This window comes from Sphingomonas leidyi, assembly GCF_011761945.1.
Classification (GTDB): domain Bacteria; phylum Pseudomonadota; class Alphaproteobacteria; order Sphingomonadales; family Sphingomonadaceae; genus Sphingomonas; species Sphingomonas leidyi.
The window spans coordinates 326,361-378,038 of record NZ_JAASQV010000001.1; the positions used below are offsets into that span (position 1 = coordinate 326,361).

At 66.0% G+C, this 51,678-nt stretch carries 69 protein-coding genes (2 of these 69 running past the window's edge); 37 read left to right on the forward strand and 32 right to left on the reverse strand.

The window, feature by feature from the left end; genetic code table 11:
• Nucleotides 1–97: the end of a DNA-directed RNA polymerase subunit alpha gene (locus tag FHR20_RS01775; RefSeq protein WP_086128667.1), read on the forward strand. The gene continues 971 nt to the left of window position 1, outside the view; only the last 97 of its 1,068 coding nucleotides appear in the window; the start codon falls outside the window, past its left edge; its stop codon occupies nt 95–97.
• Nucleotides 98–431: 334 nt separating this feature from the next.
• Here the strand turns inward: FHR20_RS01775 and FHR20_RS01780 are convergent, their stop codons facing one another.
• Nucleotides 432–1,559, reverse strand: a complete 1,128-nt coding sequence (locus FHR20_RS01780; protein WP_208413364.1) for an FRG domain-containing protein — start codon at nt 1,557–1,559, stop codon at nt 432–434.
• 391 nt (nt 1,560–1,950) lie between these two features.
• Here FHR20_RS01780 and FHR20_RS01785 point away from each other — a divergent pair, with 391 nt between their 5' ends.
• From FHR20_RS01785 to FHR20_RS01795, 4 genes are all read left to right on the forward strand, one after another.
• The gene (locus tag FHR20_RS01785) at nt 1,951–2,337 is read left to right on the forward strand and encodes a hypothetical protein (RefSeq protein ID WP_167297956.1); all 387 of its coding nucleotides are present in this window, start codon (nt 1,951–1,953) and stop codon (nt 2,335–2,337) included.
• 111 nt (nt 2,338–2,448) lie between these two features.
• Nucleotides 2,449–2,745 carry a hypothetical protein gene (locus FHR20_RS22650; protein ID WP_208413365.1) on the forward strand — a complete coding sequence of 99 codons (297 nt, stop codon included), beginning with the start codon at nt 2,449–2,451 and terminating at the stop codon, nt 2,743–2,745.
• Nucleotides 2,746–3,330 (forward strand): hypothetical protein, encoded by a 585-nt coding sequence (locus tag FHR20_RS01790; protein ID WP_167297957.1) that lies wholly within the window; start codon nt 2,746–2,748, stop codon nt 3,328–3,330.
• Nucleotides 3,320–3,778 (forward strand): pentapeptide repeat-containing protein, encoded by a 459-nt coding sequence (locus tag FHR20_RS01795; RefSeq protein WP_208413366.1) that lies wholly within the window; start codon nt 3,320–3,322, stop codon nt 3,776–3,778. Before FHR20_RS01790 ends, FHR20_RS01795 begins: the two co-directional genes overlap by 11 nt.
• A gap of 122 nt (nt 3,779–3,900) precedes the next feature.
• Here FHR20_RS01795 and FHR20_RS01800 read toward each other — a convergent pair whose 3' ends face one another.
• The 3 genes from FHR20_RS01800 to FHR20_RS01810 all read right to left on the reverse strand — a co-directional run bounded on the left by FHR20_RS01800 (nt 3,901) and on the right by FHR20_RS01810 (nt 6,171).
• Entirely contained in the window at nt 3,901–4,284 is a 384-nt protein-coding gene (locus FHR20_RS01800) for a hypothetical protein (RefSeq protein ID WP_167297959.1), read from the reverse strand.
• Nucleotides 4,285–4,763: 479 nt separating this feature from the next.
• Nucleotides 4,764–5,030, reverse strand: coding sequence for a hypothetical protein (locus tag FHR20_RS01805; RefSeq protein WP_167297960.1), 267 nt, complete (start codon nt 5,028–5,030; stop codon nt 4,764–4,766).
• Between the two features lie 655 nt (nt 5,031–5,685).
• Entirely contained in the window at nt 5,686–6,171 is a 486-nt protein-coding gene (locus tag FHR20_RS01810) for a hypothetical protein (protein WP_167297961.1), read from the reverse strand.
• Between the two features lie 615 nt (nt 6,172–6,786).
• Here FHR20_RS01810 and FHR20_RS01815 point away from each other — a divergent pair.
• From FHR20_RS01815 to FHR20_RS01830, 4 genes are all read left to right on the forward strand, one after another.
• Nucleotides 6,787–6,930 (forward strand): hypothetical protein, encoded by a 144-nt coding sequence (locus FHR20_RS01815; protein WP_167297962.1) that lies wholly within the window; start codon nt 6,787–6,789, stop codon nt 6,928–6,930.
• A gap of 69 nt (nt 6,931–6,999) precedes the next feature.
• Nucleotides 7,000–7,200, forward strand: coding sequence for a DUF5818 domain-containing protein (locus tag FHR20_RS01820; protein WP_167297963.1), 201 nt, complete (start codon nt 7,000–7,002; stop codon nt 7,198–7,200).
• 117 nt (nt 7,201–7,317) lie between these two features.
• Nucleotides 7,318–7,509: a hypothetical protein gene (locus tag FHR20_RS01825; RefSeq protein ID WP_167297964.1), complete on the forward strand. Its 192-nt coding sequence runs from the start codon at nt 7,318–7,320 to the stop codon at nt 7,507–7,509.
• 115 nt (nt 7,510–7,624) lie between these two features.
• Nucleotides 7,625–8,005 carry a hypothetical protein gene (locus FHR20_RS01830; RefSeq protein ID WP_167297965.1) on the forward strand — a complete coding sequence of 127 codons (381 nt, stop codon included), beginning with the start codon at nt 7,625–7,627 and terminating at the stop codon, nt 8,003–8,005.
• A 78-nt stretch (nt 8,006–8,083) separates the two neighbouring features.
• Here FHR20_RS01830 and FHR20_RS01835 read toward each other — a convergent pair whose 3' ends face one another.
• A complete protein-coding gene (locus FHR20_RS01835) occupies nt 8,084–8,488 on the reverse strand; it encodes a hypothetical protein (protein WP_167297966.1) in 405 nt (134 codons plus the stop codon).
• Here FHR20_RS01835 and FHR20_RS01840 point away from each other — a divergent pair.
• From FHR20_RS01840 to FHR20_RS01880, 10 genes are all read left to right on the forward strand, one after another.
• Nucleotides 8,469–8,900, forward strand: coding sequence for a hypothetical protein (locus tag FHR20_RS01840; RefSeq protein ID WP_167297967.1), 432 nt, complete (start codon nt 8,469–8,471; stop codon nt 8,898–8,900). The genes FHR20_RS01835 and FHR20_RS01840 overlap by 20 nt on opposite strands.
• 162 nt (nt 8,901–9,062) lie before the next feature.
• Nucleotides 9,063–9,497: a DUF7684 family protein gene (locus FHR20_RS01845; RefSeq protein WP_167297968.1), complete on the forward strand. Its 435-nt coding sequence runs from the start codon at nt 9,063–9,065 to the stop codon at nt 9,495–9,497.
• A 250-nt stretch (nt 9,498–9,747) separates the two neighbouring features.
• A complete protein-coding gene (locus tag FHR20_RS01850; protein ID WP_167297969.1) occupies nt 9,748–10,356 on the forward strand; it encodes a hypothetical protein in 609 nt (202 codons plus the stop codon).
• 1 nt (nt 10,357) lies between these two features.
• Nucleotides 10,358–11,665: a terminase large subunit domain-containing protein gene (locus tag FHR20_RS01855; protein ID WP_167297970.1), complete on the forward strand. Its 1,308-nt coding sequence runs from the start codon at nt 10,358–10,360 to the stop codon at nt 11,663–11,665.
• A 125-nt stretch (nt 11,666–11,790) separates the two neighbouring features.
• A complete protein-coding gene (rplQ, locus tag FHR20_RS01860; protein WP_086128670.1) occupies nt 11,791–12,213 on the forward strand; it encodes a 50S ribosomal protein L17 in 423 nt (140 codons plus the stop codon).
• Nucleotides 12,214–12,380: 167 nt separating this feature from the next.
• A complete protein-coding gene (locus FHR20_RS01865) occupies nt 12,381–13,139 on the forward strand; it encodes a hypothetical protein (RefSeq protein WP_167297971.1) in 759 nt (252 codons plus the stop codon).
• A 265-nt stretch (nt 13,140–13,404) separates the two neighbouring features.
• Nucleotides 13,405–15,543 (forward strand): prolyl oligopeptidase family serine peptidase, encoded by a 2,139-nt coding sequence (locus tag FHR20_RS01870; RefSeq protein WP_167297972.1) that lies wholly within the window; start codon nt 13,405–13,407, stop codon nt 15,541–15,543.
• Nucleotides 15,544–15,658: 115 nt separating this feature from the next.
• Nucleotides 15,659–16,246, forward strand: a complete 588-nt coding sequence (locus tag FHR20_RS01875; RefSeq protein WP_167297973.1) for a hypothetical protein — start codon at nt 15,659–15,661, stop codon at nt 16,244–16,246.
• 24 nt (nt 16,247–16,270) lie between these two features.
• A complete protein-coding gene (locus FHR20_RS22985; protein WP_279589377.1) occupies nt 16,271–16,396 on the forward strand; it encodes a hypothetical protein in 126 nt (41 codons plus the stop codon).
• A complete protein-coding gene (locus FHR20_RS01880; RefSeq protein ID WP_167297974.1) occupies nt 16,393–16,803 on the forward strand; it encodes a DUF1801 domain-containing protein in 411 nt (136 codons plus the stop codon). The genes FHR20_RS22985 and FHR20_RS01880 overlap by 4 nt, the downstream gene beginning before the upstream one ends.
• 175 nt (nt 16,804–16,978) lie before the next feature.
• On the opposite strand, the gene FHR20_RS01885 is transcribed toward FHR20_RS01880, so the two are convergent.
• The 6 genes from FHR20_RS01885 to FHR20_RS01910 form a co-directional block, all read right to left on the reverse strand.
• Entirely contained in the window at nt 16,979–17,392 is a 414-nt protein-coding gene (locus FHR20_RS01885) for a GNAT family acetyltransferase (protein WP_167297975.1), read from the reverse strand.
• A complete protein-coding gene (locus tag FHR20_RS01890) occupies nt 17,389–17,643 on the reverse strand; it encodes a CBU_0592 family membrane protein (protein WP_167297976.1) in 255 nt (84 codons plus the stop codon). The genes FHR20_RS01885 and FHR20_RS01890 overlap by 4 nt, the downstream gene beginning before the upstream one ends.
• On the reverse strand, nt 17,640–18,266 hold the full coding sequence (locus FHR20_RS01895; RefSeq protein WP_167297977.1) for a hypothetical protein: 627 nt from the start codon (nt 18,264–18,266) through the stop codon (nt 17,640–17,642). The genes FHR20_RS01890 and FHR20_RS01895 overlap by 4 nt, the downstream gene beginning before the upstream one ends.
• A 61-nt stretch (nt 18,267–18,327) precedes the next feature.
• Nucleotides 18,328–18,900, reverse strand: coding sequence for a DNA-3-methyladenine glycosylase I (locus tag FHR20_RS01900; RefSeq protein WP_167297978.1), 573 nt, complete (start codon nt 18,898–18,900; stop codon nt 18,328–18,330).
• Nucleotides 18,897–20,084, reverse strand: a complete 1,188-nt coding sequence (locus FHR20_RS01905) for a winged helix-turn-helix domain-containing protein (RefSeq protein ID WP_167297979.1) — start codon at nt 20,082–20,084, stop codon at nt 18,897–18,899. The genes FHR20_RS01900 and FHR20_RS01905 overlap by 4 nt, the downstream gene beginning before the upstream one ends.
• Nucleotides 20,081–20,698, reverse strand: coding sequence for a TetR/AcrR family transcriptional regulator (locus tag FHR20_RS01910; protein WP_208413367.1), 618 nt, complete (start codon nt 20,696–20,698; stop codon nt 20,081–20,083). Before FHR20_RS01910 ends, FHR20_RS01905 begins: the two co-directional genes overlap by 4 nt.
• A 137-nt stretch (nt 20,699–20,835) precedes the next feature.
• On the opposite strand from FHR20_RS01910, the gene FHR20_RS01915 reads away from it, so the two are divergent.
• The gene (locus tag FHR20_RS01915) at nt 20,836–21,318 is read left to right on the forward strand and encodes an anthrone oxygenase family protein (protein ID WP_167297981.1); all 483 of its coding nucleotides are present in this window, start codon (nt 20,836–20,838) and stop codon (nt 21,316–21,318) included.
• A gap of 16 nt (nt 21,319–21,334) precedes the next feature.
• Here the strand turns inward: FHR20_RS01915 and guaA are convergent, their stop codons facing one another.
• Entirely contained in the window at nt 21,335–22,891 is a 1,557-nt protein-coding gene (gene guaA, locus FHR20_RS01920) for a glutamine-hydrolyzing GMP synthase (protein ID WP_167297982.1), read from the reverse strand.
• A gap of 248 nt (nt 22,892–23,139) precedes the next feature.
• Here guaA and FHR20_RS01925 point away from each other — a divergent pair, with 248 nt between their 5' ends.
• Nucleotides 23,140–23,487, forward strand: a complete 348-nt coding sequence (locus FHR20_RS01925; RefSeq protein ID WP_167297983.1) for an ArsC family reductase — start codon at nt 23,140–23,142, stop codon at nt 23,485–23,487.
• 34 nt (nt 23,488–23,521) lie between these two features.
• On the opposite strand, the gene FHR20_RS01930 is transcribed toward FHR20_RS01925, so the two are convergent.
• From FHR20_RS01930 to FHR20_RS01940, 3 genes are read right to left on the reverse strand one after another with little or no spacing between them, the layout of a single operon-like run.
• Nucleotides 23,522–23,728, reverse strand: a complete 207-nt coding sequence (locus FHR20_RS01930; protein WP_086128683.1) for a helix-turn-helix transcriptional regulator — start codon at nt 23,726–23,728, stop codon at nt 23,522–23,524.
• Complete coding sequence (locus FHR20_RS01935; RefSeq protein ID WP_167297984.1) at nt 23,721–24,143, reverse strand: hypothetical protein; 423 nt, start codon at nt 24,141–24,143, stop codon at nt 23,721–23,723. The genes FHR20_RS01930 and FHR20_RS01935 overlap by 8 nt, the downstream gene beginning before the upstream one ends.
• Nucleotide 24,144: 1 nt before the next feature.
• On the reverse strand, nt 24,145–24,561 hold the full coding sequence (locus tag FHR20_RS01940) for a hypothetical protein (RefSeq protein ID WP_167297985.1): 417 nt from the start codon (nt 24,559–24,561) through the stop codon (nt 24,145–24,147).
• 199 nt (nt 24,562–24,760) lie between these two features.
• Between FHR20_RS01940 and panB the strand changes: the two genes are divergently transcribed.
• The 5 genes from panB (at nt 24,761) to FHR20_RS01965 (ending at nt 29,719) form a co-directional block, all read left to right on the forward strand.
• Nucleotides 24,761–25,618 (forward strand): 3-methyl-2-oxobutanoate hydroxymethyltransferase, encoded by an 858-nt coding sequence (gene panB / locus FHR20_RS01945; RefSeq protein WP_167297986.1) that lies wholly within the window; start codon nt 24,761–24,763, stop codon nt 25,616–25,618.
• Nucleotides 25,619–25,694: 76 nt separating this feature from the next.
• A complete protein-coding gene (locus FHR20_RS01950) occupies nt 25,695–26,405 on the forward strand; it encodes a tetratricopeptide repeat protein (protein WP_167297987.1) in 711 nt (236 codons plus the stop codon).
• Nucleotides 26,402–27,724 carry a PQQ-like beta-propeller repeat protein gene (locus FHR20_RS01955; RefSeq protein WP_167297988.1) on the forward strand — a complete coding sequence of 441 codons (1,323 nt, stop codon included), beginning with the start codon at nt 26,402–26,404 and terminating at the stop codon, nt 27,722–27,724. Before FHR20_RS01950 ends, FHR20_RS01955 begins: the two co-directional genes overlap by 4 nt.
• 105 nt (nt 27,725–27,829) lie before the next feature.
• Entirely contained in the window at nt 27,830–29,200 is a 1,371-nt protein-coding gene (gene der / locus FHR20_RS01960) for a ribosome biogenesis GTPase Der (RefSeq protein WP_167297989.1), read from the forward strand.
• Between the two features lie 108 nt (nt 29,201–29,308).
• Nucleotides 29,309–29,719 carry an Hpt domain-containing protein gene (locus FHR20_RS01965; protein WP_086128690.1) on the forward strand — a complete coding sequence of 137 codons (411 nt, stop codon included), beginning with the start codon at nt 29,309–29,311 and terminating at the stop codon, nt 29,717–29,719.
• Between the two features lie 6 nt (nt 29,720–29,725).
• Here the strand turns inward: FHR20_RS01965 and bfr are convergent, their stop codons facing one another.
• The 7 genes from bfr to purL form a co-directional block, all read right to left on the reverse strand.
• A complete protein-coding gene (gene bfr, locus FHR20_RS01970; protein WP_086128691.1) occupies nt 29,726–30,208 on the reverse strand; it encodes a bacterioferritin in 483 nt (160 codons plus the stop codon).
• 110 nt (nt 30,209–30,318) lie between these two features.
• A complete protein-coding gene (locus tag FHR20_RS01975) occupies nt 30,319–30,489 on the reverse strand; it encodes a (2Fe-2S)-binding protein (RefSeq protein ID WP_086128692.1) in 171 nt (56 codons plus the stop codon).
• A gap of 56 nt (nt 30,490–30,545) precedes the next feature.
• Nucleotides 30,546–31,793 carry a DUF418 domain-containing protein gene (locus FHR20_RS01980; RefSeq protein ID WP_167297990.1) on the reverse strand — a complete coding sequence of 416 codons (1,248 nt, stop codon included), beginning with the start codon at nt 31,791–31,793 and terminating at the stop codon, nt 30,546–30,548.
• Nucleotides 31,794–32,237, reverse strand: coding sequence for a DUF1440 domain-containing protein (locus FHR20_RS01985; RefSeq protein WP_167297991.1), 444 nt, complete (start codon nt 32,235–32,237; stop codon nt 31,794–31,796).
• Between the two features lie 32 nt (nt 32,238–32,269).
• Nucleotides 32,270–32,938 (reverse strand): nitroreductase family protein, encoded by a 669-nt coding sequence (locus FHR20_RS01990; RefSeq protein WP_167297992.1) that lies wholly within the window; start codon nt 32,936–32,938, stop codon nt 32,270–32,272.
• Nucleotides 32,939–33,007: 69 nt separating this feature from the next.
• The gene (locus tag FHR20_RS01995) at nt 33,008–33,415 is read right to left on the reverse strand and encodes a hypothetical protein (RefSeq protein ID WP_167297993.1); all 408 of its coding nucleotides are present in this window, start codon (nt 33,413–33,415) and stop codon (nt 33,008–33,010) included.
• A gap of 37 nt (nt 33,416–33,452) precedes the next feature.
• Nucleotides 33,453–35,672: a phosphoribosylformylglycinamidine synthase subunit PurL gene (gene purL / locus FHR20_RS02000; RefSeq protein WP_167297994.1), complete on the reverse strand. Its 2,220-nt coding sequence runs from the start codon at nt 35,670–35,672 to the stop codon at nt 33,453–33,455.
• A 242-nt stretch (nt 35,673–35,914) separates the two neighbouring features.
• On the opposite strand from purL, the gene FHR20_RS02005 reads away from it, so the two are divergent.
• Nucleotides 35,915–36,352 (forward strand): PAS domain-containing protein, encoded by a 438-nt coding sequence (locus FHR20_RS02005; protein ID WP_243857096.1) that lies wholly within the window; start codon nt 35,915–35,917, stop codon nt 36,350–36,352.
• A 109-nt stretch (nt 36,353–36,461) separates the two neighbouring features.
• Here the strand turns inward: FHR20_RS02005 and FHR20_RS02010 are convergent, their stop codons facing one another.
• The 5 genes from FHR20_RS02010 to aroQ all read right to left on the reverse strand — a co-directional run bounded on the left by FHR20_RS02010 (nt 36,462) and on the right by aroQ (nt 40,557).
• Complete coding sequence (locus FHR20_RS02010) at nt 36,462–37,556, reverse strand: GGDEF domain-containing protein (RefSeq protein ID WP_167297995.1); 1,095 nt, start codon at nt 37,554–37,556, stop codon at nt 36,462–36,464.
• Nucleotides 37,557–37,904: 348 nt separating this feature from the next.
• Nucleotides 37,905–38,243 (reverse strand): arsenate reductase (glutaredoxin), encoded by a 339-nt coding sequence (arsC, locus tag FHR20_RS02015; protein WP_167297996.1) that lies wholly within the window; start codon nt 38,241–38,243, stop codon nt 37,905–37,907.
• On the reverse strand, nt 38,240–39,595 hold the full coding sequence (gene accC, locus FHR20_RS02020) for an acetyl-CoA carboxylase biotin carboxylase subunit (protein ID WP_167297997.1): 1,356 nt from the start codon (nt 39,593–39,595) through the stop codon (nt 38,240–38,242). The genes arsC and accC overlap by 4 nt, the downstream gene beginning before the upstream one ends.
• 10 nt (nt 39,596–39,605) lie before the next feature.
• Complete coding sequence (gene accB / locus FHR20_RS02025; RefSeq protein ID WP_167297998.1) at nt 39,606–40,088, reverse strand: acetyl-CoA carboxylase biotin carboxyl carrier protein; 483 nt, start codon at nt 40,086–40,088, stop codon at nt 39,606–39,608.
• Nucleotides 40,089–40,122: 34 nt separating this feature from the next.
• Nucleotides 40,123–40,557, reverse strand: coding sequence for a type II 3-dehydroquinate dehydratase (gene aroQ, locus FHR20_RS02030; protein WP_167297999.1), 435 nt, complete (start codon nt 40,555–40,557; stop codon nt 40,123–40,125).
• An 81-nt stretch (nt 40,558–40,638) separates the two neighbouring features.
• Here aroQ and thiS point away from each other — a divergent pair, with 81 nt between their 5' ends.
• A complete protein-coding gene (thiS, locus tag FHR20_RS02035; RefSeq protein WP_167298000.1) occupies nt 40,639–41,643 on the forward strand; it encodes a sulfur carrier protein ThiS in 1,005 nt (334 codons plus the stop codon).
• Nucleotides 41,643–42,404, forward strand: a complete 762-nt coding sequence (locus FHR20_RS02040) for an alpha/beta hydrolase (RefSeq protein ID WP_167298001.1) — start codon at nt 41,643–41,645, stop codon at nt 42,402–42,404. The genes thiS and FHR20_RS02040 overlap by 1 nt, the downstream gene beginning before the upstream one ends.
• Before the next feature lie 33 nt (nt 42,405–42,437).
• On the opposite strand, the gene FHR20_RS02045 is transcribed toward FHR20_RS02040, so the two are convergent.
• Nucleotides 42,438–43,034: a class I SAM-dependent methyltransferase gene (locus tag FHR20_RS02045; protein ID WP_167298002.1), complete on the reverse strand. Its 597-nt coding sequence runs from the start codon at nt 43,032–43,034 to the stop codon at nt 42,438–42,440.
• A gap of 91 nt (nt 43,035–43,125) precedes the next feature.
• Between FHR20_RS02045 and FHR20_RS02050 the strand changes: the two genes are divergently transcribed.
• Both FHR20_RS02050 and FHR20_RS02055 read left to right on the forward strand, forming a co-directional pair.
• Complete coding sequence (locus FHR20_RS02050) at nt 43,126–43,329, forward strand: CsbD family protein (protein ID WP_086129346.1); 204 nt, start codon at nt 43,126–43,128, stop codon at nt 43,327–43,329.
• An 85-nt stretch (nt 43,330–43,414) separates the two neighbouring features.
• Complete coding sequence (locus FHR20_RS02055) at nt 43,415–44,101, forward strand: ankyrin repeat domain-containing protein (protein ID WP_167298003.1); 687 nt, start codon at nt 43,415–43,417, stop codon at nt 44,099–44,101.
• Between the two features lie 41 nt (nt 44,102–44,142).
• Here FHR20_RS02055 and FHR20_RS02060 read toward each other — a convergent pair whose 3' ends face one another.
• Together FHR20_RS02060 and FHR20_RS02065 are read right to left on the reverse strand one after the other, a co-directional pair.
• Entirely contained in the window at nt 44,143–44,382 is a 240-nt protein-coding gene (locus FHR20_RS02060) for a hypothetical protein (RefSeq protein ID WP_167298004.1), read from the reverse strand.
• Between the two features lie 71 nt (nt 44,383–44,453).
• The gene (locus FHR20_RS02065; protein ID WP_167298005.1) at nt 44,454–46,106 is read right to left on the reverse strand and encodes a thiamine pyrophosphate-binding protein; all 1,653 of its coding nucleotides are present in this window, start codon (nt 46,104–46,106) and stop codon (nt 44,454–44,456) included.
• 41 nt (nt 46,107–46,147) lie between these two features.
• Between FHR20_RS02065 and FHR20_RS02070 the strand changes: the two genes are divergently transcribed.
• Nucleotides 46,148–46,900 (forward strand): glutathione S-transferase family protein, encoded by a 753-nt coding sequence (locus tag FHR20_RS02070; RefSeq protein WP_208413368.1) that lies wholly within the window; start codon nt 46,148–46,150, stop codon nt 46,898–46,900.
• Between the two features lie 93 nt (nt 46,901–46,993).
• On the opposite strand, the gene FHR20_RS02075 is transcribed toward FHR20_RS02070, so the two are convergent.
• Nucleotides 46,994–47,272, reverse strand: coding sequence for a DUF1294 domain-containing protein (locus tag FHR20_RS02075; RefSeq protein ID WP_167298006.1), 279 nt, complete (start codon nt 47,270–47,272; stop codon nt 46,994–46,996).
• An 81-nt stretch (nt 47,273–47,353) separates the two neighbouring features.
• Complete coding sequence (locus FHR20_RS02080; protein ID WP_167298007.1) at nt 47,354–47,890, reverse strand: outer membrane protein; 537 nt, start codon at nt 47,888–47,890, stop codon at nt 47,354–47,356.
• A gap of 280 nt (nt 47,891–48,170) precedes the next feature.
• Between FHR20_RS02080 and FHR20_RS02085 the strand changes: the two genes are divergently transcribed.
• The 5 genes from FHR20_RS02085 to FHR20_RS02105 all read left to right on the forward strand — a co-directional run.
• The gene (locus FHR20_RS02085) at nt 48,171–48,890 is read left to right on the forward strand and encodes a CoA transferase subunit A (RefSeq protein ID WP_167298008.1); all 720 of its coding nucleotides are present in this window, start codon (nt 48,171–48,173) and stop codon (nt 48,888–48,890) included.
• A complete protein-coding gene (locus FHR20_RS23110; RefSeq protein WP_341786393.1) occupies nt 48,887–49,948 on the forward strand; it encodes an HAD family acid phosphatase in 1,062 nt (353 codons plus the stop codon). The genes FHR20_RS02085 and FHR20_RS23110 overlap by 4 nt, the downstream gene beginning before the upstream one ends.
• Nucleotides 49,945–50,265 carry a hypothetical protein gene (locus FHR20_RS02095; protein WP_167298009.1) on the forward strand — a complete coding sequence of 107 codons (321 nt, stop codon included), beginning with the start codon at nt 49,945–49,947 and terminating at the stop codon, nt 50,263–50,265. The genes FHR20_RS23110 and FHR20_RS02095 overlap by 4 nt, the downstream gene beginning before the upstream one ends.
• Before the next feature lie 3 nt (nt 50,266–50,268).
• The gene (locus tag FHR20_RS02100; RefSeq protein ID WP_167298010.1) at nt 50,269–50,919 is read left to right on the forward strand and encodes a 3-oxoacid CoA-transferase subunit B; all 651 of its coding nucleotides are present in this window, start codon (nt 50,269–50,271) and stop codon (nt 50,917–50,919) included.
• Nucleotides 50,920–50,997: 78 nt separating this feature from the next.
• On the forward strand, nt 50,998–51,678 hold the 5' portion of the coding sequence (locus FHR20_RS02105; RefSeq protein WP_167298011.1) for a ferritin-like domain-containing protein. The gene runs 3 nt beyond the window's last position; 681 of the gene's 684 nt are visible here — the first part of the coding sequence; its start codon is at nt 50,998–51,000; its stop codon lies off the right edge, out of view.

Consider the following 51,678-nt stretch of genomic DNA (forward strand, 5'->3'; position numbering starts at 1 on the left):
GAGCATGGGCCTGCGCCTGGGCATGGAAATCCCGGGCTGGCCGCCCGAGAACATCGAAGAGATGGCCAAGAAGCTCGAGCAGGAGATCATGGGCTAAGGCTCAAGATCGCTGCGGAACAAACGAAAGGGCCGTCCCGAAAGGGGCGGCCCTTTTGCTTTGCGGGCGATCCTGGACTTCTGCGTTGCGCCCTCAAGTCGGTCATCGGCGAGCCCTTGGCGGCGCCCGAAAGCCGCCGTTCGTTCGGGATACGCCGCAATAGCCGCTAATGCTCCAGTGGCGGGCATGCCAATTGTGCCAAGAAGAAGATCTTACGATTGCAATAAAAAATGGCGGAAATCTGAGGTTTTCCGAAAGGGCATCGGGATGGTTGTATTAGGCCTTTGAAATAGCTGAGGCAAAGGCCTTGCCAATGTGGGCCCGCAGTGGAGGCTCACACCGGCTCAGCGAACAAGCGGTCTTTTAGGTCTTTGCAGATGCCGTCGAGGCCGGGGAACAGCGAACCGAATGTGATGCCCATAAGCTCTAGCTCCTTCACAATGCGGGGGCCTTCGGTGGGCGATAGATCGCAAACCTCAAGGTGGCTTTTCCCATCCGCCTGTTCCCGTTTGCGAATAAATGCCTCGATATCAGTCACATTGGACACAGTAGCGAGAGCCTGTTGTGGGGCATACCGAGGATTGCCGACAGCCATGTTTTCGATAGTTACAAGCTGGGGAGGTGCTGCATCCACTATAAAAGCCCGCCGACCGTAGCTCTCCTCCCATGCAGCCTTATCGAAGATGAATATGCGCGGGCGGCAGTCACTATCTGCCTTAACCGCGTGGAAGGCGAAAAAGGCCGATACAAACGGTGAGAAAGACCAATCTAGAAGCGGCGTCGGGTAACCGTGATGTTGCAGGATGCTCCATATGACGGCGTTATGCTCAAGATTGCCGAGTTGTAGTGGAAACGATACCTTTTCGATGATTGCGCCGTATAGCCGTACAACGTCATCCATAATCCATGCGTTCAAGTCACTCCGCCATGTACGATGAAACGTAGTGGTCAACTTGAATGGGTTGGACTGCCCCCGGAATATATATCGTCTGGGGTCTTGATCGATAGCCCATTGCCGAAAGTCGCTCCACGTCTGTAGATCGCTGCGGCTTATCAATTCCGAATCCCCCGTCGCTTTGGAGGCGGATATCGTCTCGGAAACGGATTGCTCTCCTCCGCTCCACTCGACTTGAAGGCTCCCATCTAGGTGCTCAGTGAAGGTGGCGTTGATCTTTTCGGGGACGGGCGGTTCGCCAAATCTATCGGCAATGATCTTTTCCGCTCTAACTCTATCGTCAGAGGACATGATGCCACCATCAGAGTAGCAGTATGTCGTGGTCACTTCCGCCTTGTGTGGAGCAGCGTCGGGCATACGGATTGCAAACTTGAAGCCGGGAAGCTGATGCTCAGCCTCGTAGAACAGGTAGGCGTTGCCAGATACCACGCTGCCTCGACGCTCTAGCTCAACCCTCAGCGTCCCTCCGACTTCCCCTTCAATGTCTCCAATCCATTGCCCTTGCACACACCGCTCCCTCGTTCCTCTTCGGCTTGCCAACCTACTCACCGACGGCCTGAAAATGACAGAGATATGCCAGAGGGCAATCATACAAGAGTGGGCGATTGTCTCCCCCGTAGCCCTCCTTCCTCTGTCCCACGATTATTTCACGCCTGCCCGACCTGCATTATCGCGCATGGTTCGTGCTCCCAGGGTAGCGGGCACAGTAGCAAGATCATGGCTTGATCGTCGCTGTCCACAATACCTGAACGAGCGCTTTCGAGCATTCGCGGTTGAGGCAGAAAGTCCGCAATCCACCCAAATTCTCCGCCGTTCGGTCCAAATTTGGCTGGCCAGGAGCGGCCTGGCGGCTACCGCTCCAGTTGCGGACGTTCCTCCCGCACCGTAATATCTTCAGATGGCGACCGAGATTGTAAGACGCGAGCAGCTTGAACGCGCGGTGTTGGCGCTGGCGCAATCCGCTGACGTGCAGCTTTCCCTGTTCCCCGATTTTGTCTGCAAGGCTGATGAACTGGCGCTCGATTTCGAAGAGGCTCTCGACATGTTTTTCGGGCACGAAGTGGAGCTAGCTGAGCACGAACGCATCGAACTCAACGCGCTAGATTGTCTCATCCTGTCGAAAAGCGGTGAAGCAAACGTGGCATTCTGGACAGATGATGCGTTGCGGCATCATCCGACTTGGGATGAAATACGCGTTGCTGCAAAATCGACGGCGACAGCATTCGGTTGGGTGCTACGATGTCCTCTGCCATCTGGAGCGATCTATATCAGAAGTGCGTCTTAAGTCCGCTTTCCACCCATCGTCGGCCGTTCAGGCGCAGCTAGGCCGAATTCAAAGCCGCCCGACCTCTAACGCCCCAGTTGCAGACATTCGGCGCTCCGATATGGTCAGCCGATGAGCGACGCATCGGAATGGGATGGCGACTGGTACGGGGTGACCAGCGAAACGGAACAGCAAGAGCTTGAGGACGAACTCGTCCAAGAACTCGCTCCGGGGCATGTCCTTTATGGAACTCACGTAGTGGCTGTGGGACGGCGGTGGCGGCGTGACGATGTTCTATTCAGGCTCGCAGACGGGCGCTATGCGCGACTTCATTTGACACGTCACAAGGAAAGCAGCCCGGCCCTTCCTACGACGGACATTTACGCCAGCTTCGACGAATGGAAGGCCTTACCGCTCGAAGATCGTTAAATGGCAGCTTTCCACCCATTCGCGGTCGCTCGGCCAGGCGACGATCGATCCAAAAGCGGTCGGGCAGCAAACGCCCCAATTGCAGCCGTTGGAGTTGTTGCTACTGTTGACCAAATGAAAGCCTGCGCAATCATTCCCGCATTTGACATGGATGCGACCGATCCACGCACACAGGCCTACATCGAGCTTGCAAGCGCCATGGTCGTGAAGACCCTGAGGCAGGGTGGCGACCACTTCCATTTCGTCGTGGATTGGCGTGATCCAGATACCGCTATTGGCAGCGTGTATAGCGAAGGCGTAGCGGAACCGCACGTGACGCAGCTCGCCGACGTTGACGCACTTACCAGTCGTGTCGCGCAGTCCGTCAATCCGAACGGTTGCCTCGGCACTACGATACGCTCGATTGCGACCTGTCGTGCCGTGACGTTCGGCTTCGACGGGCAGGCTTTCCTTTGTCTTCGCCACGAGGACGACGCCCCAGTATCGCCCGATCCATCGCTTGTTCGAGTGAACGAGGACTACGATTACCTTACTCAAACCGATTATTTTGACGGCTGGATCCGCACTGCAGTGAATGGCAGCTAACCACCCAATTGCGGACATGGCGAGGCGGCGAGCAATCCCGGTTGCGATCACCGGTTCAGCATGGCAGCACATCGGCATGATCGTCGTGCATGAAGAGATTACACAGTCCGAGTTGCTGCTACGGTATGCGTCAGGCCAGCGGCATTTCTCAAACTTGAACATCACTGATGACGGCTCGGATGCTCTAGTTGGCGCGAGGCTTGATAGTATCGAACTAATTGACAGTTTTGTTCACGCCAACTTTCGAGGGGCATCGCTGAGAAACGCGACCGTGCACGCAAACGTGAAGACGTGCGACTTCACCGATGCCGATCTTTCCGGCGCGGACTTCCAAGGGTCAGCTCTTTGCTCAACCACCTTTCTGGGTGCGAAGATGGACGGTGCAGACTTCACCGACGCCTACTACCACGGCTACGACTTAGCGGCTGGCGAGAAGCCCGACTGGTGATAGCGCTACGCTAACAACGCTTCCCGTAGGCAGCCTGTCCGCTTTCCCCCCACTCCCGGTCGTTCCGCGGTGCGGCGGCTGATCCAGAAGCCGCGGGTCGGCAAAAGCCCCAAAGGCAGCCGTCACGAAGCAGCTAGGGCATCGACGAAAGCAGTAGCTTCTCGCAGTTCCTTGGCATCCTTAGCGCCGCGCAGCATTGGCCTAAGGTGGTAGGCCAGCAGATCAGCGTCACGACTATCACGGCCCTGTGTTTCACCGAGAATGCGGATTAGCCGAGTTAGGCCCAGACGATCTCGGAACAGTCGGTAAGCGCGATCATGCGCATGGGAAGGCCCCGCAAGATACTGCTCAGCCAGACGCCGATAATCGCCTTTGCGCAGCGATATATGCTCGAGCAGAATGATCGCTTCTCCACCGCGCGGATAGCGTTGTAGTAGCCAATCGGCTGCCCTCGCCGATGACATCTCCCGCAGTTCTGCGGCATGCCCGCGCATGATCTCGTCCATGCGATTAGCCTATCATCGCAACGGCAGCTTTCCACCCATTCTCCGCGGTTCGGTCCAAATTTGACCGGCCAGAAGCGGCCTGCCCGCAAGCACCCCAATTGCGGACGTTCCTGTGCAATGCGTGAAATCCCAATTGCTACCGATCGCGGCGGGTGCGATCGAGCCGTATGAGCGAAGCGATATATGGGCCGATCATCACACTATTGGTAGCGTTGCTGTTCGGGTGGTTGCTTATTCAAGGGTTCCGCACCGGCACAGCGACGTTTGAGCAGCCAGGAATTACGTTGTCCGGAAGAAGGAAGGATCAACCGGTTCGCTTTTGGGCTGTGACAGCCCTGCTTTCCTTCCTTACCTTCTCTATGATCCTTGCTACGATTTGGCAGATATTGATCCCGGACGGGACCGGCGGCTGACGTCCGGTAACGGATATCGAAACGCCGAGGTTCATCCTCCGAAAGCTGGCGCTGCGGCCAGGAGGCTCACTTGTGTTTGAAAGTCCAGCTTCGGGCTTCGGCCTCTTCGCCGTTGATGAGGTACTTCATCGCGTGCGTTTCGCCGTTGGGCCATACGACCAGTTCGCGCTCGTTGATGAAGTCGACCTGCGCAGCATCCCCACTCTCGGGCGCATCCCAGATCAGCGTGAGCTTTTCGCCCGGTTCGAGCTCGAAGCACTCGGGCCAAGGCTCCACCGACACATAGATCGGGCTATCCTTGTTGTTTGAGAAGGTTTGCTGAACTCTGGTCATGGGTCTGGTGTACGCCGCTGCTCGCAAGGTTGCCGTTCATTGGCCCGTCAGCGGAAAAACCTCGCGACCTCTCCGTTGACGAGTATCTCATTGGGTGGGCCCCGAGAGAAATCAATTTGAACGCGCGGGGCGCCAGCCGTCTGGAATACCACGCGCGTACCGTTCACCGACATCGAGGTGTAGGGCGGCGTGGCAATCATATATTGCCCGGCATAAGCCGTGCCGCGAAATACAATTATCCGCTGGCCACCATGTCTGACGTTGCCGTTGGCCGGAAGAAACCTGTAGCGATAGTCGTAGATGGAGTATTTGTGCCCCTTCGTCTGGCCCGCTAGGGAGAAGGTAGCGTCGCCTCTCGAGCAAATCAGCGGCCCGCTAAAACCACCTCGAACGAGAGCCGATCGCATCCCGCCGAAGCAGGAAGGCGACCCTCGATCGGGCGCTGGCAATGCGACCTCGGATGCAATCATGGTCGCAGCCAGCGCCACAGCGCCCTTGAGAGGTTTTGCTAGGCTGAAGGGCAAGCGACACGTCCCGCAAAGATGGCGACTTGCCCGCGAATGTGCGCTGAAAGCCGTCGTTCGGCAAACCAACCAATCTCCGCCGCTACAGCTGAATTTTCGGCTCATGAAGCGGCCTGGTGGCTAACGCCCCACTAGCGGACGTCCTGCGTTGGGCTGGCGGTGAATTGATAGGTTGCCAACTTGCGAACGATCGAGGGCTTTGCGCTATGGAAAAAGGCAAGACAGTCGATCCTTGGCAACTCCAGTCGAGCTTCGGTCGGTCCAGACGCCAAATACCAGTCATGGAGATCGTAGAACAGCTTGACCGATCTACCGGGTGGGATCACCAGAAGGCCTGAAATCACGTCTGCCCCACGCCAAACCAAAATAGGTCGGTTGGTGTAATGCACTGGGTCGACCTCCTTGCCGCCCTGAAACAGGAGCAAACTTGGGCCCTCGACTTCGACGCGTGGAATGCAAATAGCATTGGAGCCTCGATTTCGAAGCTTGAGCACGACAGAGTCGGGCATCAACTCCGGTTGATAGCTCCAATTGACAATGAGGCGGTCGGAGGCACCTGCTTCACCGACAGGCTGTGGGAGGAGCATGAACGTGGCGGCGAGAAGGAGCGCTATCATCAACCTACTCTAGCGGACCAGCGACCGCTTTCCACCCATCGTCGGCCGTTCAGGCGCAGCTAGGCCGAATTCAAAGCCGCCCGACCTCTAGCGCCCCAATTGCGGACAGGGCCATAGTGGTGCAAACCCCAGCAATGGTCCTCGCCTTCGCATTGTCTCTTACCGCGCTGCTTTCGAGCGCTCCTGCACCCCTATCCGGGCAGGACCATGGAATCGCCTACGGCACGGCGGTGACTTTCTCGGAAGGCAAATGTTGGTTCTGGACTGGGGATGTCGGCCTGACGGCTCTCGAGTTTCGGAAGGACCTCGAAAGCCGATTTGATCGGCAACGCGCGGTCATCATTTCGCATGTCGCGAACATACCAACTCGATGCGTCGAGATGGCCCGCCGTTCGGCAGCTCGTGCGGGGTTCAAGCTTATAGAGACTGAAGTGCGGGCCGATGCTGGTCCAATCGGACCGCCTGTGAACGGCAGCTAACCACCCAATCCCAGACGTTCGGCCCGCGGGAGGCCGATTTGACGCCAGAGGCCGGCCGAAACGCCGGTTTGCGATTTCCATATCCGCATCTCGCTTTCCGAATTGCAGACATTGACTTGCGTGCTAGGCTTTGGGGATGGAGCAGGTCTATTATGCGCTGACCGAGACTTTGATCCCTTGGATTGAGGATCGTTTCGGGGTCTTGGCGGCGTGGGCTGCGACCGCGGCCCTGATCGCGCTGCCGATCGCCGGGATAGTCGCTATCGTGCTATGGATATAGCTCGATCGTGCAGCGGACCGACCTCTAACGCCCCAATTGCGGACGCTGCGTGATGGAGTATTTTGGCGAATGGCAGCAAAGCATCGGCAGGCGATTGGTGTGCTGCGACGTTTCCCGCAGAAGCAGATATATCTCGCCACCGAGCACGGTCATCTGTGGCGGCTAGAGGTCGATGATGATCGCATACTCGGGCTGGTGGGCCTGAGGGTGCAGGTGGAAGGCAGACAGCGCGGTGACCTTATCATCGTCGAGGCTATCAAACGGACGTAGCGGGCGTCCGCTTTCCACCCATTCTCAGCCATTCTGGCCCAATTTTCCGGCGCTGCGAGCTGCCGGTCGGCAAGCGCCTCACTTGCGGACATTCCAGTTGAGTGATTTGATCCGCATATGGCGGCTACCGTTTCCAAAGGTGTGTATCACCACGGCAAGCGCCATCGCTTTGAGGTCGTCGCAAAAGACGATAGCCACGAGGCGTTCAGGGCTGCTCTCATCGAATTGGACGAAAAGGTCCGCGTCTTCACGGAAGCAACCAAGCCTAAGACCACCAAGCAGTCCTTCCGAAAGCAGAAGGGCGGTTAGCCACCCATTCGCGGTCGCTCAGCCAGGCGACGATCGATCCAAAGGCGGTCGGGCGGCAAACGCCCGAGTTGCGGACGTCCGTGCCACGCCGTAACGTACTGCGTGGAGCCCATCGATGACTCAATCCGAGCGCATGAATTCCGCGTCAAATGTTTGGGAAGCCGACCCATGGGATGCTTCCGATTCAATCGCCGATGAGCAACTGGCCGGATTCAATGAAAGAGCCGCCGAGACGATCGATTGGACTTCGGTACGCAGCGCTGGGCTGTCGGTATTTGGCATTGAAAAGCAAAAACTTATTGGCGCCGACGTCGAATTTTACGCCATGCATCATGGCGAGGACATGCTGTTGATGCAGTTGGCTTGGCACGGTTTCCCTGATCCGCCCGAGTGGAGACTTGTTACGCGATCAAATCTAGGTGACGGCTCGTGGGCATCTTGGGGTTATTTCGCGAACCTGCCGGAAAACTGGCGACTGCCCCCTAACGGCAGCTAACCACCCATCGTCGGCCGTTCAGGCGCCGCTAGGCTGAATTCAAAGCCGCCCGACCTCTAACGCCCCAGTTGCAGACATTCAGCAGCAGAATATAATATCGGGATGCAACGAGATGCCGTCCTGGCCATAGTGCTTCTTCTTGGAAGCATGACGGGTTGCGCCGCGCACGAGGTAGTGAGAGATCAAAAACGGCCTCTTACCGATGAGAATTTGGAACGAGCCCGGAAACAATGCGGCATTTCGGATGCGGTTCTCGTTGACGGAAACACGATAAGGTTTTCCGGTCTTCAGCAAATCGGTAAGCCACGCCATTATGGGCAAGAATGGGCCTGCCTGAAGAGCAAGCTGCAAATGGACACTGCCCGTTTTATGACTGGCTAGTTCCGTATCCTGTCCGGTCTGAAGCGTACGGCAGCTGACCACCCAGTTGCGGGCATTGGCCGCTTGCGGCAGCGTGCCAGCTATGAGGCTCGATTCCGTCATTGCGAACCGCCACATCTTCGATGGCCATGTGAACGAAAAGCCGTTGCGGCTGCTGCTGAAATTCGCTGGCGGACAGGTGTTACGCCTTCAGGTCGCAGAAGATGGTGCGCGGATGATTGTGGACGATGGTCCGCTCGATCTCCCGTTCGATATTGGTGAATACGGCCAAGTGGACATCGCCGATATAACTCAATCACTGTGCCCGACACTTCCAGGCGTGGAGGTGTCGGAGGTGGAAGCACTGGCGTCGATGGGGCGCCGCGTCGGTGTGAGACTCACTCTCGTTGGAGAGGAAATGTTCCATTTCTGGGTTGATGACGACGAACTGCACTGGGGTGACGAAGCGGCGCTTGCCGGCCATGACTGGCGGGATGGGATAGCCCCGGAGGCATCTGAGCATATTGAAGTCTAGTGCCTGCTTCCCAACCAATTGGGGACATTCGCGTCAGGCCGGTTCGACCGCGCTGCCGAGCGGCGGCAGGTGGGCGGGAAGCGGTCCGTCCGCCCTTGTTGGCAACGGGTGGCTAGCTGCCACCAACATTGTGCTCGAAACGGGTGGCGTTCGGTTAATGCGATGACGCTGAATTACCTGCACCTGTCGCCCGGAGATACTCCGCCCCCGGCAGAGATCGGGCCCTATCGAGCAGTTCTCATCGCCGAAGAGGATGTTAGCCAAGATTGGCGAAACGAGGTGGCCTCATGGTTGGTAGCGAGCGGATGCCTCTACTTCGTCGCTTGGGGCGCGGCGTGTGAAGCTTGGCATGACACCGTAGACTGGACCGTCCTTGAGACATTCGATTTCGGTGACATACCGGACGACAGATTTGTCATGACGACATGGCATGAAAAGGAGCCGCTCTCGGAGGTGCTATGGTTTGCCGGAAATGCCGCTTCGCACCCCGATATCGACCTTCCACACACGCTGATCGTGCATATTGCGCAAACAGCGACGCGTGCCGCCATGCTGGAACTATTCTGCAAGAGCCAAGCGATGGCGGACGAGGCCTAGTCTGTCTCGCGCGACCGGCCGCTTTCGGGCGCCTGGTTGAGGTGTCGGGATGGCCAACACCAGGACGCTAGCGGAAATTGAACAAACGCCAGCGCGAGGGCTCACTCCGGCTGATCTCTCGCCAGAAGCGGGCCCTCCACTACCGGCCCATCTCCTCCCTTGACATCGCCACGCTCATATTGTACAAAACAGGAACATGCTGCTCTGCGCCTTTTGCGCCGGGCGGCATTTTTCGTTTCGGGGGTGTGCGATGGCGGATGGCGATAGGGAAAAGGACGGTGGCGGGCGCGTGGTGCGGCAGGCGCGGAACCGGAAGACGCAGGTGATCCGCACCGGCGGCAAGCGCTGGTCGCAGGCTGCGGAGCAGCGGTTCCTCGAGGAACTGGCCGCCACCGCCAATGTGCGGGCGGCAGCGGAGGCGGCGGGATTCTCGACCACCGCCATCTACCAGCGGCGGATGCGCTGGCCGGGCTTCGCGGCGGAATGGCAGGCGTGCCTGGAGCAGGGCTATGCGCGGATCGAGGCGCAGCTCGTAGCGCTCGCCACCGACAGCCTGCGGCGCGAACCGGTCACCGGGGAAGCCGCCGGCAAGGCCATGAGCGTCGCGGAAATGATGAACCTGCTCAAGCTGCACCGCGCCTCGGTGAAGGGCGGTGCGCCGCAGCGCTACGATGCCCGGGCACTGCCGCCCGACATCGAGGCGGTGCGCGCGAGCATCCTGCGGAAGATCGACGCCATCGAGCGGGGCGGCGACGCGAAGGCGCCAGGGGCAGGGCCGGGGCCGGGGGACGGAGACCTGGCGGACGGCCCGCGGGACGAGCCCCGGCCGGCAGGGGAGCGCGGCATGGGGGGAGCGTGACATGGGCATCGTGCTGCCACGGCTGGGACGGCTGAATGCGGCGCAGCGCGCGCTGCTGCTGCGGGCGCTGAGCAATGCCGAGCTGCGGGCGCTGGACGGGGATTGGGGCGAATGGGCGCATGACGGACAATGCGCGCCCGAAGGGGAATGGCGAACCTGGGTGCTGATGGCCGGGCGCGGCTTCGGCAAGACGCGGGCCGGCGCCGAATGGGTGCATGCGCTGGTGCGCGATGCGGGCGCGGTGCGGATCGCGCTGGTGGCGGCGACGATCGAGGAGGCGCGCCAGGTGATGGTGGAGGGGCCTTCCGGGCTGCTGGCGACCGCGGGGCATTTCGGCGGGCGGCCGGTGTTCGAGGCGAGCCGGCGGCGCGTGCTGTTTCCGAACGGGGCGGAGGCGGCATTGTTCTCGGGAGCGAACCCCGAGGGGCTGCGCGGCCCCGAGCATCATTTCGCCTGGTGCGACGAGCTCGCGAAATGGCGGCACCCCGCGGAGAGCTGGGACATGCTGCAGCTGGGGTTGTGCGCGGGCGCGGCGCCGCGCGCGCTGGTCACCACCACGCCGCGGGCGGGGCTGGCGGCGCTGCGCGCGATACTGGCCGATCCGGGCACCGTCGCGACGGGCGGCGCGTCCGGGGACAATCCGCATCTGCCCCGGGCGTGGCTCGCGGCGATGGCGCGTTCCTATGGCGGAACGCGGCGCGGGCGCGAGGAGATCGACGGGCTGCTCGATGCCGATGTCGCCGGCGCGCTATGGCCATCGGCATTGATCGAGGCATGCCGCGGCGCGGCGCCGGACGGGGACGCACTCGTCCGCGTGGCGATCGGCGTGGATCCGCCCGCCAGCGCCGGGGGAACCTGCGGCATCGTCGCCTGCGGTATCGACGGGAGCGGGACGGGGCATGTGCTGGCCGATCATTCGGCGAGCGGGCTGTCGCCGGAAGGCTGGGCGCAGCGCGTCGCCGCGGCGGCGGAGGCGCATGGCGCGGACCGGGTGGTGGTGGAGACCAACCAGGGCGGCGACATGGTGCGGGCGGTGCTGCGCGCGGCGGATGTGCGGCTGCCGCTGCGCACCGTGACCGCGACGCGGGGCAAGGCCGCCCGCGCCGAACCGGTGGCGGCGCTGTTCGAGCGCGGCAGCGTGCGGCTGGCCGGGCGGTTCGACGCGCTCGAGGCGGAATTGATGGGCCTGACGGCGACGGGGCGCTATCAGGGGCCGGGGCGCTCGCCGGACCGCGCGGACGCGATGGTCTGGGCGCTATGGGCGCTGATGCTGGCGGCGCCGGCGGCGCCACGGGTGCGTACCGCTTGACTTCTGCCGCCGAATCCGCTTTGGGCGCCGCTTCACGAAAAGTGACAGGCTTTGGGCGGTGGCCATCTCACCGCCTGGTCCGGGGTACCTGATACGGCCCCCGAACGAACGGAAGGAAGAAGACAATGCGTCATCGCGTTGGCGGCCGCAAGCTGCAGCGTACCTCGGCCCATCGCGCGGCCCTGTTCCGCAACCAGAGCGCCGCTCTGATCAAGCACGAGCAGATCACCACCACCCTCGCCAAGGCGAAGGAGCTTCGTCCGTATGTGGAGAAGCTGATCACCCTCGCCAAGAAGGGTGGCCTGTCGAACCGCCGCCTGGCCCATGCCCGCCTGCTCGACGACGCCCAGCTGGTGAAGCTGTTCGACGTTCTGGCCGCGCGCTATGCCGACCGCAACGGCGGCTATACCCGCATCATCAAGACCGGCCCGCGCGCTTCGGACGCGTCGCCGATGGCGATCATCGAGTTCGTCGATCGCGACGTCTCGGCCAAGGGCCAGGATTCGGGCCCGGTGCTCGTCGACGAGGATTTCGACGCCGTCGCCTGATCGGCCGCGATATCGAGACAGGGAAGGGCGGTCGCACCAGGGTGCGGCCGCCCTTCCGCGTTCCGGCGCCTTCATCGCGTCGTCCTCCCCCTACGTCGAGCCGTCCTTGCCCGGATGCCGCCGGGCGCAGCAGGCCTGCCGCGATCTTCGCTATCGGGAGGGCTTGCGTGCGTCTGGCGATCTGGTTCCTCGCTCTCCTGCTGGCGGCAGGCTTCGCCGCATCTCCTGCTTCGGCGCAGGACCGATACATGGCCGGCCTCGGCAACAATCCGGGCTCGCCGGTCGGCACGCCCCTGGCCCTGCCTGCGGGCGTCAGGCTGGTGTCGGTCAAGGGCTTCGACAATCGCAAGGATTGCAAGGAAACCGAGCTCGGCGTCGGCGACGAGGAGCTCTGCCTGACCTTCTGCACCGAGGAGGATCGCTCCTATATCGTCCACATCCCCGCCGGCACGATGTTCAAGCACCTGGCCGGTGAAATCTTCGACCGGATGCAGCGGGAGAAGGGCTTCCAGAACGTGATCGTCGTGGACGACCTCAACTTCTTCATCGCGGACAGCCTTTGCGCCCATCTCATGCTGCCCCCTTCCGAACGGGAGGAGGCGAAGAGGAAGCTGCGGGCGCAGCGTGCGGCGAAGGGGGAGCCATCGCCCGCCAATCCCGGATTGCCGTCGGGAGGGCGGTTCCTGCTTCGCGCCATGTGCCTGAACCAGGAGATGGACGTGCCCGGCGAGGGCGCCGAATATGCGCTCGGGACGGTCACCAGCCACCCGAAGCTTCGGCTGGTTCTCGGCGCCGTCAAGGGCCGGAAGATAGAGGGCGACCGTGCCAGGCGCCTGCTTCAGGACGCCATATGGGACGTCACCGAGGGCTATGGCCTGGAGCAGGAAACGCTGGCCAGGCTGCGCGCGCTTCCTGCCGGCCGCTAGCGGCGCGCGGCAATCCGGGGGAGCCAAACCGGTCATTTGGCTCCCGCAACATTTCCTGTCCTTTCCCGGCCGTCCACGGCTTCCCACATGGCGGGCATGAACCGGCAGTTCCCGCAATCCTCCCTCGGCGCCTGGCTTGCCGCGGCGCTGGCCCTCGCCCCGCTCGGCATCCTGTTCTGGGCCGTTTCGGCGACTTCCGGCAACGGCTCGGCTTGAGCGACGGCGCAGTCCGGGTAAAACCGGGCCTTTCCCATTCGGAGGCTCCATGCGCCGCGCCCTCATCCTGCCCCTGCTCCTCGCGACCCCCGCACTCGCCCAGACCCAGCCGGAGACCAAAGTGACCAAGCCCGCCTATCCCGACACCCGCCGCGTCGACGTGGTGGAGGAACAGTTCGGGGTGAAGGTCGCCGATCCCTATCGCTGGCTCGAGAACGACGTGCGCAACGACAAGGAAGTCGCCGCCTGGGTCGATGCCGAGAACAAGGTGACCAACGCCTATCTCGCCACGCTGCCGGGCCGCGCCTGGTTCAAGACGCGCATCAAGCAGCTCTTCGACTATGAGCGTTTCGGCGCGCCGCAGAAGAAGGGCGGCCGCTATTTCTACCTGCACAATTCGGGATTGCAGAACCAGGCCGTGCTGTTCGTCCGCGACCGGCTCGACGGCGAGGGCCGGGTGCTGATCGACCCCAATGGCTGGTCGAAGGACGGCGCGACTGCGCTGTCCGAATGGGCGCCGTCGGAGGACGGCAGATACCTGCTCTACGCGATCCAGGACGGCGGCACCGACTGGCGCACGGCCAAGGTGCTCGACGTCGCCACCGGCAAGGAGACCGGCGACACCGTCCATGGCATGAAGTTCACGCTGAGCGCGGCCTGGGCCAAGGACGGCAGCGGCTTCTATTATTCGCGCTATCCGGACGTCGCGGCCGACGCGAAATACCAGGCGCTCAACGAGAACCACAAGATCTACTTCCACAAGCTCGGCACGCCCGACAGCGCCGACACGCTGGTGTTCGAGACGCCCGACCATCCCAAGTGGAGCCATTACGCCCAGGTCACCGACGATGGGCGCTGGATGGTGATCACCACCAGCGAGGGCACCGACGATCGCTACCAGATCACGCTGATCGATCTGCAGGACCCGGAGCGCAAGCCGCGGGTGATCGTGCCGGGGCTGGAGAATAGCTGGGGCCTGGCCGGCAATGTCGGCACGAAATTCTACTGGGTCACCAACAAGGGGGCGCCGAAGCTCAAGATCGTCACGATGGACGTGGCGGCGGCGAATCCGGCCACGACCGACCTGGTGCCCGAGGATGCGGCGACGCTCGAAGGCGCTGCGATCGTCGGCGGCACGCTGGTGGCGAGCTATCTGGTCGACGCCAAGACCGAAGTGCGTCGCTACAAGCTCGACGGCGGCGCGATCGGCCCGGTCAAGCTGCCGGGCGTCGGCACCGCCTCGGGCTTTGGCGGAGAGCCCGACGATCCCGAGACCTTCTACGCCTATACGAGCTTCAACGAGCCGACGACCATCTATCGCTACGACATGGCGACCGGCACCAGCACGCCCTGGGCGCGCCCCAAGCTGCTGTTCAAGCCCGACGACTACAAGGTCGAGCAGCGCTTCTTCGCGTCGAAGGACGGGACGAAGGTGCCGATGTTCATCGTCCGCAAGAAGAGCGTGACGGGCCCGGCGCCGACGCTGCTCTGGGGCTATGGCGGCTTCAACGTCTCCTATGGCCCCAGCTTCTCCTCCTCGCGCCTCGCCTGGCTGGAGCAGGGCGGCGTGTTCGTCCTCGCCAACATCCGGGGCGGCGGCGAATATGGCAAGGCGTGGCACGATGGCGGCCGCCTGGCCAACAAGCAGAACGTGTTCGACGACTTCATCGGCGCGGGCGAGTATCTGATCAAGCAAGGCATCACCGGAAAGCACCAGCTGGCGATCCAGGGCGGCTCGAACGGCGGATTGCTGGTGGGCGCGGTGGTGAACCAGCGGCCCGACCTGTTCGCCGCGGCGCTGCCGGCGGTGGGCGTGATGGACATGCTGCGCTTCGACCGATTCACCGCCGGGCGCTATTGGGTGGATGACTATGGCTATCCGTCGAAGGAAGCCGATTTCAAGACGCTCTACGCCTATTCGCCCTATCACAACATCAAGTCGGGCGTGGCCTATCCGGCGATCCTGGCGACCACTGCCGATACCGACGATCGCGTCGTGCCTGGGCATACCTTCAAATATGCCGCGGCGATCCAGCATGCGGACATCGGCGACAAGCCGCACCTGGTCCGCATCGAGACGCGCGCGGGCCATGGCTCGGGCAAGCCGACCGACAAGATCATCGAGGAAGCCGCCGATCTCTGGGCCTTCACGGCCAGGTGGACCGGCCTCGAAGTGAAGAGCAAATAGGGGCCAAGGGGCGCCGTTCCCCTCGCAGGGGAATGGCGCCTGGTCGCAAATCGGTTCAGCCGGGCGACAGGCTGGCGCGCATAGTTCTCGTTTCGCGAAAGTAACGGAGGGCGGCATGGATGTTCTGAAGCTTGCGGGCGGCGGGATCGCCGCGGTGGCGATGATGGGGCTGGCGATGCCGGCCCAGGCGCAGGAGCGCTGGCGCCCGTCGCGCGAGAAGCACAAGGACAAATTCGATGTGGGCGACGCGATCGTCGGCGGCCTGGTGGTCGGCGGCGTGCTCGCGCTGATCTCGAGCGGGAAGAAGAAGTCGCACGGCGCCGAAGCGGCCGAGGAGCGGGTGCCGATCGATACCGGCCCGGTCGACGGCGGCCGCTATGGCGAGGCGCCGCAGCCCGCCGCCGGCCCGGTCGCCGAGATGCCGGCACCGAATTCCGCGCAGTTCGACGGGCTCTATGACGAGGATGCCGCCGCCGATCGCTGCGCGGTGGAAGCGGAAAGCCTGGGCGAACGCTATGCTCGCCTGGCGCAGGTCTCCACGGTCACCAGCACCGTCTGGAACGGCAAGAGCTGGGTGATCAAGGGGCAGGTGGAGCTGGCCGACGGCTATCGCGACGCCACCCGGGAGAGCCATGGCTTCCGCTGCGCCCTGCGCCGCGGCAGCAGCCCGATCGTGACGATCGAGGGGCTGCAGTCGCTCTGAGGTCATTTTTGCGGAGGTGCAGGGATGGCATCGCGCGCGCTGTTGGGGATGTGGCCGATGCTGATGCCGGTGGCGGCGTCCGCATCGGCGCTCGATGCCGCGGTTCGTGCCGGGGGCGAGAAATTCCTCGCCGGGGAGCGCGGGGCATGACCGCGCCCAGGCTCCTGTCCGGCGGCAATCCACAGATTCCCAAGGGCGAAGGCGATGCGCCGGTGCAGGCCTATATCGCCGCGATGCCCGAGTGGAAGCAGCGGATCGGGCGCGCGATCGACGACCTGGTGATGGGGTCCGTGCCCGGCGTGCGCAAGGCGGTGAAGTGGAACACGCCCTTCTACGGCGCCCCCGATCGGGAGGGCTGGTTCCTCGCTTTCCATTGCTTCGACAGATATGTGAAACTCACTTTCTTCCGCGGCACTTCGCTCGATCCGGTGCCGCCCGGTCCATCGAAACAGCAGGGGGTGCGCTATCTCGACATCCGCGAGGAGGACGGGATCGATGCGCCGCGGCTGGCCGCCTGGATCCGGCAGGCCAGTGCCCTGCCTGGCGAGAAGCTCTAGGTTGAGAACTCAAACAAGTATCTGATTTTCCGTCATCATCCCCGTGCAGGCGGGGATGACGGAGTTGGCTGAATGAGTCCTCAACCCAGGGCGGCGCGCCACCTGGCGATGTGAGGTGCTGTCGGCATTCCTTTACCGGAGGGGAGGGGGAGGATCGGCCGGATGTGGGCCTAACCTAGTCGTTCAGGAAACGCCCGAGCGTGACCACCCCCTGCCGCTCCAGCCCGAGCGCCTCGTAGAAGCCGAGCGCTTCCGCATTGCCCTCGCGCACCATCAGCTGGATCTTCGGGCAACCCCGCGCGCGCAGCCACGCCTCCGCCTCGGCCATCAGCGCGCGGCCGAGCCCGGTGCCGCGGGCGGCGGGCGCGACCGCCAGATAATAGACCCAGCCGCGATGGCCGTCATCGCCCAGCATCACGCTGCCTGCGATCCCGCCGCCTTCCCCTTGCGCCACCAATATCGTCGCGGCTTCCGCTGCGAGCGCGCGGGCGAAATCCTGTTCGGGATCGTTCCAGGGCCGGGTGAGGCCGCAATCCCGCCATAGCGCGACGACCGGCCCCGCATCCCCGGCATGCGCCCGCCGGATCATGCCGGCCGCCGCGCGATGTGCCACAGCGTCACTGCGCCGATCAGCATCCACACCATGTTCAGGGTCGCCGAGGGGATTGCGCCGTTCCAGCCGCTGTTGATCACGAAACAGCCCGCGCCGACCACGTTCATCCACTGATAGGCGCGCGACCGGCCGGTCAACCTGCCGGAGGAGAGCAGCAGATAGGCGACCAGGATCAATGCTGCCCCGGTCCAGCCGACAAACTCGATCAGCAGCCTCTCGACGCTCATCGCGCGATGCAGGTGACGCCGGCCCACAAATTGGTCACCTTGCCGTCGGGCGCAGGCGAACTGAGCAGGCCGGAAAGTTCGCCCATCATGAACTCGTTGCCGATCGACGTCTCGCCGACATCCACCGTTCCCGCTGCCTCGAGCTCCTTGCGGCTGGTGCCGATGCCGATGCCCTTGGCCGTGGCGAACCCGGCGGACTCGCGCCCGTCCAGGTCCCAGCCGGCGAACTTGCCATCCTGGAAATAGAGCGAGAGCCCATCGCGGAAGGCCGCATAGCCAAGCGGGCCGGCGCCGCAATCCTGGCTGCTCGCTTCCTCGATCGGGTTGCCGAGCGCGGTGGCGAGCAGCCGCACCGCATCGGCCCTGGCCATGCCGAAGCGCACGGGGCGGGAAGCGCCGCCGGGAAGCGCCAGAGTCAGTTCGCCGGGCGCCAGCCTGATCCCGACGCCCGGTGCCTCCGCGTGCGCGTTCGCCGCAGGGGCTTCGGCATTGCTCGCGGGCGGCACGACGATCTCCGCCGTATTGGCCGTCGCGTCCTTCTCCACCGGCTGTTTCGGCTCGGGCGAGCAGGCGGCGAGCAGGCCCAGCACGATGGGCGCCCATGGCAATGGCTTGATCGTCATCTTCGCTTCCCCACCCGGTTCGCGGCCATTTTCTCACTATCCCGGCGCGCCCGCAATGACCTCAGGCGAGGGCGGCGACCGGCTCCCGGCGGAAGCAGCCGTGCTGATGATCGTTCACCAGCCCCACTGCCTGCATCCAGGCATGAACGATGGTCGGGCCGACGAACTTGAAGCCCCGGCGCTTCAATTCCTTCGAGACCGCCTCGGAAAGCGGCGTGGTGGCGACGAAGCCATGGCCGGGGCTCAGGATCGGCTTGCCGCCGGCGAAGGCCCAGCAGAACTCGGCGAAATCCTCGCCGCGCGCCTGCATCTCGCACCAGATCTGCGCGCCCCTGATCGTCGCCTCGATCTTGGCGCGCGCACGCACGATGCCGGGGTTTGCCATCAGCCGCTCGACGTCCTCGGGCCCGAAGGCGGCGACCTTCGCCGGATCGAAGCCGGCAAATGCCGCGCGAAAGGCTTCGCGCTTGCGCAGGATGACGATCCAGGCGAGCCCGGCCTGAAAGCCCTCGAGCATCAGCGCCTCCCACAATTCCCGCGAATCGCGGATCGGCACGCCCCATTCGGCATCGTGATAGGCGCGGTTGAGCGGATCGCTCACCGCCCAGGCGCAACGCGGCAGATCGTCGGTCATCGGCTTCCCCTGATCGTCTCGCCGATACGCACTTCGCCCAGCCCGAGCCAGCCCGCCATGCGGGCAAGTTCGATCGCCAGCCGTTCCTCGGTGTCGCGCGGTGCGCCCGGCTCCAGCGTCACTCGGTGCGCGAGCAGCCGGCCGGCCTGGCGATCGGCCTTGAGGTCGACGCGCGCGACGAGCGCTTCGTCCATCAGGAAGGGCAGCACGAAATAGCCATGGGTCCGTTTGTCGGCAGGCACGTAGATTTCGATCCGGTAGCGGAAATCGAACAACCGCTCGGTACGGCCGCGTTCCCAGATCAGCGGGTCGAAGGGTGCCAGCAGCGCGTCGCCGCGCACGCGGCGCGGCATGCGCGCGTCGCGGTGCAGCCAGGCCTTCTGGGCCCAGCCCTGCACCCGGACCGGGATCAGCGTGCCTTCCTCCTCCAGCTCGGGGATGGCGCGACTGGCCTCCTCCGGCTTGAGCCGGAAATAGTCGCGCAGATCCGCCGCCGTCGCCACGCCGAGCGCGCGGGCGCTACGCTCGATCAGCACGCGCTGGGCAGTCGCCGCATCGGGCGTCGGCAGGTCGTAGATCGCGCGCGGGATCACCCGTTCGCTCAGATCATAGACCCGCTCGAAGCTGCCCCGCCGCGTGACGGTGGTGATCTGGCCCGACCAGAACAGCCATTCGAGCGCCAGCTTGGTCTCGCTCCATTCCCACCAGCCGCTCCTCGAGCTGCCATTCTCGAACTCGGAAGCGGCGAGCGGCCCTTCGCCGGCAATGCGGTCGCGCACCGCCCGGGCCTCGGCATTGCGTTCGTGCGCGAACAGGCGGAGCTGCCGCCAGCCGATCTCGCCGCGTTCGGCCCGGGCCATCCGCCACCGGAAATGCGGGTGGAGATCCATCGGCAGCAGCGAAGCCTCGTGCGCCCAATATTCGAAGAGCCTGCGGCCGCGCTTCGGGCCCCAGGCATCGCGCTCGAGCAGGGCGCGGTCATAGTCGCCCAGTCGCGAAAAGGCAGGCAGATAGTGCATCCGCGTCAATACGTTGACGCTGTCGATCTGGTGGAGGCCCAGCCGATCCACGGTGCGGCGGAGATGCGCGGCGCCGACGCGGGCGGGCCGGCGCAGGCCGAAGCCCTGCGCCGCGAGGAAGATGCGGCGCACCTGCTTCGGCGAAAGCGTTTCCCCGGCGCTCATTGCGCGGCGAGCGCCGCGAGATCGGCCGGCAGCAGCTGCTTGAACAGGGCGAGCACGCGCCTGCCCTCGGCGGGCGGCAAGGTGATCGCGTGGCGCACCGCCGCGGCGATCAGCGTCATCATCAGCTGGGCATAGCGCCCGACCGCCGCGGGGCTCGCTCCCTCCGCGACCGGCCGCACCGCCTCCGCGAGCAGATTGGCGAGAAAGGCGCCATCCTCTTCATCGAGCTTCTGCAGGGCGCGGTCGGCCTGGGTCGCCTGCCAGATGTCGCGCATCACCGGTTCGTCCACGAACATCCGATAATAGCTGTCGACGATATTGCCCAGCGCAGGGCGCAGGTCCGCGATGGTCTCCACCGTGGCCAGATCGCGCGCCACGCACGCGCGGCCGATCGCGTTGCAGCGCTCGGCCAGCGTGCCGATGATCGCCGTCTTGTCCGGGAAATATTGATAGAGCGAGCCGAAGGGGATGCCCGTGCGCTCGACGATGTCGCTCATGCGAAAGGCGTCGCTGCCCTTCTCCGCCATCACCGCCGCGGCGCATTGCAGGATGCGCTCGAACCGCTCGCGGCTGCGCTTCTGCACGGGCACCATCGGCGCCCGAGCCTCGGGCAATGCCGCCTCTTGTCCTCCCGCTGCCGGCCTTCGCCCCATTCCGCTTCCCATCGCATGCGCTTGACGATTCGAATACGAGGGATTATCGGGTTTTGCAAATACGATACATTCTCGTATTCAATCGAAGGGCCTGGATGATGCGCACCTTTCTCGTTCCCGGACTGCTCTGGTTCTCGGCAATCGGCTGCGGGCTGATGGCCGGGCTCTATTATGCCTTCTCCACGTTCATCATGACGGCGCTCGGCCGGATTGCCCCGGCCTCGGGCATGGCGGCGATGCATGCGATCAATGTCGACATATTGCGCTCGTCCTTCCTGCCGCTGTTCCTCGCGACCACCATGGCGGCCGGGCTGCTCGCGGTGGTCGGCGCGCTGCGCTGGGGCGAGCCGGGCGCGCTGGCGATGGTCGCCGGCGGCACGATCTATCTGCTCGGCATGTTCGGCGTGACGATGTTCTGCAACGTGCCGCTCAACGACGCGCTGGTCGCGGCCGGCGACGGCACCGGCCCGGTCGAGATCTGGGCGCGCTATCTCAAGGAATGGACGATGTGGAACCATGTCCGCACCCTGAGCTCCATCGCCGCGTTTGCGCTGTACATCGCGGCGCTGGTGCAGCGCTAGGCCGCCATCCCCGCCGTCACTCCCACTCGATCGTCCCCGGCGGCTTCGAGGTATAGTCGTACGCGACGCGGTTCACGCCCCGCACTTCGTTGACGATGCGCGTCGCCACCCGGGGGAGAAACCCGCCCGGGAACTCGAACGCCTCGGCGGTCATGCCGTCGATCGATGTCACCGCACGCAGCGCCAGCACCGAATCATAGGTGCGGCCGTCGCCCATCACGCCGACCGTGCGCACCGGCGTCAGCACCGCAAAGGCCTGCCAGATCGCGTCGTACAGCCCGGCGTTGCGGATCTCCTCCAGATAGATGGCGTCCGCCTTGCGCAGAATGTCGCAGCGCTCCCGCGTCACTTCGCCCGGGATGCGGATCGCCAGGCCCGGCCCCGGAAAGGGATGGCGGCCGACGAACTGCTCGGGCAGCCCCAGTTCCCGGCCCAGCGCGCGGACTTCGTCCTTGAACAGCTCGCGCAGCGGCTCGACGAGCTTCATGTTCATCCGCTCGGGCAGGCCGCCGACATTGTGGTGGCTCTTGATCGTCACCGAAGGCCCGCCGGTGAAGCTCACGCTCTCGATCACGTCGGGATAGAGCGTGCCCTGCGCCAGGAAATCGGCGCCGCCGATCTTCCGCGCCTCTTCCTCGAACACGTCGATGAAGGTCTTGCCGATGAACTTGCGCTTCGCCTCCGGATCCGTGACTCCGGCCAGGCCGGCGAGGAACAGCGTCTCGGCGTTCACATGGACGAGCGGGATGTTGTAGTGGTTGCGGAACAGGCCAACGACCTGTTCGGCCTCGCCCGAGCGCATCAGCCCGTGATCGACGAACACGCAGGTGAGCTGCTCGCCGATCGCCTCGTGGATCAGCACCGCGGCCACCGCGCTGTCGACGCCGCCCGAAAGCCCGCAGATCACCTTGCCGCTGCCCACCTGCGCGCGGATCTCGGCGATCTTGGCCTGGCGGAACTCGGCCATGGTCCAGTCGCCCTGCAGCCCGCAGACGTGGCGGACGAAGTTGGCGAGCAGCTTGGCGCCGTCGGGCGTATGGACCACCTCCGGGTGGAACTGCATCGCATAATAGCGCCGCGTATCGTCGGCGATCACTGCAAAGGGGGCGCCGGCGCTGTGCGCGACCGGGCGGAAGCCGGGGGCCAGGTTGGTCACCTTGTCGCCATGGCTCATCCACACCTGGTGGTTCTCGCCCTCGTGCCACATGCCGTCGAACAGCACGCAGCCATCGTCGATCTCGATGAAGGCGCGGCCGAACTCGCCGCTGTCGCCAAGCTGCACCGTGCCGCCGAGCTGGTGCATCATCACCTGCTGGCCATAGCAGATGCCGAGCACCGGCAGGCCGCTGTCGAAGATCTCCTGCGGCACCCGGGGGCTGCCCTCGTCCAGCACCGATGCGGGGGAACCGGAGAGGATGATCCCCTTGGGCTGCATCCGGGCAAAGGCCTTGGCGGCGGTGGTGAAGGGCGCGATCTCGCTATAGACGCCCGCCTCGCGCACGCGGCGCGCGATCAGCTGGGTAACCTGGCTGCCGAAATCGACGATGAGGATGGAATCTGCATGCTGGTCCATGCCCAGCGCGCTTAGCCAGAACCGGCGCCGGGGGAAAGGCCGGTGCGCGATTATGCATAAGTTTATTCGCCGGGTCGGGGACGCGGGCACGCCCGGGAGATCGGCTTCGTCATCCGCGCCTGCCCGGGGATGACGCCGGAGAATGGAAGCCCCGACCCGGTGCGCGCGCCGCCCGATCGAAAGCCGACTGTTTTCCGCCGCGAAGCGCGCTATCGCATGGCCGAACCACGAGCAGGCGAGGGCGCGACGTGACGGTCACCATGTACGGCATCAAGAATTGCGACACGATCAAGAAGGCGCGTGCCTGGATGGACGCGCACGGCATCGCCTATGCCTTTCACGACTACAAGGCATCGGGGATCGATGCGGCCCGGCTCGCGCGCTGGAGCGGGATCGTCGGCTGGGAAGTGCTGCTCAATCGCGCCGGCACCACCTTCCGCAAGCTGCCCGACGCCGATCGCGAAGGCATCGATGGCGGCAAGGCGGCGGCGCTGATGCTGGCCCAGCCCTCGATGATCAAGCGCCCCGTGCTCGAATATCCGGGCGGCATCCTGGTCGGCTTCAAGCCGGAGAACTACGCCCGGACGCTGCTCTGAGCGGGAGCCCGCGCGACGCTCGCGCCATGCGGGCTCATGCCTCCCAGCTGAACACTTCCTCGAGCGGCTTGCCGAACACCTGGGCGATCCGGAACGCGGCTTCGAGCGACGGCGAATATTTGCCTTGCTCGATCGCGGCGATCGTCTGGCGCGTGAGGCCGATCTTCTCGCCCAGCTCGGCCTGGGTCATCTCGCCGGCGAGGAAGCGCAAGGTGCGCACCTGGTTGACGACCCTAGCCATGCCAGCCCCTCCGATAGCTCAGCAGGACCAGGAAGTGGTTCACCGCTTCGGCGATCACGATCGCGAGTAGCGCGGTATTGACGATCTTGGGCGGCGGCTCGGTGAACGGCATCACCACGCCGACCAGGATCGCGCCCGCCATCAGCACATAATAGGCTGCGGACGCGCCGCGCCGGGCGATCGCCTTGTCGCGTTCGTCCGGGCGGCGGCCCGCGGCGCCCGGGGCTTGGGCGGCGAGGACGATATGGCCGATGATCACCACCGCCGCCTGGGTTCCGGCGATGATGCCGAAGCTCCACAGGATGTCGAACAGCGTGGGCGGGGTTTCGCGCAGCGCCATCATCGGAAAATAGATGCCGTAGGCCACGGCCATGCAGACCAGGGTCAGCCACGCGGTCTTTTCGCGATAGGCCATGTCAGTTCCCCCGCCGATAGCCGGCGATCTGCGCGGCATAATGGACGATCTCCGCGATCACGATCGCGCCCATGATGGCATAGGCCATGTCGATCCTGTCGAAGCCCAGATGCACGCTCCCGGCGACGCAGAACACCAGCCCGATCAGCACGGGATAGGCGAGGGCATAGGCGCGTCGGGCGATGTCGCGGTCGCGCTCGTCGCTGCCGGCGCCGGCATCGGCGGGGGCGAGCGCGGCGGTGACGATCGCGGCCCCCGTCGCGAGGATCGTCTGGACGATCACCGCGGCAATGAAGCCGGTGAAATAGACGGCGCCGTGCAGCTTCCCGCCGGTCGTCAGCATGAAGCCGAAAAAGCCGCCCCACACCAGGATCGTGGTGACCACGGAGATCCAGGCGATCTTCTCCTTGAATGGCATAGTTCACCTCAAGTTCGAAATTTGTGCCTTAATGTTAAATATATCGAACATTGAGTCAAGCGATTATAACTCGCTCTCCTTCATCCGGCCTTTGCGGGGATGACGGGGACGGGAAATCGCGGAGAGTGAAGGAGGCCGGGCCGCCTGCCGGATGCCGTTGCGCTGGCGACCATCGGCGCAACGCGCTAGACCCGCGGCCATGTCGCACGTCACCATGGATACGGCCACTAGCCGCGCAAACCCGACCCCCGCCCCGATGAAGCGGCTCACCGTCCCGGCGATTCGCGATCGCAAGGGCAAGGATCCGATCGTGATGCTCACCGCTTACACGACGCGGATGGCGCAATTGCTCGATCCGCATTGCGACGTGCTGCTGGTGGGGGACAGCCTGGCCCAGGTGATCTACGGCCTGCCTTCCACCCTGCCGGTGACGCTGGAGATGATGATCGCGCATGGCGCCGCGGTGGTGCGCGGCAGCTGGCATTCGCTGGTCGTGGTCGACATGCCCTTCGGCAGCTACGAGCAGGGCCCGGAACAGGCTTTCGCCTCCGCCGCGCGCGTGCTGGCGGAGACGGGCGCCGCCGGCGTGAAGATGGAGGGCGGCGAGACGCTAGCGCCCACCGTCGAATTCCTCACCCGGCGCGGTATCCCGGTCGTCGGGCATGTCGGCCTCACGCCCCAGGCGGTCAACGCGCTCGGCGGCTATGGCGCGCGGGGCCGGAGCAACGCGGAGCATGCCCAGATCCTCGACGATGCGCGGGCGATCGCCGCCGCCGGCGCGTTCGGCATGGTGGTGGAGGGCGTGGTCGAGACGCTGGCGCGGGAGATCACCGCGGCGGTGTCCTGCCCGGTGATCGGGATCGGCGCTTCGGCCGAGTGCGACGGCCAGGTGCTGGTGATCGACGACATGCTGGGCATGTTCGAGCGGACCGCCCGCTTCGTGAAGAAATATGACGATCTCGCCGGCCGTATTTCCGCCGCGGTTGAAACCTATGCCGCCGATGTTCGGTCGCGGGCCTTCCCGGGGCCCGATCAGGTCTATGCGCCGCGGGATTGACGGGCTACCGAGCGCTCTGTTGATTCCCGCGCGGCACGATCAGGTTCGCGCCCGCAAGAGACGCATGGAGTAGATTTTGGCGCTTCCCCCCTCCGGCACGACAGACGAAGCCTTCCTGCGCGAAGTCGACGAGGAATATCGCCGTTCGCAGATGCTGGGCATCTGGCAGAAATACGGGCGCCTGATCATCGGCGCCGTGGTGGCCGGGTTCCTCGCGCTCGGCGGCTTCCTGTTCTGGCAGCACCAGAGCGATTCCGCCGCGGGCCAGAAGGGCGAGCAATATGATGCCGCCCTGCGCAACATCGAGCAGAACCAGCTCGACAAGGCGAATCCCGAACTCGCCAAGCTCGCTGCCGGCGGCAACAACGGCTATGCCGCGATGTCGTCGATCATCGAGGGCAACCTGCTGCTGCAGAAGAAGGACGCGAAGGGCGCCGCCGCCAAATTCGCCGCGGTTGCGGGCAACGGCGGCTTCGCCAAGCCGTTCCGCGATTACGCGCTGCTTCGCCAGACTTCGGTGGAGTATGACACGCTGAAGCCCGAAGTGGTGGTTTCGCGCCTCCAGGGCCTCGCCAAGCCGGATTCGGCCTGGTTCGGAAGCGCCGGCGAGATGGTGGCGGCCGCGCAGATCAAGCTCGGCAAGCGCGCCGAGGCGGGCAAGCTCCTCCAGCAGATCGCCCAGGGCGGCGACAATGTGCCGGATACGACGCGGCAACGCGCGGTTCAGCTGGCGAGCGTATTGGGGATCGATGTCCTCGATCAGTCGAAGGAAAAGCAGGCTAAATGAACAATAAGCTGAGGGTGGCTGGGGCCCTTGCGGCACTCGCGCTGGTTAGCGGCTGCGGCGTGATCAAGGGGCAGGGCAAGAAGACGCCCGTGCTCGGCGAGCGCGTTCCCATCCTGATGTCCGAAAACGACATCACCAGCGACAGGTCGCTGGCAAGTGTCGACGTGCTCGTGCCGGAAGCGGCGGTGAACCAGGACTGGACCCAGCCGGGCGGCAATGCGGCCAAGTCGATGGGCCATCTCGCCTTGTCCGCCACGCCGTCGCAGGTCTGGAGCCAGCAGATCGCCAAGACCTCCAAGAAGGAGCGCCTTGCCGCTTCGCCGGTGGTCGCGGGCGGCAAGCTGTTCGTGATGGATACCGACGGCCAGGTCCATGCGCTGGCCGCCGACACCGGCGCCGAGCTGTGGCGCGCTGCCACGGTGAAGGCCGACGGCAACAAGACCGCGCGCTTCGGCGGCGGCGTCAGCGTCTCCGGCGACCATGTCTTCGCGACCAACGGCCTCGGCGATGTCGTTGCGCTCAAGGTCGCGGACGGCACCGAACTGTGGCGCAAGCGCCCCGGCGGCCCGCTGCGCGGGGCCCCGACGCTCGCCAACGGCAATGCCTATGTCCTCACGCAGGACAACCAGCTCTTCGTGATGAGCCAGGAGAATGGCGACGTCAGCTGGACCGCTTCGGCCAGCCTCGAATCGCAGGGCGTGTTCGGCGTAGCGGCGCCGGCCTCGGCGCAGGGCACCGTGATCGCCGGCTTCTCGTCGGGCGAGCTCAACGCCTATCGCTACGAGAATGGCCGCTCGCTGTGGAGCGACGTGCTCTCCCGCAGCAGCATGAGCACTTCGGTCTCCTCGCTGTCGGACATCGACGCCGAGCCGGTGATCGACCAGGGCCGCGTCTATGCCGTGGGCCAGGGCGGCCGCATGGTCGCGATGGACATCGCCACCGGCAACCGCATGTGGGAACAGAATATCGCCGGCATCTCCACTCCCTGGGTGGCGGGCGAATGGCTGTTCGTGGTGACCGACGATGCGCGCCTGCTGTGCCTTTCGCGCACCAGCGGCAAGGTGCGCTGGATCTCCCAGCTCAAGCGCTACAAGAACGACAAGAAGCCCAAGGATCCCTGGGGCTGGGTCGGTCCCGTCCTGGCCGGCGGCAAGCTGATCCTGGGCAGCACCCGCGGCGAGCTGGCCTTCGTCTCGCCGGCCGACGGCAGCGTGAGCTCGACGATCGAGCTGAAGGCTCCGATCTCGCTCCAGCCGGTGGTGGTGAACAACATGCTCTACATCCTGGACGACAAGGGGCGCCTGACCGCGTTCCGCTGATATCTGTCCCGGCCATGGCAGGCGGGCGGGGCCGAGAGGCCTCGCCCGTTTGCTTTTTGCACTATATGCCCTTCTGCTGGGCACACCCCGAGAAGAGTTACCCTTATGCCATTGCCCATCGTCGCCATCATCGGCCGGCCGAATGTCGGCAAGTCGACGCTGTTCAACCGGCTGGTCGGCAAGAAGCTCGCACTGGTCGACGATCAGCCGGGCGTGACGCGCGATCGCCGCGAAGGCGATGCGAGCCTGCTCGGGCTCGAGTTCCGCATCATCGACACCGCGGGCTATGAGGACGAGGACGCGGCAACCCTGCCCGGCCGGATGCGTCAGCAGACCGAGGCGGCGGTGCAGGAAGCCGATGTCGCGCTCTTCCTGGTCGATGCCCGCGCCGGAGTGACGCCGCTCGACGAGGAGATCGCCCGCTGGCTGCGCTCGACCGACCGGCCGATCGTGCTCGTCGCCAACAAGGCGGAGGGCCGCGCGGGCGAAACCGGCGTGATCGAGGCAATGGCGCTCGGCTTCGGCGATCCGGTGCAGCTCTCGGCCGAGCATGGCGAGGGGATGGGCGACCTGTTCGAGGCGCTGCTGCCGCATGTCGAGCGCGAGGAAGAGGACGTCGAGGAAGAGGATCCCGACAATCCCAATGCCCCGCTCAAGCTGGCGATCGTCGGCCGGCCGAACGCCGGCAAGTCGACCCTGGTGAACCGTTTCCTGGGCGAGGACCGGATGATCACCGGCCCCGAGGCCGGGATCACCCGCGATTCGATCGCGATCGATTGGGAATGGGAGGATTTCGACGGCAATCTGCGCCCGGTCCGCCTGATCGACACGGCGGGGCTGCGCAAGAAGGCGCGCGTGGAGGAGAAGCTGGAGAAGCTCTCGGTCGCCGACACGTTGCGCTCGATCGACTTCGCCGAAGTGGTGGTGCTGCTGCTCGACGCGACGCGCGGGCTCGAGGTGCAGGACCTCAAGATCGCCGATCGCGTCCTGCAGGAGGGCCGCGCGCTGATCATCGCGCTCAACAAATGGGACGTGGCCGAGAACGCCTCCAGCATGTTCAACGGCGTGAAGGGCGCGCTCGACGAGGGGCTGGCGCAAGTGAAGGGCGTGCCGCTGCTCACGGTCTCCGCGGCGACGGGGAAGGGGCTCGACACGCTGATCGACGTTGCCTTCAAGACGCGCGAGGCCTGGTCGCGCCGCGTCTCCACCGGCCAGCTCAACCGCTGGTTCGAGCGTGCGGTCGAGGCGAATCCGCCGCCCGCGCCCGGCGGCAAGCGGATCAAGCCGCGCTACGTCACCCAGAACAAGACGCGCCCGCCCAGCTTCGTGCTGTTCGGCACCCGCGTCGACCTGCTGCCGATGAGCTATCAGCGCTATCTGATCAACGGCTTGCGCCGCGAATTCGATTTCGGCGCGGTGCCGGTGCGGTTGACGCTGCGCGCGCCGAAGAATCCGTTCGATCGCGATAAGGAATGAGAATCCAATCGCTTCCGTAACGATCCTGCCCCCATATCAACGCTGTGTTTACACACGGGCGATACCCTTCGGAACGCTCTGGAGGGTGCGGAGTAGGGGAAAGAAGCGATGACCGGCAACGAGCAGCTGGTGAACTGGGACAGTTTTGCGCAGGCGCGGGCCGAGCTCGGTGCCAATTTCGTGCGCATTCTCGGCTATTTCCGCGAAGACGGCGTCAAGTCCGTTGCGCGGATCGAGGAAGCCATGCGCGCGAACAACGCCGCGTCGATGGTGATTCCCGCGCATACGCTGAAGGGCGAATCGCGCCAGTTCGGCGCCGATCCGCTGGCGGACCTGGCAGAGACGATCGAAATGAGCGCGCGCCTGTGCATCGAGCGACAGGACACGCCGACGGACGTGCTCGAACATGTCGTGCAGCTGCGCCCGCTCTTCGAAGCGACGCTGGCGCTGCTGGAGCGCGAATCGAACCCGCTGGTGGAGCGCCGCCCGGTGTTCGGCCGGCGCTCGCTCGCGGGCTGACGGACCCTAGCTCGCCTCGGCCGCTTCGCTGTTGAGCTGGATGTAATTCTCAAGCCCCATGCGCGCGATCATGTCGAACTGCTTCTCCAGCGTATCGACATGCTCTTCCTCGCTTTCGAGGATATGGGCGAACAGATCGCGCGAGACATAGTCGCGCACGCTCTCGCAATGCTGGATCGCGTCGCGCAGCAGCGGGATCGCCTCCATCTCCACCGCCAGGTCGGCCTTGAGGATCTCCTCCACCGTCTCGCCGATGCGCAGGCGGCCGAGCAGCTGGAAATTGGGCAGGCCGTCGAGGAACAGGATGCGCTCCGCCAGCTTGTCGGCATGCTTCATCTCGTCGATCGATTCGTGGCGCTCGAGCTCGGCCAGCTTGGTGACGCCCCAATTGTCGAGCAGCCGGTAATGCAGCCAATATTGGTTGATCGCGGTGAGCTCGTTCTTGAGCGCCTCGTTGAGATAGTCGAGGACCTTGGGATCGCCCTTCATTGCCGCCACCTGTTTCTCGTGATTGGATTTCGGGCAGCAGAATAGGCGCGGAAGCCCGTGTTGGACAGCAAAAAGTGGCGGATTTCTGCGGTTTTCAGCTGTTGCGAACGTTATGCAGCAGCACGTTCCTGGGCAATGATCTCGCGTGCGAACGGCACGCATTGTCCGCACTTGGCCTGGCATCCGAGCGCCCGATAGGCCTGGCAGGCACTGGTCGCGCCCTCGCGCGCGGCCTCGCGCACGTCACGTTCCCGAAGAGCATTGCAAACGCAAACGACCATCAGACCCTCACGACTCTCCGGGGACGAGTTAGGGCTATTGACACTGATTCGCAAGACTATTGCGAGGCACTCGCATTACTATCCGGCGCCCCTCTGCGGATCGGCTGGAGATGCCAGCGCGCCAGGCTGCGCCACAACCACTCGAACGGGCCGAATCGGAAATGGTCGAGCCAGGTCCCGGACCAGAGCAGGATCAGTGCCCAGATGACGAAGACAATCGGGTAGAGCTGCCAGCGCGTAAGCTGCCCGTACCAGCCCAGGCCATAGCCGTAGAAGAGCGTGGTGCAGATCAGGCTGGTGGCGAGATAGTTGGTGAAGGCCATCCGACCCGCCGCGGCGAGGCGGGCGGTCAGCGCGCCGTCCGGGCGGGCGAGAAGCAGGATCAGGCAGATCCATCCGGCGATCATCGGCGGGCGGACCAGCGCGGTGAGCGGCAGCATCGCCGCGACCACGCGCATGTCGAAGCCGGAACGCCATTGCCACCATGCCAGCACGGCATAGGCGGGCAGGCCGATGCCCCAGCAGGCGATCAGCCAGCGGCGATAGCGCGCCCGGGGCCATTCGCCCCGCAGCATTCCGCTGCGCAGCGCCGCCATGCCGAACAGCATGTAGCCGAGCGTCTCCGGCCCGAAGAAGACGAACAGCGCGAACAGCGCGCCGCCGTCCTCGCGGAGCCGATCGGCGAGGATGGTGCCATAGCTGCCGCGATGAAGCGCCAGGTCCTTGGCGATGTCGGCCGGTGAGGGGACGCCGAATGCCTGGGCATAGCCGTGCAGCGCGGGGGCATTCGGGGTCTGCGCCTGGAGCTGGACGATACCCAGCGGAATGGTCGCGAACAGGATCGCGCCGGCCAATGCGAGCATCGCGCCGAGCACCAGCAATCGCGGCACGGGCAGGCGGCGCATCGCATAGGCGATCATGCCCATCATCGCATAATGGGCGAGGATGTCGCCGTGCCAGACCAGGAACAGATGGGCGAGGCCGAAGACGAGCAGCCAGGCCATGCGCCGATAGTGCACGCCGGCCGGGCCGCGCCCGCCAGCCTCGGCGCGCTCGACCACCAGCAAGGTCGAGGCCCCGAACAGGAACGAGAAGAGCCCGCGCATCCGCCCGTCGAACAGCATGAAGTTGATCGCCCAGGTCGCCAGGTCGGCGCCGTGCCAGCCGCCATAGGCGCGCGGGTTCACATAGGCGGCCTCGGGCATGGCGAAGGAAAGGATGTTGAGCAGCAGGATGCCCAGCACCGCCACGCCGCGGACCACATCGAGAGAAGCGAGCCGGGTGCCCGCGGCGGAAGGGGGCATTCAGCGCCGCGCGGCGACGAGTGCGATCGGGATGCCGACCAGCACGATGTGGCAGAAGAGCTGAGTCGCGACCGTCTGCGGGTCGAGATGCGGGAAGACGGCCGGCCAGCGCAGCGGCAGCACGACCAGGTTCATCACCGCCCAGGTGGCGACGCCATAGCCGATGCCCGCGGCTACGCGCCGCGCCTTGAGCAGGGGCAGCCGATCGGCGGCAAGGACGAAGACCGCCGCCATCACGGCCATGATCGCGAAATGAACCGCCAGCCCCAGCACCGCGCCGGCCGCCCCCCAGCCGGTCGCATCCGGGAAGGGCCCGCTGGCGACGCCGCGCAGCATCCTGTCGGGGGTGCGGCCGGCCTGGAGCGCGAGGATCGCCGCCGCGGCGATGTCGAGCGTGCCGGCGATCAGCGCCGCCACCAGGATCCGGCGTCCGGCATGGGCCATGTCGATTGTCCTCCCGCTCTCCTTGGCGGACGCTACAACCAGGAGCTGATCTCCTCCAGCGGCTTCTTCATGCTCCCGGCCGCCGGGGTCATGGCTTCGGCGGCCGGATGGCCGGCGACGATCAGCATCAGCGCCTTCTCGCCCTCCGGCCGGCGGCAGACGCGGTTGAGGAAGCGCATCGGCCTGGGCGTGTGGACCAGCGTCGCGATGCCGGCGGCGTGCAGCGTGGCGAGCAGGATCCCGGTGGCGATGCCGACGCTCTCGGTGACGTAATAGTTGCGCGGCACGGCTTCGTCGTCGGCAAGGCGCCGGGCGAAGACCGCGATCAGCCAGGGCGCCGTCTCGAGAAAGGGCTTGTCGGCATGGGTGCCGAGCGGGCGCACCGCATCGAGCCACGCTCCCGGTGCGCGGCCGGCGTAGAAATGGCGCTCCTCCTCCTCGGCCGCGACGCGGATCGTCGCCTTGGCCTCCGCCCCCGCGATCGCGCAGAAGTGCCAGGGCTGGCGGTTGGCGCCGCTCGGTGCCGAGCCGGCGGCCCGCAGCGCCGCCTCGATCACTTCACGGGGAACGGGCCGATCGCTAAAGGCCCGGCAGCTGCGACGCGTGGCGATCTCCGCCAGGAAGGTCTGGGCCCGCTCGATCCGGGCATTGTCGCTCAGTTCCGGATAGGGCTGCCACGGCAGCGCTTCGTGCTCGGCCATGGATGCCCCCTCTGATTCGACGATGCCACCGGTGTCTCGGGCCAGGCAATCCGGTTTTCCCCGTAGCGCTCAGCGATTCTCCCTGCGGATCACCAGCTTCAGGCCCGACCAGACCGGATCGACCGCGCAGACCTTGATGTCGACCAGCCCCTTGGGCAGCGCGACTGCGCGGATCACGTCCTCGGTAATGTCGGTCTCCACCCGGGCGGCCTTCTTGGGCCAGGAGACCCAGATGAAGCCGTTCCGGTCGATCAGCGCGAGCAGCGCCTCCAGCTCCCGTTCGAGCCTCGCCCGCTCGGTGACGAAGACATGCGCCGCCTGCAGTCCGGCACAGGCGACTGCATATTCCTCGATCCCCAGCCCCGCGGGGTCGATCTCGGCGCGGACGCTGTCCGGCATGTCGCCGAACCAGCTGCGCATGCCGGGCTTGAGCCCCAGTTTCTTCGCCAGCGGCGTGCCGGAATAGCCAGCGGTCATCACGACTTCCCTCCTTGCCGGCCGGCACGCACCTGCTTCACGCCAGGGCCGCGTCTTCCCCCATCAGCTCCGGGAAGAACGCTTCGTGCGCCGCCTTGAGATCGGCCAGGCTCACGCAGAAATCGCCTTCTTCCAGCTCGAAGATGATCCGGTCCTTGATCGTGCGACCGATCGGATCGGCGACCAGCCCGGCCTTGTCCGCCGCGACGAGGAAGTCGGCAAGGCAGGTGTCGCAGATCGTGACGACATACAGGCCCTGGTCTTCGCCGAAGAAGGAGCCGGCGATGCCGAAGGGCTGGGGCTGGTCGATGATCGCGCCGATGCCCGAGGCCATCGCCATCTCGGCGATCGCGACCGCCAGTCCGCCGTCCGATACGTCGTGGCAGGCGGTGATCGCGCCGGTGCAGATGCCCGAGCGGATGAAGGCGCCGGTGCGGCGTTCCATCATCAGATCGACTTCGGGAGCCGGCCCTTCCTCGCGGCCGTGCAGCTCGCGCAGCCACAGCGACTGGCCGAGATGGCCCGAACGTTCGCCGACCGCCAGGATGATGTCGCCGGTGCCCTTGAAGGCGATGGTCGCGCTCTTCGAATAATCCTTGAGCAGGCCGATCGCGCCGATCGCCGGGGTCGGCAGGATCGCCGAGCCGCCGCCGGTGGCCTTGCTCTCGTTGTAGAGCGAGACGTTGCCCGAGACGATCGGGAAGTCGAGCGCGCGGCACGCCTCCGACATGCCTTCGAGGCAGCCGACGATCTGGCCCATGATCTCCGGGCGTTGCGGATTGGCGAAGTTGAGGCAGTTGGTCACCGCCAGCGGGGTGGCGCCGACGGCCGAAAGGTTGCGCCATGCCTCCGCGATCGCCTGCTTGCCGCCCTCCACCGGGTCGGCGAAGCAATAGCGCGGGGTGCAATCGGTGGTGATCGCCAGGCCCTTGCCGGAGCCGTGCACGCGGACCACCGCCGCGTCGCCGCCCGGGCGCTGCACGGTGTCGGCGCCGACCATATGGTCGTACTGCTCCCAGATCCAGCGGCGCGAGGCGAGGTCGGGCGTGCCGACCAGCTTGAGCAGGTCCGCGGCCGGATCGGTGCTCTCGGGCACGTCCGCCAGTTCGGCGGGCTTCGGCGTCGGCACGTGCGGCCGGTCGTAGAGCGGCGCTTCGTCCGCCAGCGGGGCGAGCGGGATGTCGGCGACCGTGTCGCCCTTCCATTTCAGCACCATGCGGCCGGTATCCGTCACATGGCCGATCACGGCGAAATCGAGCTCCCATTTGCGGAAGATCGCCTCGGCAAAGGCTTCGCGGCCGGGCTTGAGCACCATGAGCATGCGCTCCTGGCTCTCCGACAGCATCATCTCGTACGGCGTCATGCCGGTTTCGCGCTGGGGCACGTCGTCCATCACCAGCTCGATGCCGACGCCGCCCTTGCTGGCCATCTCGACCGAGGAGGAAGTGAGGCCGGCGGCGCCCATGTCCTGGATCGCGACGATCGCGTCCGACGACATCAGCTCGAGGCACGCTTCGATCAGCAGCTTCTCGGTGAAGGGATCGCCGACCTGGACGGTGGGGCGCTTCTCCTCGCTGTCCTCGCCGAAATCCGCGCTCGCCATCGTCGCGCCGTGGATGCCGTCGCGGCCGGTCTTCGAGCCGACATAGACGATCGGATTGCCGACGCCGCTGGCGGCCGAATAGAAGATCTTGTCCGTGTCCGCGATGCCGACGGTCATCGCGTTGACCAGGATGTTGCCGTCATAGGCCTTGTGGAAATTGACTTCGCCGCCGACGGTGGGGACGCCGACGCAATTGCCATAGCCGCCGATGCCGTGGACCACGCCGGCGATGAGGTGCTTCATCTTGGGGTGGTCGGGCCGGCCGAAGCGCAGCGCGTTCATGTTGGCGATCGGGCGCGCGCCCATGGTGAACACGTCGCGCAGGATGCCGCCCACGCCGGTCGCCGCGCCCTGATAGGGCTCGATGTACGACGGGTGGTTGTGGCTCTCCATCTTGAAGATCGCGGCCTGGCCGTCGCCGATATCGACCACGCCGGCATTCTCGCCCGGGCCGCAGATCACCTGGGGGCCCTCGGTCGGCAGCTTCTTCAGGTGGATGCGGCTCGACTTGTAGCTGCAATGCTCGGACCACATCACCGAGAAGATGCCGAGTTCGGTAAGGTTGGGCTCGCGGCCCATCGCCTTCAGGACGCGCGCATATTCTTCGGGGGTGAAGCCGTGCTCGGCGACGATCTCGGACGTGATCTGGGTCATGGGCGCAGCCCATAGCGAGGGCATGTGCCCGCGTCACCCCCGAGCGGGGGCGGCGCGAAAATCTTGCCTCCCCCGGCCGGCATGTGCGGACGGCGCGGAAGGGCCGGGGCGTTCGCATCGCGGCCGAGCCAAGCGGATGGAATCCTGCATCAAGGGACCGAATCGCCGGGCTATGCGGGGGTTGGAGATTAACCATTGGAGGCGTAGCAAGGCGGACGGAGTGGAGCCTTGGGTGTAGCGTGATGAATCACTGGATAGATCGCGTGGCGGCGCCGCCGGCCGGGCGCGTGCCGATGGGTTGGGCGAACGCGCTGCATGTCGTGCCCGATGGTGCCCCCGCGGTGCTCGCGCCGATGCCCGCCGCCTGGGAATGCGACCTGTCCGACGATTCGCTGCGCTGGACGCCGGGCGTGTTCGCGATATTCGGCCTGCCGCCCGGCCGGCCGGTGCGCCGCGACGAAGTGGTCGCCATGTACAGCCCGGAATCGCGGGCCGAACTGGCCAGGCTGCGGTCGGAGGCGATCGCCAATTGCGGCAGCTTCACCTTCGAGGCCGAGATCCGCCGGCCGGACGGCGAGATGCGCTGGATGCGCGTGACTGCCGATGTCGAGGTGCGCGATGGCCGCCCGGCCTATCTCTACGGCCTGAAGCAGGACATCACGCATCTGCGGCGGGGCTAGCGCCTCCCTCGAGGCAATCCATTCCCGTCGATCCCCGCGGGACAACTCCCCCACCTGACGGGCGCGGGATGGCGGAAAGGACGAGAGGCGCCGCGAAGGATGCCCCGCCCTAGGCCGCGGAGGCGACCGGCAGCGTGGAGGTCACCACGCGATCCTTGCCGGCATGTTTCGCGGCATAGAGCAGGTCGTCCGCGAGGCGCAGCGCGTCGGCGTGATCGCCCGCGACCGGCGCGACGCCGGCCGAGAAGCTGATCCTGCCGATCGGCAGGTCGGTGGTCTGGTCGCGCAGCAGCCGCTCGCGCAGCCGGGCGCGGCAGCCGTCGAGCAGGTCGGCGGCCTCCTCCGCATCGGCGCCCTCGAACAGGCAGACGAACTCCTCGCCGCCATAGCGCGCGACCGTCACCCGGCGGCCCAGGTCCTCGCGCAGGAAGCGCGCGACGAAGCGGAGCACGCGGTCGCCGGTATGATGGCCGTGCCGGTCGTTGATCGCCTTGAAATTGTCGATGTCGCACAGCGCGAGGGCAAAGGGGGCGGCATCCGGCCGGGCCAGCGTCTCCTCCATCCGCGCGAAGAAGCCGCGGCGATTGGGCAGGCCGGTGAGGTGATCCTCCTCCGCCTCGCGCACTGCGCGCTCGAGATCGGCGCGCAGGCGCCGCGTGCCCTCGCGGGTGCGCTCGAGCCGGCCGCCGATCCTGCGCGTCGTCTCGGCGACGTCGAGCGTGACTTCGAGCAGCCGGCGATAGGCCTCGCCCGGCTCGCTGCCCATCTGGTCGGCCGCTTCGCCGAGCGCGGTGGAATAGGCGCTGGTCGAGGCAGTGGCGTCGCCCACCGCGGCAAGGCAATCGGCGACCTTGCTCTCGAGCTCGCGGGTGAGCTTGTCGAGCTTGTCGGGCGTCTCGCCCGCAGCGCAGCGCTCGACGATCCGTTCGACATCGCGGTCGGTCAGGCTGCCCTTGGCGTTGAGCAGTTCCTGGGCCGCGCGCACCAGCGGGGCCTCCAGGCCGTCGAGGAAACGGCCGGCAAAGTCGAAGTTGGTCGTGCTGGGCTCCAGCCCGTGCTGGAACAGGAAGGCGCCGATCTGTTCGTAGCGCAGGCGGTGGAGCGCGGTCCGGTCGGGCGCGGCCCATGGATCCTCGCCTTCGCCGCGGCGGAACCAGGATACCAGCCGGTCGAGCGGCGAGTGGAGGGAAACGGGCGCGCTCATGCCCGGGCCCCGCCGGTCCATGCGGCGATCCGCTCGGCGTCCTTGCCCGCGCGATGCCCGTCGATGCTTGCCCTTGATCGCATGTCCCGCCCCCGTTCTCGACGGAATCGTTACGGGAGCGATCGTAATATTCGCGTTAATCCGGCCCGGAATTCGCCAAATCGGGTAGCGTGGCCGCCCTGGGTCGGGGACTCGCATTCCGTCAACCGTCATCCCCGCGCAGGCGGGATGACGGGGTTCGCTGAATGAGTCCCCCACCCTAGGTTGGGGACTCATATTCCTTCAATCGTCATCCTCGCGAAGGCGGGGATGGCGAAGGAAAATCAGATACTTGTTTGGGTTCTCAACCTACAGGATCTCGCGCACCCGCTCCGGCGGGCGGCCGAGGCGGGCGCCCTTTTCGGTCACCACCAGCGGCCGTTCGATCAGGATCGGATCGGCCGCCATCGCGTCGAGGATCGCATCGTCGTCCGCTCCCTTTAGCGGCTTGGCGGCGTCCTCGGTGATGCGCAGGCCTTCGCGCGCGGTCATGCCGGCGCGGGCATAGAGGTCCTTCAGCGTCTCGCGGCTCGGCGGGGTCTTGAGATACTCCACCACCTCGACCGCGAGGCCCGGCGTTCCGTTCAGGATCGCCAGCGCCTCGCGCGACTTGGAGCAGCGGGGATTGTGGTAGATGGTGGCCTTCATGCCTCGTCCTGCCGGGCCAGCCACTCCTCCAGCCACTTGATCGTATAGTCGCCCTTCTGGAATTCGGGGTCGTCGAGCAGCGCCTGGTGCAGGGGGATGGTGGTCTTCATCCCATCGATCACGAACTCCTCGAGCGCGCGGCGCAGGCGGCGGAGCGCGCCCTGGCGAGTGGTGCCGTAGACGATCAGCTTGGCGATCATCGAATCGTAATAGGGCGGCACCTTGTAGCCGGCATAGAGGCCCGAATCGACGCGGACGTTCATGCCGCCCGGCGCGTGATAGCCCTTCACCAGGCCCGGCGACGGCGCGAAGGTGCGCGGGTCCTCGGCGTTGATGCGGCATTCGATCGCATGGCCGCGGAACACCACGTCTTCCTGGCGCAGCGTCAGGCCGTGCCCTTCGGCCACGCGGATCTGCTCGCGGACGAGATCGAGGCCGGTGATCGCCTCGGTGACCGGATGCTCCACCTGCAGGCGAGTGTTCATCTCGATGAAGTAGAACTCGCCGTCTTCCCACAGGAATTCGATCGTGCCGGCCCCGCGATAGCCCATGTCGGCCATCGCCTTGGCGCAGATCCCGCCGATGCGCTCGCGCTCCTCGACCGAGAGGACGGGCGAGGGGGCTTCCTCGAGCACCTTCTGGTGGCGGCGCTGGAGCGAACAGTCGCGCTCGCCCAGATGGATGGCGTTGCCGTTGCCGTCGCCGAACACCTGCACTTCGATGTGGCGCGGGTTGCCGAGATATTTCTCCAGATAGACGGTGGCGTCGCCAAAGGCGGCCTTCGCCTCGCTGCCGGCCTGCTGCATCAGCGTCTCGAGCTGGTCCTCGCTGGTGCAGACCTTCATGCCGCGGCCGCCGCCGCCCGAGGCGGCCTTGATGATCACCGGATAGCCTGCCTTGGCGGCGATCGCCTTGGCTTCGGCCAGGTCGCCGATCGGGCCGTCCGAGCCGGGGACCAGCGGCAGGCCGAGCGCGCCGGCGGTGCGCTTCGCCTCGATCTTGTCGCCCATCGTGCGGATGTGCTCGGGCTTGGGCCCGACGAAGATGATGCCGTGCGCCTCGACGATCTCGGCGAACTTGGCGTTCTCCGAGAGGAAGCCATAGCCCGGATGGATCGCGTCCGCACCCGAGATCTCCGCCGCGGCGATGATCCGGTCGATCTTGAGATAGCTCTCGGCCGCGGCCGGCGGGCCGATGCAGATCGCTTCGTCGGCCAGGCGCACGTGCATCGCGTCCGAATCGGCAGTGGAGTGCACCGCGACGGTCTTGATCCCCATCTCGTGGCAGGCGCGGTGGATGCGCAGCGCGATCTCGCCGCGATTGGCGATCAGGAGCTTCTTGATTTCCGGCATGGGGCCGCCGTTACTCGACCACGACGAGCGGCTGGTCGAACTCGACCGGCTGGCCATTGTCGACCAGGATCGCCTTGACCGTGCCGGCCGAAGTGGCGTGGATCGGGTTCATCACCTTCATCGCCTCGATGATCAGCAGCGTGTCGCCGGCCTTCACCGTCTGGCCGACCGAGACGAAGTTCGCCGCCTCGGGATTCGGCGCCAGATAGACGGTGCCGACCATCGGCGACTTGACTGCGTTCAGCGCGGCGACGGGCGCGGCCTCGACGGCAGCGGCAACCGGCGCGGCGGCGGCCGGAGCGGCGACCGGGGCAGCCATCGGCGCCTGCAGGAGCGCGGGCGCGGCCTGCACGGTGCGCGCGACGCGGACCTTGCGATCGCCGTCCTCGACTTCGATCTCGGTGAGATTGGTGTCGTCCAGCACGGCGGCGAGCTGCCGCACCAGGTCGATGTCGACCTGCATTGCGCCCGTCTTGTCGTTCTTTTCTGCCATTTGATCTCGTCTTCCGATGAAACGGCGCCCTTTGTCAGAGGAGCGCGGCGGCTTCAAGCGCAAGCATGTAGGACAGCGCCCCGAAACCGGCGATGGTTCCCCGGGCGGCCATGCCGACATAGCTGTGGTGGCGATACTCCTCCCGGGCGACCGGGTTGGAGATATGTACTTCGAATACCGGCGTCCGGATCGAGCGGATCGCATCGTAGAGCGCGAGGCTGGTGTGCGTGAACGCGCCCGCGTTGAGCAGGACGGCCTTCGCGCCGCGGGCCTGGGCCTCGTGGAGCCAGTCGATCAGGTGGCCCTCGTGATTCGACTGGCGCAGATCGATCTCCAGCCCCAGTTCCTTCGCCCGGTCCTCCAGGCGGCCCGCAATGTCGTCGAGCGTGTCCGAACCGTAGATCTCCGGCTCGCGCAGTCCCAGCAGGTTGAGGTTGGGACCGTTGAGGACGTAGATCGTATCGGCCAAGGCCAAGCCTTTCGGTTGCGGGCGCGGGAGCGGCTTCCCTATATGAGCGCGCGCTCCCGATCAAATTTCCAAGGACAGTTCATGCATATCGACGGCACCGTCTCCATCACCGTCAACGGCGAGCACCGGCGGGTGATGGCCGGCCTCACCATCGCCCAGCTGGCCGAGGAGCTGGGGCTGGTGCCCGCCAAGCTGGCGGTGGAGCGCAACCTGGAAGTGGTGCCGCGCTCGACGCTGGACCAGGTGGTGGTCGAGGATGGCGACGAGCTGGAGATCGTGCATTTCGTCGGTGGTGGCGACCATGGCAGGCCGGTCGATGACGATAGCTGGACCGTCGCGGGCAAGACCTTCCGTTCACGGCTGATCGTCGGCACCGGCAAGTACAGGGATTTCGAGCAGAACGCGGCCGCGGTGGTGGCGAGCGGCGCCGAGATCGTCACGGTGGCGGTGCGCCGCGTGAACGTCAGCGATCCCAAGGCGCCGATGCTCACCGACTATATCGACCCGAAGAAGATCACCTATCTGCCCAACACCGCCGGCTGCTTCGATGCCGAATCGGCGATCCGCACGCTGCGCCTGGCGCGCGAGGCGGGCGGCTGGGAGCTGGTGAAGCTCGAAGTGCTGGGCGAGGCGCGGACGCTCTATCCGGACATGGTGGAGACGCTGCGGGCCACGGAAATCCTCGCGAACGAGGGCTTCAAGCCGATGGTCTATTGCGTGGACGATCCCATCGCGGCGAAGCGGCTGGAGGATGCCGGCGCCGTGGCGATCATGCCGCTGGGCGCGCCGATCGGTTCCGGCTTGGGCATCCAGAACCAGGTGACGATCCGGCTGATTGTCGAAGGTGCCAAGGTGCCGGTGCTGGTCGATGCCGGCGTCGGCTCGGCGAGCGACGCGGCGGTGGGCATGGAGCTGGGCTGCGACGGCATCCTGATGAACACCGCGATCGCCGAGGCGAAGGACCCGATCCTGATGGCGGCGGCGATGAAGGCGGCAGTGGAAGCCGGGCGGCTCTCCTATCGCGCCGGGCGCATGGCCAAGCGCCGCTATGCCGATCCCTCGAGCCCGCTGGCGGGGTTGATCTGATGCGCCGGCCGGCCGCCGCGGCACTGGCGCTGCTCGCGCTTTCCGCCTGCCACCCCAGGCCCGCCGCCGTGCCGAAGGAATCGCGCGCCATTTCCGCCGAGCCGGTGACGCTCACCGCGGCGGACGGGGTGAAGGTCTTTGGCGTCCATACCAGCGTCGAGAAGCCCAAGGCGCTGATCCTGCTCTTCCACCAGGCGGGTTCGGGCAAGGACGAATATGCGACCATTGCCCCCAGGCTGGCGACCTGGGGCTATAGCTCGCTGCGTATCGACCAGCGCGCCGGCGGCGACCTGTTCGGCGGCAATGCGACGGTGAAGGCGCTGGGCCGCTCGACGAGTTACTATCAGGCGAAGCCGGACCTGGTGGCGGCGCTGGCATGGGCGAAGGACAAGAAGCTGCCGGTGATCCTGTGGGGCAGCAGCTATTCGGCGTCGCTCGTCTTCCTGCTCGCCGCGGACTATCCCGATCGGGTGAAGGCGGTGATGGCATTCTCGCCCGGCGAATATTTCGACGACAAGACGATGGTGCGCACCGCCGCGGCCAACGTGAAGGCGCCGGTGTTCGCAACGTCGGCGCAGGATGGGCATGAGGTCGACGAGGCCCGGAACATCCTCGCCGCGGTGCCGGGGCAGAAGGAGCAGTTCGTGCCCAAGCAGGGCGGAGTGCACGGCGCCTCCACCTTGCTGCGCGCGAAGAATCCCGAGGGCGCCGAGCCGGCCTGGACCGCGGTGATCGCCTTCCTGCAGAAGGTGGCGCCCTGACCTTCGCCCCTTCCCTTCCGGGGAGGGGAGGATCTAGTGCGGCCGCCGCACCAGCCACACCGAGCGGCCCCCCGTCGCCGCGTCCTCGGGCGCATGGGCGACTTCGAACAGGCCGGTCCGCGCGAATATCGCGCGATATTCCGCCGGGCCGGCGCTGGCATGATAGAGCTGCTCGCCGAACTGGCAGCCCATCGCGACGCCGCGTTCGGGCCCGGTATTGAACAGCAATGCCCCGCCGGGCGACAGCGAGGGCGCCAGTCGCTCGAGCAGGGCGAGCTGGTCGTCGGCGGGCAAGTGGAAGAGGCTGTCCCAGGCGAGGATGCCGCCGAACATCCCGTCCGGCACCACGCCGCGCATGTCCGCCGCGATCCAGCGCTCGCGCGGGAAGCGGGTGCGGCAGAGCGCGATCATCTTCGCCGAGATATCGACGCCGGTGATCGGATGGTGCGCATCGTGCAGATAGCGCGCGATCGGCTCGCCCGCGCCGCAGCCCAGGTCGAGGACCGGCGCGCCCTTCGGGACCCCCAGCAGGAAGCGATCCAGCCAGGCGCGCTCCGTGAAGCGCTTGCGCCGTTCATGATCGAAGGCATGGGCATGGCGCTCGTAATGTTCGGCAACCCGCTCTGGCATGACGGAACCCATATCCGGCGCGGACCGTTGTTTCAGTCGAATGGATCACAGGCGCGGCCAAGCGCCGATCCGCGGCCAGGAGATTGGAATCATGGGTGAACTTACTGACAAGATCAAGGGCAACGTCAACGAGCTGGTCGGCAAGGCCAAGCAGGCGCTGGCGGGCGATGCCGACGATCCCAACCGCACCCGCGCGGACGACAAGCTCGACGCCGAGGGCAAGGTCCAGGAGCTGAAGGGCAAGGGCCAGCAGCTGATCGGCAAGGTGAAGGGCGCGCTCGGCGACGACATCTGATCCCGTCGGGGATGCTCAGGCGAGGCCGTTCCGGGCAACCGGGGCGGCCTCTTCGCGCGTGCGGGATTCGGGGATAGGATGCGGCATGGTTTCGAAGACCAGCCTCACCGAGAGCGTCCGCCGGCATCGCATCGAGGATGTGCGCGAAGGGCTGGCGGCCAGGCCCGACCTGCTCGGCCATCGCGACGAACGCGGGCGGAACTGGCTGCACCTCGCCTGTGCGACGCCCGGCACGCGCATCGCCATGGCCGAGCTGCTGCTCGGGCTCGGCCTGGGTCTCGACGATGCCGCGTTCACCGAAGGCGAATGGCGTGCCACGCCCTTGTGGTTCGCGGTGGCGCACGGCGCGAATCGCCCGCTTGCCGAGCATCTGCTGGAGGCGGGTTCCGACCCGAATCATTGCCTGTTCGCCGCCGCCTGGAACGAGGATCGCGCAACGATCCGCCTGCTGCTCGCTTATGGCGCGGACATCGAGGAAGGAGCCGGTCGTGGCGAGACGCCGCTGCTGGGGGCGGTGGGCTGGAGCCGGTTCGGGCCGGCGGAGGAACTGCTGATCGGCGGCGCCAATCCCGATGCGCGGGACGGGAAGGGCCGCACCCCGCTGCACCTGATGCTGAAGAAGGGCAGCGCGGCGGAGCATTTCGCCATGTTCGTTCGCGCCGGTGCGCGCGGGGACATTCCCGACGACGAGGGGCGCACCGCGGCCGCGATATTGGGGAGGAAGCGCGATCCGGCCTGGTGGGAGATCGCGGAAGCGCTGGCGACCGGCTGATTGTCCTTCCCCGCGAAGCGCGGGAGGCCGGGCTCCGACGCTCAGTCCGGAACGTAGAACGACCAGAGATCGCTCTGCAGCTTGTGCGCGGCGAAGCGCACCGGGCGCGTCTTCGGCCCGATCTCGCAGATCATGTGCGAGAGTATGTCGATCGGCACCAGCGGATCGGGCAGGCGCACGGTCTCGCCGTTGATCCAGCGCCATTCCTCCTGCCAGACCCGACGGCTCTGGATGGTCAGATTGTCACCCTTCTGCCCGACGTGCAGGTGCCGCCAGCCCATAGTTCGCCTCTTCGCTTGCCTTGCCCGCATTATAGCGGGGGCGGGCCGGCCAAGGCCGTGCGCCGGCGGGATTATTTGCGCCTGAGGCCCGAGACGGTGAGCCCCGGGGTGATGAACTCGATATCGGTCTTGAGGTGGAGCAGGCGCAGGCCGGGCCGGGCGAGGGCGCGGTCCAGCGCGGGCGCGAACTGCGCGGTCGTCTCCACCGTCTCGGCCCAGCCGCCATAGGCGCGGGCGAGCGCGGCGAAATCCGGATTTCGCAGCGTCGTGCCCGACAGGCGCGCGGGATATTCGCGCTCCTGGTGCATGCGGATCGTGCCATAGGCCGCATTGTCGACCAGGAGGACGATCAGGTCGACGCCGTGCTGGACGGCAGTGGCGAGTTCCTGGCCGTTCATCAGGAAGTCGCCATCGCCCGCGAGCGCGACCACCGCGCGCTCCGGGAAGCGCAGCGCGGCGGCGACCGCGGCGGGCACGCCATAGCCCATCGCGCCGGCGGTGGGAGCAAGCTGCGAAGGCTGCGGGCCATAGGGCCAGTAGCGGTGCCACCAGCTCGAGAAATTGCCGGCGCCGTTGCAGATGATCGTGTCCGCCGGCATTGCCGCGCGCATCGCCGCGACGCATTGGCCCAGGTCGAGGGCGACGCCGTCGCGCGGCGCGGGGGTGGACCATTCGCGCCATTCCGCGTGCGCGGCCTCGGCGTCGAAACGGGGCAGCTCGATCTCCTCGTCGGCCGCCAGCGTCGCCGCGAATTCGAAGGGGCGGGCGCAGATCGGCAGGTCCGCCAGATAGACGCGGTTGAGCTCGTTGGGATCGGGATGGACATGGACGAGCGTCTGGCCCGGATGGTCGGGCGTGATCAGGGCATAGCCATCGGTCGTCGCCTCGCCGAGGCGGGCGCCGACGACGAGCAGCAGGTCGGCCTCCCTGATCCGCTGGACCAGCTTCGGGTTCGGGCCATAGCCGAGATTGCCGGCCCAGGCAGGGGAGCTGTTCGGGATCGCGTCCTGCCGGCGGAAGGCGCCTGCCACGGGCAGGCCGATCCGTTCGGCGAACCTGGCGAACTCCTCGCCCGTTTCGCCGTCCCAGCCGGCGCCGCCGACGATCGCGACCGGGCGCTTCGCCTTGCGCAGTTCGTCGTAGAGCATGTCGACCTCGACGAAATCGGGCGACTGGAGCGGCGGCGCCAGGGCGGGGCGGTCCAGCGCCTCGACCGCGTCGCACAGCATGTCCTCCGGCAGCGCAATCACCACCGGGCCCGGCCGGCCGGAGGTGGCCACTGCCCAGGCGCGGGCGACATATTCCGGGATGCGGCGCGCGTCCTCGATCCGCGTCGCCCATTTGGCGAGCGGGGCGAACATCGCGGGCAGGTCGATCTCCTGAAAGCCTTCGCGGTCGCGCATGCCGCGGTCGACATCGCCGACGAACAGGATCATCGGCTGCGAATCCTGCATGGCGACGTGCACGCCGATCGAGGCGTTGGTCGCGCCCGGCCCGCGCGTGACGAAGGCGATGCCGGGTCGGCCGGTCATCGCGCCATCGGCACAGGCCATGAAGCCGACGCCGCCTTCCTGGCGACAGGTGACCACGTCGATCGCGGGCACGTCGTGCAGCGCGTCCAATACGGCGAGGAAGCTCTCGCCCGGCACATGGAAGATGCGGTCGCAGCCCTGTGCGACCAGGTTGTCGACGAGGATCCGGCCCCCGGTTCGTTTCGCGGTCATGGCCTATCTCTAGACCGGCCGGGGCGGGAAGCGTAACCCCCATGGCCATGCTGATCATTGGCAATCATGTGTCGCCCTATGCCCGCAAGGTATTCGTCGCCCTCGATCACAAGGGCGTCGACTATGAGCTGGACCCGATCGTGCCCTTCTACGGCACCGATGCGTTCACCCGGGTCAGCCCGCTGCGCCGCATCCCGGTGCTGATCGACGGCGAGCTGGTGCTCAACGATTCGACGGTGATCGCGGAATATGTCGACGAGCGCTGGCCCGCGCCGCCGCTGATGCCGCGGGGCGCCGCCGATCGCGCCCGCGCGCGCTGGATGGAGGAATATGCCGACAGCCGGCTGGGCGACCTGATCATCTGGCGGCTCTTCTACCAGAAGACGATCGTCCCCTATGTGTGGAAGCGCGAGCCCGATCATGCCCTGATCGCGCAGGTGACGACCCGCGACCTGCCCGAAGCGCTCGACTGGATCGAGGCGCGGGCACCGGCGGACGGGTTCCTGTTCGACCATGTCTGCACCGCGGATTTCACCTATGCGTGCTTCTTCCGCAACGCCTCGCTCGCCGGGTTCGAGATCGACGCGGCGCGCTGGCCGCGCACGGCGGGCTGGCTCGAGCGGGTGCGGGCGGTGCCGGCCTTTGCGGGGACGATGAAGTTCGAAGCCGCGATCGTCGGCGTGCGCTCGCCGGACCGGCCGGGCGCGTTGCGCGCGGCAGGGGCGAAGGTGGCCGAGCAAAGCTATGGCGGGCGCGAACCGCACCGTTCGATCATGCTGGGGGATGGGCCCTAGGTTGCGAACCCAAACAAGTATCTGATTTTCTGTCTTCATCCCCGCGAAGGCGGGGATGACGATTGAAGGAATATGAGACCCCGACCCAGGCGCCTATTTCCGGAGCCACAGGAAGAGGAGCGCGATTCCGACGGCCAGCTGCGCGGCCGCGATCAGCATGAGATGCGTGGAGAAGGGCTGTTTCCGGGTCTTGTGGCGGAACAGCCGCCGCGCGGCGAACGCGCCGGGCGTGCCGCCGAGCAGCGCGAGCCGGAGCAGATGGGCCTCCGGAATGCGGCGCGCACCGGCGGCGGCGCGGCGCTTGTCCTGCCGGAAGCGCAGCACCGTCCACAGGTTCACGCCGATGATCCATGCGAGAAGGGCTGCGAGCATGTGGCGCTATCGCAGCGGAACCGTAAACGGAAAAGGGCCGCGCGGTTGCCCGCGCGGCCCCTTCCTGCTCGGATCGGAAGATCAGAAGCGGACGCCGAGGCCCGCGAGCACCTGGTGGCGCTCCACGTCCTGGCTGTAGTTCGAGTAGCGATACTCGACCTTGCCGTAGAGACGCTGGCCGAAGGCGTGCTCGACGCCGGCGCCCAGGCGGAAGCCGTCGAGATTGTCGGAGACGCGGACGTTGCCGGTCTCGCCGGTGATGCGGCCGTTGGTGTAGCCGCCCTTGGCATAGACCAGGGTGGTCGGGGTGACGGCGATACCGGCGCGGACGCCCGCATACAGGTCACGGCCGGCCTTCACGGTGACGCCGGCGTCCGTGGCCTTGGTGGTCGAGCCGGTCACTTCGGCGTCGACGCCGAACACGGCCTTGCCGCGCTGCAGGTCATAGCCGATGGCGCCGCCATAGACGAAACCCGACTTGCCGTCGCCATCGCCGTTCACGCGGTCCCAGCCGCCGATCACTTCGGCGCGCGGACCCTGGAAGGTGCCGTCCTGCGCGAGGGCGGGGGTTGCGGTGGCCGCCACGAGGGCGAGCGCGGTCGTTGCGAGAATTCGCATTTCTTTTCCTACCTTTGGACTTTGATACTCAGGTTCGGATGGCCATCCGGGCCTCTACGTAGGCCTCCGATTCCGCAGTGCAATATGGCAATTTAATTACAATCCTGCCGTGTTGCCTTTGTGCCACACCGCCGGTTCCGATCATCTCCTGTTCAGCTTGGATCGGGGGCGATCCCGCCCGTTGCTGCGGTGCAGCGAAGTTGAAAGCCGGTTCAGGTTCGCTTGACCGGACCTTCCGCGCCGGACTATCGCCCCCGGCGAAGTCAGGAGAGAATCGCGGATGAAGAAGCTCTACCCCAACGCCGAAGCAGCGCTGGAAGGGCTGCTGTTCGACGGCATGACGATCTGCGCGGGCGGTTTCGGCTTGTGCGGCATTCCCGAGCGGCTGATCGATGCGATCCGCGATGCCGGGACCCGGGACCTCACCATCGCCTCGAACAATGCCGGCATCGACGGCGAGGGGCTGGGCAAGCTGCTGCGGACGCGCCAGGTGAAGAAGATGATCTCGTCCTATGTCGGCGAGAACAAGGAGTTCGAGCGGCAATATCTGTCGGGCGAGCTCGAAGTGGAATTCTGCCCCCAGGGCACGCTGGCCGAGCGCTGCCGTGCGGGCGGGGCGGGCATTCCGGGCTTCTACACCAGGACCGGCGTCGGCACGCAGGTGGCCGAGGGCAAGGAAGTGAAGGTCTTCGACGGCGAGGAATATATCCTCGAGCGCGGCATCCGCAGCGACCTGTCGATCATCAAGGGCTGGAAGGCCGACGAGGCGGGCAACCTGATCTTCCGCAAGACCGCGCGCAACTTCAACCAGCCGATGGCGACGGCGGGGCGCATCTGCGTCGCCGAGGTGGAGGAAGTGGTGCCGGTGGGCAGCCTCGATCCCGACCAGATCCATCTGCCGGGCATCTATGTGAAGCGCATGATCGTCGGCGCGCCCTATGACAAGAAGATCGAGTTCCGGACCACCCGTCCCCGCGCAGAGGCCCAGGGGGCCGCGTGAGCCGCGTCTGCGCGATCGCGGGCCTCGCGCTTGCCGCGAGCGGCCTTTCGGGCTGCGTCGCCGCGGCGGCGGTGCCGCTCGGTGCCGCGGTGGGCGTGATCAAGACGTCGCAGGACCACAAGCGCAAGAAGGGCAAGGCGGAGCGGCCGGCGCCGCAGCCGGGCCAGGTCTTCGAGACCGAGGACGGCCAGAAGATCCAGGTCACCAACCTGACCGCGCTGCCGCCGCCGGGCGGCGTGCCGGCGCTGCCGGCTCCCGTGCCGGGAAGCGTGCCGCCCGAGATGCAGTTCCTCTACGGCTCGGGCGAGGCTTCGGCGCTCAGCCTCCAGGCCTATGCGGCGCTGTGGAGCTATGTCCATGGCGAGCTGCGCTTCCGCCGCGACAAGAGCCAGATCACCTCGGTCGTGATGACGCGCGATTCGACGCTGACTTCGCCGCGGTTCGAGACGTGCGGCAAGCGCCCGCTCGCCGTGGTGTTCGACGTGGACGAGACGGTGCTGCTCAACCTGGGCTTCGAGAGCGATGCCGCCCGGCGCGGGCCCGGCTATGACCAGGCCCGCTGGGCGCGCTGGGAGGAAACCGGGGCGGACAAGGTGGAGGCGGTGCCCGGCGCCGCCGAGACGATCGCGGCGATCCGTGGCGACGGCATCACCGTGATCTACAACACCAATCGCTCGGCGAGCACCGCCGCCTTCACGATCCGGGCGCTCGAGCGTGCCGGGCTGGGGCCGGTGACGCTCGGCGACACGCTGATCCTGCGCGACGACGCCGCGCCCGGCGGCAAGGACGAGCGGCGCTGGAAGATCGCCGAGCGCTATTGCATCGTCGCGATGGGCGGCGACCAGCTCGGCGACTTCAGCGACTTGTTCAACGCCAAGGACCTGTCGGTTTCCGCCCGGCGCAACACCACTGCCAACACGCTGATCGCGCCGCTCTGGGGGCATGGCTGGTTCATCCTGCCCAACCCCGTTTACGGCACCGGCCTGAAGGGCGGGATGGACGAGGTGTTCCCCAAGGACAAGCAATGGGCCGATCCGGCCGAGGCGGCGAAACCATGAGCTGGTTGCGCCGATCCGAGCCGGAGCATCCCGGCGCCCTTCCGCTCGAGGGGCATGCGGGCCTGACGGATGATTATTTCGAGCTGGCCCGATTTTGGGTGAGCGCCGAGCAAGGCCGTTCGTTCAGCATCGTCGGCACCATGACGCATTGGCCGCCGGAACTGCTTGGCTCGCTGCTCGTCGAGTGTGTCCAGACCGCCGCAGCCGGCTATTCCGCACACACGGGCCTGCCGGAGGCCGAGGTACTGCAAGGAATCTGGCGGGGATTTGACGAGGAGCGCGCCCGGTTGGTGGCCGACGGCGCAGAGGAGAACTGAGAAATGCCCTGGACACGCGATGAAATGGCGGCACGCGCCGCGAAGGAGCTGCGGGACGGCTTCTACGTCAACCTGGGCATCGGCATTCCCACGCTGGTGGCGAACCATATTCCCGACGGCGTGGAAGTCACGCTCCAGTCGGAGAACGGCATGCTCGGCATCGGGCCGTTCCCCTATGACGACGAAGTCGATCCCGATCTGATCAATGCCGGCAAGCAGACGATCAGCGAACTGCCCCAGTCGGCCTATTTCGGATCGGAGCAGAGCTTCGCGATGATCCGCGGCGGCCATATCGACCTTACCGTGCTCGGCGCCATGGAGATCAGCGAGACCGGCGACATCGCCAACTGGATGATCCCCGGCAAGATGATCAAGGGCATGGGCGGCGCGATGGACCTGGTCGCGGGCGTGAAGAAGATCATCGTGGTGATGGAGCACAATTCCAAGAACGGCGATCCCAAGTTCGTGCCGAGCTGCGAACTGCCGCTCACCGGCAGGAACGTGGTCGACATGATCATCACCGACCTCGCGGTGTTCCAGCGCGCGGATCATGATTCGCCCTTCCGCCTGGTCGAGCTGGCGCCCGGCGTCACCGAAGCGGAAGTCGCGGAGAAGACGACGGCAAAGTACGAAGTGGCGCTGGTCGCCGCTTGAGGGGCGGCATGGCCACATGACTGCGAATTAATCTTCGCCCGGCTGGCGGGGGCGGAAACAAAGGCGTAGCATTCTTCGATGCTAGCATGGTTCCGCCGCCGTTATCTCGACCTGCTCGGCTCGATCTATATCTATAACGAGCATCGTGGGTACACGAGCATCGACCGGGTGCTCGAGGCAGTTAAGGCGCGGGCACCCGACGATCATGCGCTGATCGCCGCCATCGAGAAGCACCGGGCCGACGAGCGCAAGCATTATGTGATGTTCAAGCGCTGGTTCGAGCTGCAGGGCAAGATGCCGCTGCAGGTCGACCGGACCTGCGGGCATATCGACCGGTTCGTCGAGATCATGTTCCGTCGCACGATCGACGAGCTCGATACCCAGGCGGTGATCGATGACGACGCGCAGTTCGAGAAGCTGTGCCGGGTGATCTCCCTCACCGAACGGCGCGGCTACAAGCAGGTCGATGTCCTGCTCCGGCATCCGCTGGTGCGGCACGACAAGGTGCTGATGAAGATCTTCCGGGTCATCGAGAAGGACGAGCCGAGCCACTGGGCGCCCTATGATGGCTGGCTCAAGGCGAACGGCAAGCGCGATCCCCGATGGTGGGAGCGTGCGATCGACGGGTTCATCCATTCCGAGCTGCTGTTCCTCAAGCTGCCGGTGCTGTTCCTCAATCCGGGCGTGAGGCGCCGCACCGAATGGGCGGATGCGCGCGAACCTGCGGAGGCCCGCGCTTCCGCCATCCCCAGCCTGGCC

What these genes read in the sequence shown, in the direction of transcription:
- FHR20_RS01785 (WP_167297956.1), top strand. Translation starts at nt 1,951, where the DNA reads ATGGCGACCGAGATTGTAAGACGCGAGCAGCTTGAACGCGCGGTGTTG.
- FHR20_RS22650 (WP_208413365.1), top strand. Translation starts at nt 2,449, where the DNA reads ATGAGCGACGCATCGGAATGGGATGGCGACTGGTACGGGGTGACCAGC.
- FHR20_RS01790 (WP_167297957.1), top strand. Translation starts at nt 2,746, where the DNA reads ATGGCAGCTTTCCACCCATTCGCGGTCGCTCGGCCAGGCGACGATCGA.
- FHR20_RS01795 (WP_208413366.1), top strand. Translation starts at nt 3,320, where the DNA reads ATGGCAGCTAACCACCCAATTGCGGACATGGCGAGGCGGCGAGCAATC.
- FHR20_RS01800 (WP_167297959.1), bottom strand. Translation starts at nt 4,284, where the DNA reads ATGGACGAGATCATGCGCGGGCATGCCGCAGAACTGCGGGAGATGTCA.
- FHR20_RS01805 (WP_167297960.1), bottom strand. Translation starts at nt 5,030, where the DNA reads ATGACCAGAGTTCAGCAAACCTTCTCAAACAACAAGGATAGCCCGATC.
- FHR20_RS01810 (WP_167297961.1), bottom strand. Translation starts at nt 6,171, where the DNA reads ATGATAGCGCTCCTTCTCGCCGCCACGTTCATGCTCCTCCCACAGCCT.
- FHR20_RS01815 (WP_167297962.1), top strand. Translation starts at nt 6,787, where the DNA reads ATGGAGCAGGTCTATTATGCGCTGACCGAGACTTTGATCCCTTGGATT.
- FHR20_RS01820 (WP_167297963.1), top strand. Translation starts at nt 7,000, where the DNA reads ATGGCAGCAAAGCATCGGCAGGCGATTGGTGTGCTGCGACGTTTCCCG.
- FHR20_RS01825 (WP_167297964.1), top strand. Translation starts at nt 7,318, where the DNA reads ATGGCGGCTACCGTTTCCAAAGGTGTGTATCACCACGGCAAGCGCCAT.
- FHR20_RS01830 (WP_167297965.1), top strand. Translation starts at nt 7,625, where the DNA reads ATGACTCAATCCGAGCGCATGAATTCCGCGTCAAATGTTTGGGAAGCC.
- FHR20_RS01840 (WP_167297967.1), top strand. Translation starts at nt 8,469, where the DNA reads ATGAGGCTCGATTCCGTCATTGCGAACCGCCACATCTTCGATGGCCAT.
- FHR20_RS01835 (WP_167297966.1), bottom strand. Translation starts at nt 8,488, where the DNA reads ATGACGGAATCGAGCCTCATAGCTGGCACGCTGCCGCAAGCGGCCAAT.
- FHR20_RS01845 (WP_167297968.1), top strand. Translation starts at nt 9,063, where the DNA reads ATGACGCTGAATTACCTGCACCTGTCGCCCGGAGATACTCCGCCCCCG.
- FHR20_RS01850 (WP_167297969.1), top strand. Translation starts at nt 9,748, where the DNA reads ATGGCGGATGGCGATAGGGAAAAGGACGGTGGCGGGCGCGTGGTGCGG.
- FHR20_RS01855 (WP_167297970.1), top strand. Translation starts at nt 10,358, where the DNA reads ATGGGCATCGTGCTGCCACGGCTGGGACGGCTGAATGCGGCGCAGCGC.
- rplQ (WP_086128670.1), top strand. Translation starts at nt 11,791, where the DNA reads ATGCGTCATCGCGTTGGCGGCCGCAAGCTGCAGCGTACCTCGGCCCAT.
- FHR20_RS01870 (WP_167297972.1), top strand. Translation starts at nt 13,405, where the DNA reads ATGCGCCGCGCCCTCATCCTGCCCCTGCTCCTCGCGACCCCCGCACTC.
- FHR20_RS01875 (WP_167297973.1), top strand. Translation starts at nt 15,659, where the DNA reads ATGGATGTTCTGAAGCTTGCGGGCGGCGGGATCGCCGCGGTGGCGATG.
- FHR20_RS22985 (WP_279589377.1), top strand. Translation starts at nt 16,271, where the DNA reads ATGGCATCGCGCGCGCTGTTGGGGATGTGGCCGATGCTGATGCCGGTG.
- FHR20_RS01880 (WP_167297974.1), top strand. Translation starts at nt 16,393, where the DNA reads ATGACCGCGCCCAGGCTCCTGTCCGGCGGCAATCCACAGATTCCCAAG.
- FHR20_RS01885 (WP_167297975.1), bottom strand. Translation starts at nt 17,392, where the DNA reads ATGATCCGGCGGGCGCATGCCGGGGATGCGGGGCCGGTCGTCGCGCTA.
- FHR20_RS01890 (WP_167297976.1), bottom strand. Translation starts at nt 17,643, where the DNA reads ATGAGCGTCGAGAGGCTGCTGATCGAGTTTGTCGGCTGGACCGGGGCA.
- FHR20_RS01895 (WP_167297977.1), bottom strand. Translation starts at nt 18,266, where the DNA reads ATGACGATCAAGCCATTGCCATGGGCGCCCATCGTGCTGGGCCTGCTC.
- FHR20_RS01900 (WP_167297978.1), bottom strand. Translation starts at nt 18,900, where the DNA reads ATGACCGACGATCTGCCGCGTTGCGCCTGGGCGGTGAGCGATCCGCTC.
- FHR20_RS01905 (WP_167297979.1), bottom strand. Translation starts at nt 20,084, where the DNA reads ATGAGCGCCGGGGAAACGCTTTCGCCGAAGCAGGTGCGCCGCATCTTC.
- FHR20_RS01915 (WP_167297981.1), top strand. Translation starts at nt 20,836, where the DNA reads ATGCGCACCTTTCTCGTTCCCGGACTGCTCTGGTTCTCGGCAATCGGC.
- guaA (WP_167297982.1), bottom strand. Translation starts at nt 22,891, where the DNA reads ATGGACCAGCATGCAGATTCCATCCTCATCGTCGATTTCGGCAGCCAG.
- FHR20_RS01930 (WP_086128683.1), bottom strand. Translation starts at nt 23,728, where the DNA reads ATGGCTAGGGTCGTCAACCAGGTGCGCACCTTGCGCTTCCTCGCCGGC.
- FHR20_RS01935 (WP_167297984.1), bottom strand. Translation starts at nt 24,143, where the DNA reads ATGGCCTATCGCGAAAAGACCGCGTGGCTGACCCTGGTCTGCATGGCC.
- FHR20_RS01940 (WP_167297985.1), bottom strand. Translation starts at nt 24,561, where the DNA reads ATGCCATTCAAGGAGAAGATCGCCTGGATCTCCGTGGTCACCACGATC.
- panB (WP_167297986.1), top strand. Translation starts at nt 24,761, where the DNA reads ATGTCGCACGTCACCATGGATACGGCCACTAGCCGCGCAAACCCGACC.
- FHR20_RS01955 (WP_167297988.1), top strand. Translation starts at nt 26,402, where the DNA reads ATGAACAATAAGCTGAGGGTGGCTGGGGCCCTTGCGGCACTCGCGCTG.
- der (WP_167297989.1), top strand. Translation starts at nt 27,830, where the DNA reads ATGCCATTGCCCATCGTCGCCATCATCGGCCGGCCGAATGTCGGCAAG.
- FHR20_RS01965 (WP_086128690.1), top strand. Translation starts at nt 29,309, where the DNA reads ATGACCGGCAACGAGCAGCTGGTGAACTGGGACAGTTTTGCGCAGGCG.
- bfr (WP_086128691.1), bottom strand. Translation starts at nt 30,208, where the DNA reads ATGAAGGGCGATCCCAAGGTCCTCGACTATCTCAACGAGGCGCTCAAG.
- FHR20_RS01975 (WP_086128692.1), bottom strand. Translation starts at nt 30,489, where the DNA reads ATGGTCGTTTGCGTTTGCAATGCTCTTCGGGAACGTGACGTGCGCGAG.
- FHR20_RS01980 (WP_167297990.1), bottom strand. Translation starts at nt 31,793, where the DNA reads ATGCCCCCTTCCGCCGCGGGCACCCGGCTCGCTTCTCTCGATGTGGTC.
- FHR20_RS01985 (WP_167297991.1), bottom strand. Translation starts at nt 32,237, where the DNA reads ATGGCCCATGCCGGACGCCGGATCCTGGTGGCGGCGCTGATCGCCGGC.
- FHR20_RS01990 (WP_167297992.1), bottom strand. Translation starts at nt 32,938, where the DNA reads ATGGCCGAGCACGAAGCGCTGCCGTGGCAGCCCTATCCGGAACTGAGC.
- FHR20_RS01995 (WP_167297993.1), bottom strand. Translation starts at nt 33,415, where the DNA reads ATGACCGCTGGCTATTCCGGCACGCCGCTGGCGAAGAAACTGGGGCTC.
- purL (WP_167297994.1), bottom strand. Translation starts at nt 35,672, where the DNA reads ATGACCCAGATCACGTCCGAGATCGTCGCCGAGCACGGCTTCACCCCC.
- FHR20_RS02005 (WP_243857096.1), top strand. Translation starts at nt 35,915, where the DNA reads ATGAATCACTGGATAGATCGCGTGGCGGCGCCGCCGGCCGGGCGCGTG.
- FHR20_RS02010 (WP_167297995.1), bottom strand. Translation starts at nt 37,556, where the DNA reads ATGAGCGCGCCCGTTTCCCTCCACTCGCCGCTCGACCGGCTGGTATCC.
- arsC (WP_167297996.1), bottom strand. Translation starts at nt 38,243, where the DNA reads ATGAAGGCCACCATCTACCACAATCCCCGCTGCTCCAAGTCGCGCGAG.
- accC (WP_167297997.1), bottom strand. Translation starts at nt 39,595, where the DNA reads ATGCCGGAAATCAAGAAGCTCCTGATCGCCAATCGCGGCGAGATCGCG.
- accB (WP_167297998.1), bottom strand. Translation starts at nt 40,088, where the DNA reads ATGGCAGAAAAGAACGACAAGACGGGCGCAATGCAGGTCGACATCGAC.
- thiS (WP_167298000.1), top strand. Translation starts at nt 40,639, where the DNA reads ATGCATATCGACGGCACCGTCTCCATCACCGTCAACGGCGAGCACCGG.
- FHR20_RS02040 (WP_167298001.1), top strand. Translation starts at nt 41,643, where the DNA reads ATGCGCCGGCCGGCCGCCGCGGCACTGGCGCTGCTCGCGCTTTCCGCC.
- FHR20_RS02045 (WP_167298002.1), bottom strand. Translation starts at nt 43,034, where the DNA reads ATGCCAGAGCGGGTTGCCGAACATTACGAGCGCCATGCCCATGCCTTC.
- FHR20_RS02050 (WP_086129346.1), top strand. Translation starts at nt 43,126, where the DNA reads ATGGGTGAACTTACTGACAAGATCAAGGGCAACGTCAACGAGCTGGTC.
- FHR20_RS02055 (WP_167298003.1), top strand. Translation starts at nt 43,415, where the DNA reads ATGGTTTCGAAGACCAGCCTCACCGAGAGCGTCCGCCGGCATCGCATC.
- FHR20_RS02060 (WP_167298004.1), bottom strand. Translation starts at nt 44,382, where the DNA reads ATGGGCTGGCGGCACCTGCACGTCGGGCAGAAGGGTGACAATCTGACC.
- FHR20_RS02065 (WP_167298005.1), bottom strand. Translation starts at nt 46,106, where the DNA reads ATGACCGCGAAACGAACCGGGGGCCGGATCCTCGTCGACAACCTGGTC.
- FHR20_RS02070 (WP_208413368.1), top strand. Translation starts at nt 46,148, where the DNA reads ATGGCCATGCTGATCATTGGCAATCATGTGTCGCCCTATGCCCGCAAG.
- FHR20_RS02075 (WP_167298006.1), bottom strand. Translation starts at nt 47,272, where the DNA reads ATGCTCGCAGCCCTTCTCGCATGGATCATCGGCGTGAACCTGTGGACG.
- FHR20_RS02080 (WP_167298007.1), bottom strand. Translation starts at nt 47,890, where the DNA reads ATGCGAATTCTCGCAACGACCGCGCTCGCCCTCGTGGCGGCCACCGCA.
- FHR20_RS02085 (WP_167298008.1), top strand. Translation starts at nt 48,171, where the DNA reads ATGAAGAAGCTCTACCCCAACGCCGAAGCAGCGCTGGAAGGGCTGCTG.
- FHR20_RS02095 (WP_167298009.1), top strand. Translation starts at nt 49,945, where the DNA reads ATGAGCTGGTTGCGCCGATCCGAGCCGGAGCATCCCGGCGCCCTTCCG.
- FHR20_RS02100 (WP_167298010.1), top strand. Translation starts at nt 50,269, where the DNA reads ATGCCCTGGACACGCGATGAAATGGCGGCACGCGCCGCGAAGGAGCTG.